Consider the following 57,146-nt stretch of genomic DNA (forward strand, 5'->3'; position numbering starts at 1 on the left):
CACGTAAGCCAGCCAGGGAACCAGCAGGACCAGTAAAATACTGAGCGGCAACATCCCAAGGAACCAGTCGGCCCAACTCAGCGTGGTGTGAGATGCGCTTTTCATCAGTCCAATTAACAGCAAGTTAGGAGCCATCGCCGTCAGGAAAATGGCGCTGGTCACGCAGTCGGCAACAATCCCCATCCACATGATGTACGAGCCAATACTGCGCGAACTGCTGTCGTTTGGTTGTGATTGATAGAGCGGCGGCAGGTTACGGATGATGGGATAGATAATCCCCGCACCACGCGCCGAGTTGGACGGTGTGACAGGTGCCAGGATCAGCTCGGAGAACATCACCGCATAGCCAAGAAACAGCGTGCGATGCCCCATCTTTTTCACCAGAATCAGCGCGATACGTCGCCCCAGCCCGGTTTTTTCATAGCCTGTGCCAAACATAAAGGCGGCGAAAATCAGCCAGATAACCGAATTAGAAAAACCGGAAACGGCCCACGAGAGGGATTTTGCAGTGAATTTAAAGCCTGGCTGAGCGAGCTGCTCCGGGCTGAACAGCAGCCAGGGAGAGAGTATGGCGATGATGGAGATACCCACCATCGCCACCACGGCACCCGGCACGGGTTCGAGGATCAGTCCAACGATTACGCCAGTAAAAATGGCAAAGTAGAGCCAGGTATGACTCTCCAGCCCTGCGGGAACCGGAATTAGAGCAATAATGGCGATGACCGCCAGCGGCGCAAGGTATCGCCACCATTCAGTGGAAGGTTTCATCGTGTTATGCCTGCGAAAAAGGAGAGGGGCGAGCCTCTCCGGGAGGGTTATTTGATGTAATGGACGTGCTCGCAGATCTCTTCCACGATGGGATCGCGGCGTTCGGCGAACAGCTTTTTGTTTTCGGCTATCAGGTTGTTGCCGTGGGTATCAATAGAGACAATCAGCGGGCCGAACTCTTTGACCCGGCAGACCCACAGTGACTCCGGCATCCCGAGTTCTGTCCAGTGCACTTCTTCAATCTCTTCTACCTGGGTTGCCGCCAGCACCGCGCAGCCTGCCGGGAAAATCACATGTAGCGCCTTGAATTTCTGGCAGCCTTCTTCGGTCAGCGGCCCCATTCCGCCTTTGCCGACCACCAGTTTCACGCCGGTCTGCTCGATAAATTCACGTTCAAAACTTTCCATACGCATACTGGTTGTCGGACCGACGGAGACCATCTCCCATTTGTCGCCGTTTTTGCGCACGATGGGGCCAGCGTGGAAAATCGCTTTGCCGTTGAGATCGTAAGGGATCGGACGTTTCAGTTCGATCAAGCGGCGGTGACAAACGTCGCGGCAGGTCACCAGCGTACCGGTCAGGTAGATCACATCGCCGACGCGAATATCTTGCAGATCTTCAGCTTTGATCGGGGTTGTCAGGATCTTTTTCATAACGCACTCCGGGTGTGAGACAGATTTTCAAAGGAGAGATCGGCATGAACCAGCAGTGTGCCGCGACGATGCGCCCAGCAGCCTGTAGAAACAGCAACGCCGATGGTTGACGGATGGCGAGCGGCAGATTCGATATGCACGCCCATCACTGAACTGTTGCCAGTCAGCCCTTGTGGACCAATCCCCAGACGGTTGAGTCCTTCTTCCAGGCGTAGCTCCAGCTCTGCCGCTTTTGGATTGGGGTGGCGGCTGCCAATCGGGCGCAAAATGGCTTTTCGCGAGAGCACGGCGGCGGTTTCCACCGAGGTGGCGATGCCCACGCCCACCAGTACCGGTGGACAGGCGTTTACGGCGAGGGTGGAGATATTTTCGAAGACGAATTTCACTACGCCTTCGTAGCCTTCTGACGGCATTAACACTTTCGAGCGGCCAGGTAGCGTGCAGCCGCCGCCTGCCATGTAAACTTCGATTTCCGCATCGTCACCGTCGGGGACGATATCCCAGGTGACCCACGGTACGCCGCTACCGGTATTTTTGCCGGTGTTTACTTCGTCAAAAATTTCTACCGCATTGTGACGCAGTGGCGCTTTGATGGTCGCCTCTTCCACGGCTTGTTTGAGTATGCTTTGCAGCTCGCCAAGCAGTGGGAAGCGGGAACCGACTTTAACGAAGAACATAATCTCCCCGGTGTCCTGACAGGCAGGACGGTTCAGGTCAATCGCTTTTTGCATGTTGTCGAACATCGTATGGTAGATAATTTTCCCCATTGACGACGTTTCGGCATCCTTTAGCTGTTTTAGTTTATCCACCACGTCATCAGGCATTCGGGTAGAAATCATGGCGGTAAAGTTAGCGACAATCTCCGTCAACTTATTCACTGCCTGTTGCTTATTACTTTCGCTCATCATGGCAACTCCAGTTTCTGTATTTGTCTGGAAAAATTCACCGCTACAAACTACCACTAAAAATGTGGTTTTATATTTTTTGCCACCGTGAATATGTAATTAACAGTTCGTGAATCAACGCGAAAATAAGAATGAATATTGCGCCAGAGCAGGGAATGGCAATGTTTTGCGAAATACACTGCGCTTATCACAACTGCGGATAATTAACGATGCTGAATAGCTGGCCTTTAGCCAAAGACTTGCAGGTACTGGTAGAAATCGTCCACAGCGGGAGTTTTAGTGCTGCAGCGGCGACGCTTGGGCAAACGCCTGCATTTGTCACCAAGCGGATCCAAATCCTTGAAAATACGCTGGCAACAACGCTGCTGAACCGCTCCGCTCGCGGCGTGGCGCTGACTGAAAGTGGCCAACGTTGTTACGAACATGCGCTGGAAATCCTCACCCAATATCAGCGACTGGTTGATGACGTCACGCAAATCAAAACGCGCCCGGAGGGGATGATTCGTATTGGTTGCAGTTTTGGTTTTGGGCGCAGCCATATTGCGCCAGCCATTACCGAACTTATGCGCAATTATCCTGAGTTACAGGTGCATTTTGAATTGTTCGATCGGCAAATTGATTTAGTGCAGGATAATATTGATCTGGATATTCGTATTAATGACGAAATTCCTGATTATTATATTGCGCATCTGTTAACGAAAAATAAAAGAATATTATGCGCAGCACCTGAGTATCTGCAAAAATATCCGCAGCCACAATCCCTACAGGAATTAAGTCGTCATGACTGTCTGGTGACCAAAGAGCGCGATATGACCCACGGAATATGGGAGTTGGGGAACGGTCAGGAGAAAAAATCGGTGAAGGTTAGCGGGCATCTTTCCTCCAATAGCGGCGAGATTGTGCTGCAATGGGCGCTGGAGGGCAAAGGGATTATGCTGCGTTCCGAGTGGGATGTGTTGCCGTTTCTGGAGAGTGGCAAACTGGTGCGAGTATTGCCGGAGTATGCACAAAGCGCCAATATCTGGGCTGTTTACCGGGAGCCGCTCTATCGCAGCATGAAATTACGTGTCTGCGTGGAATTTCTGGCGGCATGGTGCCAGCAACGGCTGGGCAAGCCCGATGAAGGCTATCAGGTCATGTAGATCCACCAGAAATCACTCGGGATCCTTTTCGCGCTTTCTTTTGAATTTCGTCCAGATTTTTGTCTCCTGACGACGCCACAGACGCTGGATGTTGTCATGATGACGCAGCAGGATCAGGCAAGAGAGCATCGAAACCGGGAAGGTGAATTGTGGCTTAAACCACCAGACATAAAACGGAGCAATCAGTGCACTGACAATCGCTCCCAGCGACGAGTATCCGCTCAATAGCACGGTCAGTAACCAGGTTCCCGCCATTACTCCGGTGAGATCCCAGCCAATTGGTGCGATGGCTCCAAAAGCGGTAGCAACGCCTTTTCCTCCTTTAAAACCGAAGAAAACGGGCCAGATGTGTCCAAGACAGGCGGCGATGGCAATTAAGCCTAGCCAGAAGGGGCTGACACCTAATTCATACGCGCCCCAGACAGGCAACATTCCTTTCAGAACGTCGAAAATCAGTACTGCTACGGCTGCTCCCTTGCCACCGATACGTAACACATTGGTTGCGCCTGGATTGCCGGAGCCGCTGGTTCGCGGATCGGGCAGCCCACACAAGCGGCAAACCAGAATGGCACTGGAAATGGAGCCGCAGAGGTACGCGATGAGGATCATTCCAGGCGCGATTGCACTCATAAGCTGTTCCGTTTTGAAAATTCGTGTTCAACGATGAATCTGTGGATAATACGCACATTTCGCCGGAAGTGGTATCCGGTTAGCCAAAAAGCAGGCAGGACGTGATGGATATTGTATTTATAGAGCAACTTTCGGTAATCACCACTATTGGTGTTTACGACTGGGAACAGACCATCGAACAGAAGTTAGTGTTCGATATCGAAATGGCGTGGGATAACCGTAAAGCGGCGAAAAGTGATGATGTGGCGGATTGCCTCAGCTACGCTGACATTGCAGAAACGGTGGTCAGCCACGTCGAGGGGGCACGTTTTGCGCTGGTGGAGCGCGTGGCGGAAGAGGTGGCGGAGCTGCTGTTAGCACGCTTCAACTCGCCGTGGGTGCGTATCAAACTCAGCAAGCCAGGCGCAGTGGCGCGGGCGGCGAATGTTGGCGTAATCATTGAGCGTGGCAATAATCTGAAAGAAAATAATTAATTTTACAGCTGTTAAACCAAACGGTTATAACCTGGTCATACTGCAGTAGTTCGGACAAGCGGTACATTTTAATAATTTAGGGGTTTATTGATGAGCGATATGCACTCGCTGCTGATAGCGGCAATATTGGGTGTGGTCGAAGGATTGACAGAATTTCTGCCGGTATCCAGCACGGGCCATATGATTATTGTCGGTCACTTGTTGGGGTTTGAGGGCGACACGGCGAAAACCTTTGAAGTTGTGATCCAGTTAGGATCAATTCTGGCGGTAGTAGTGATGTTCTGGCGGCGTCTGTTTGGCCTGATTGGCATCCACTTTGGCCGCCCGTTGCAGCACGAAGGAGAAAGCAAAGGTCGTTTAACGCTGATCCACATTTTGCTGGGGATGATTCCGGCGGTGGTACTGGGGCTGTTGTTCCACGACACGATTAAGTCATTGTTTAACCCGATAAATGTGATGTATGCGCTGGTCGTTGGCGGTTTGTTGCTGATTGCCGCCGAATGCCTGAAGCCGAAAGAACCGCGCGCACCGGGTCTGGATGATATGACCTATCGTCAGGCGTTTATGATTGGCTGCTTCCAGTGTCTGGCGCTGTGGCCGGGTTTCTCCCGCTCCGGGGCGACCATTTCAGGTGGGATGCTGATGGGGGTGAGCCGTTACGCTGCTTCCGAGTTCTCGTTCCTGCTGGCGGTGCCGATGATGATGGGCGCAACGGCGCTCGATCTCTACAAAAGCTGGGGCTTCCTGACAACCGGCGATACCCCGATGTTTGCCGTTGGGTTTATCACCGCTTTTGTGGTGGCGCTGATAGCGATTAAAACCTTCCTGCAATTGATTAAGCGCATTTCGTTTATCCCGTTCGCCATTTATCGCTTTATTGTGGCGGCTGCGGTGTATGTCGTGTTCTTTTAATTGAGGAATAGTGTCGGATGCCTGGCGTTGTCCACGATTGCGTAGGCCGAATAAGGCGTTCACGCCGCATCCGGCAATCAACGCCTGATGCGACGCTTGCGCGTCTTATCAGGCCTACAACTGTCGTTGACATGTAGCCGGATAAGGCGTTTACGCCGCATCCGGCAAAATGCCCAATACTCATTCAGGCTTTGGGCAACGTTGTTCCTTCCAGCTGGCTACCGCCGCAATCCGCCGTCGGGTCAGCTCCTCGCGAATCTCCACGCCTTTAAATCCCGCTTCAACGACCGCTTTTGTCGGCACTGACTGCGCCACTTCCCAGGCTTCGCGCAACCAGCGGCCTTGCGGGTAGTCCGCTGATTCAAAACCGGTTCTGCCGCGCACGTCAGCCTCGCTGGTCAGCGCCAGTTGCTCGACACGCTGCGGTTTACGCCAGGCATCGATGGAATCAAATAATTTGACGATGGTTTTTGGGTACAGCATTGGGAAGGTGTGGATGAGATCGTGAAACTCAGCCACCAGTCTGGCTAAATCGCGAATTTCATTTGGCACGCGCAGACGCTGGCATAGTTGTTCCACTAACTTAACACCCGCCGGGCCATGACCATGATGACGCGGCCAGAGTTCTGGCGGCGTCAGTCCTTTACCGAGATCGTGGCATAAAGTTGCGAAACGGACATCGACCTGCGGACTCAGCATCGCCGCCATTGAGAGCGTCATTAAGGTATGAATACCCGTGTCGATTTCCGGATGCCACCTGGCAGGGGCCGGAACGCCAAACAGGGCGTCAATTTCCGGGAATAAAACGCGAAGTGCACCGCAATCGCGCAGTACCTGGAAGAACACCTGGGGATTGCGGGTGGTGAGGGCGTTTTCTGTCTCTTTCCATACCCGTTCAGGCGTCAGGTGTTCCAGTTCACCCGCATGGGTCATCTCGCGCATCAACGCCAGAGTTTCATCGGCAATACGAAAACCGAGGTGGGCATAACGCGCAGCAAAACGCGCCACGCGCAATACGCGTAACGGATCTTCGCCAAAAGCGGGGGAAACATGGCGCAACAGACGATTTTGCAGATCGCCCAGACCGTTGTACGGGTCGATAATCTCGCCGTTATCGTCCTGGGCCAGCGCATTAATGGTCAGATCGCGACGCTTAAGATCATCTTCCAGCGTGACATCCGGTGCGGCATAGCAGGTAAAACCGGTGTAACCGGAGCCGGATTTCCGTTCGGTACGTGCCAGCGCATACTCTTCATGCGTTTGCGGATGCAGAAACACAGGAAAATCGCGGCCTACCTGCTGGTAGCCCGCGTCGAGCATCTCCTGTGGCGTACTGCCGACCACTACCCAATCTCTGTCTTTGACCGGTAGCCCTAACAATGCATCCCGAACAGCACCACCGACCAGATAAATCTTCACGCCATCATCCCTTCGTCAAATACACAATTCCTAATAATAAGACAGTGCAACGAAGAAGGCGATTTAGTTCATCCAGCGATCTTTGCGTTTGCGGCTTGGGATCAGGTGCGGCAGTACCAGACCGAGCAGCAAGCCAAGCCCCAGCACGCCACCGCCATACATAAACCATTGCATGATGATGGTGCGCTGTTTGTCATCCAGCTGTACGCTGGCGGCATCGACCTTTTTCTGCGCGACAATCAGCTCGTTTTTCAGTTTCTGATTTTCTTCTTTTAACCCGTTGATCACGCTGTCGCTCTGCGCCACTTTTTGCTGCATTTCTGCGGTGCGCTGATTCCAGGTGTTATCGATATTAGTGAGTTTATCGGTCAGGGTTTTGACCTGATTTTCCAGATCTGGCACACGGGAGCGCAGGCTTGGCTCAGTGCTAAGTTGTTTCAACGGGATCCAGGCGGTACGGCCAGAGCTGTCTTTCACCTGGGCATAATTGGTGTTGGCGTCAGTTTGTAATAAGGTCACTTCCTCGCCGGCGTTAACCGTGCCCACGAGGCGATAATGATCTCCCGGACCGCTGCGGACCCAGGTATTCAGTTCGTCGGAAACATAGCGCGTTTCTTCAGCGTGTGAGACGGCAGTCGCGCTAAGTGCGAGTAAAGTTAATCCGATCAGGCGTAATTTTGGCATCAGGCTGTCGTTATTGTCATGGAAAGTGGAACGATAGTAGTGGCATCAGTGTCGCTACGCAAAGCATTCGACATCAATCGGAATCCTCTGTGTCAGGTCTTGCCACTGCTTCAAACTTTTACGCCCGTCAAATTGCCCGTTGCATGGCAATTTGGCGCAAAATACTATCTACTGACAAAAAAGATCGCATTAAGTTCGCCGTTCATCGTCACTTATGTGACATAACCGATAAGTAAAGGCCATGGCTCAGGAAATCGAATTAAAGTTTATTGTTAATCACAGTGCCGTTGAGGCGTTGCGTGACCATCTCAATACGCTGGGCGGCGAGCACCATGACCCCGTGCAGTTGCTGAATATTTACTACGAAACGCCGGATAACTGGCTGCGTGGGCACGATATGGGCTTACGTATTCGTGGCGAAAACGGTCGCTATGAGATGACCATGAAAGTTGCAGGAAGAGTGACAGGCGGCTTACACCAGCGCCCGGAATATAACGTGGCGTTGAGCGAACCGACGCTCGACCTGGCGCAGTTTCCCTCGGAAGTCTGGCCGAACGGCGAATTGCCCGCCGATCTCGCTTCCCGCGTACAACCGCTGTTCAGCACCGATTTTTATCGCGAAAAATGGCTGGTGGCGGTCGATGGCAGCCGAATTGAAATCGCTCTCGATCAGGGTGAGGTGAAAGCGGGGGAATTTGCTGAACCTATCTGTGAGCTGGAACTGGAGCTGCTTAGCGGCGACACGCGCGCGGTGCTGAAACTGGCGAACCAACTGGTATCGCAAATCGGATTACGCCAGGGCAGCCTGAGCAAAGCGGCGCGTGGCTATCATCTGGCGCAGGGCAATCCGGCGCGTGAAATCAAACCGACCACCATTTTGCATGTTGCGGCAAAAGCCGATGTGGAACAGGGGCTGGAAGCGGCGCTCGAGCTGGCGTTAGCGCAATGGCAGTATCATGAAGAACTGTGGGTACGCGGCAACGATGCGGCGAAAGAACAGGTGCTGGCAGCCATTAGCCTGGTCCGTCATACGCTGATGCTGTTCGGTGGTATTGTGCCGCGTAAAGCGAGCACTCACTTACGTGATCTGCTGACTCAATGCGAGGCGACCATTGCTTCTGCGGTGTCTGCCGTGACGGCGGTCTACTCTACCGAAACGGCAATGGCGAAGCTGGCGTTGACCGAATGGTTGGTAAGCAAAGCATGGCAGCCATTTTTAGATGCCAAAGCGCAGGGCAAAATCAGCGACTCCTTCAAACGCTTTGCCGATATCCATCTTTCCCGCCATGCCGCTGAACTGAAAAGCGTTTTCTGCCAGCCGTTAGGCGATCGCTACCGTGACCAGTTGCCACGCCTGACGCGTGATATTGACTCAATACTGTTGCTGGCGGGTTACTATGATCCTGTCGTCGCGCAAGCCTGGCTGGAGAACTGGCAGGGGCTGCATCACGCTATTGCGACCGGGCAACGCATCGAAATTGAACATTTCCGTAATGAGGCAAACAATCAGGAACCGTTCTGGTTGCACAGCGGAAAACGTTAATCAGGCAAGGATAAAATCGCTTATGAAGCCGCTCTCTTCACCGTTACAGCAGTACTGGCAGACCGTTGTTGAGCGGCTGCCAGAGCCTTTAGCCGAGGAATCACTTAGCGCACAGGCGAAGTCAGTACTTACTTTCAGTGATTTTGTGCAGGACAGCGTGATTGCGCATCCAGAGTGGCTGACGGAACTGGAAAGCCAACCGCCGCAGGCCGACGAATGGCAGCATTACGTTGCATGGTTGCAGGAGGCGCTCAGTAATGTGAGTGACGAAGCCGGGTTAATGCGCGAGCTGCGGCTGTTCCGTCGGCGCATCATGGTACGTATCGCCTGGGCGCAAACGCTGGCACTGGTTACTAAAGAGAGCATATTGCAGCAGCTCAGCTATCTGGCGGAGACGCTGATTGTTGCGGCGCGTGACTGGCTATATGACGCCTGCTGCCGCGAGTGGGGAACGCCGTGCAATGCGCAGGGCGAAGCGCAACCGCTGCTGATTTTAGGCATGGGTAAGCTGGGCGGCGGGGAACTGAATTTCTCCTCTGATATCGATCTGATTTTTGCCTGGCCGGAACATGGTTGTACGCAGGGTGGACGCCGGGAACTGGATAACGCGCAGTTTTTTACCCGCATGGGGCAGCGGCTGATTAAAGTGCTGGATCAACCAACGCAGGATGGCTTCGTCTATCGCGTGGATATGCGGCTGCGTCCGTTTGGCGAAAGTGGCCCGCTGGTGCTGAGCTTTGCCGCGTTGGAAGATTATTACCAGGAGCAGGGGCGCGACTGGGAGCGTTACGCGATGGTCAAGGCGCGGATTATGGGCGATAGCGAAGGCGTCTATGCTAACGAGTTGCGTGCGATGCTGCGCCCGTTTGTTTTCCGTCGTTACATCGATTTCAGCGTGATTCAGTCGCTGCGCAACATGAAAGGGATGATTGCCCGTGAAGTGCGTCGACGTGGTTTGACCGACAATATCAAACTCGGCGCAGGCGGCATTCGCGAAATTGAATTTATCGTCCAGGTATTCCAGCTCATTCGCGGCGGGCGCGAACCGTCGCTGCAATCGCACTCTTTACTGCCAACGCTCAGCGCCATTGCTGCGCTGCATCTGCTTTCTGAAAACGATGCTGAACAATTGCGAGTGGCGTATCTGTTCCTGCGGCGTCTGGAAAACCTGCTGCAAAGCATTAACGACGAACAAACCCAGACGCTTCCTTCTGATGAGCTTAATCGTGCGCGGCTGGCGTGGGCGATGGACTTTGCTGACTGGCCGCAATTGACCGGGGCGCTGACCGCACATATGACCAATGTGCGCCGGGTGTTTAATGAATTGATTGGCGACGACGAAAGTGAAACTCAGGAAGAGTCGCTGTCGGAACAGTGGCGTGAGCTGTGGCAGGATGCGTTGCAGGAAGATGATACTACGCCAGTGCTGGCGCATCTTAGCGAGGATGATCGCAAACAGGTGCTAACGCTGATTGCCGATTTCCGCAAAGAGCTGGATAAGCGCACCATCGGGCCGCGAGGACGTCAGGTGCTCGACCATCTGATGCCGCATCTGCTAAGTGATGTCTGTGCGCGTGAAGACGCTGCCGTTACGCTGTCGCGCATTACCGCCTTGCTGGTGGGGATTGTTACCCGCACCACCTATTTAGAATTGCTCAGTGAATTCCCCGCGGCGCTTAAACATTTGATTTCTCTGTGTGCCGCGTCGCCGATGATTGCCAGCCAGCTGGCGCGTTATCCATTATTGCTGGATGAATTGCTCGATCCAAACACCCTTTACCAGCCGACGGCGACCGATGCCTACCGCGATGAGTTGCGCCAGTATTTGCTGCGCGTGCCGGAAGATGACGAAGAGCAACAGCTTGAGGCGCTGCGTCAGTTCAAACAGGCGCAGCTGTTACGCATCGCCGCAGCGGATATCGCCGGTACGCTACCGGTGATGAAAGTGAGCGATCACTTAACCTGGCTGGCGGAAGCCATGATAGATGCCGTCGTTCAGCAGGCGTGGGTTCAAATGGTTGCCCGCTACGGTAAGCCGAATCACCTGAACGAACGCGAAGGGCGTGGTTTTGCGGTGGTCGGCTACGGCAAGCTGGGCGGCTGGGAGTTAGGCTACAGTTCCGATCTTGACCTTATCTTCCTCCATGATTGCCCAATGGATGCGATGACTGACGGTGAGCGGGAAATCGACGGGCGGCAGTTTTATCTGCGTCTGGCGCAACGCATTATGCATCTGTTCAGTACGCGTACCTCTTCCGGCATTTTGTATGAAGTGGATGCTCGACTGCGTCCGTCCGGGGCGGCGGGAATGCTGGTGACATCCGCAGAAGCATTTGCCGATTATCAGAAAAACGAGGCCTGGACGTGGGAACATCAGGCGCTGGTGCGTGCGCGTGTAGTGTACGGCGATCCGCAGCTCACCGCGCACTTTGACGCGGTGCGTCGTGAGATTATGGCGCTGCCGCGCGAAGGCAAAACCCTGCAAACAGAAGTGCGGGAAATGCGCGAGAAAATGCGCGCTCATCTCGGCAATAAACATCGCGATCGCTTTGATATCAAAGCCGATGAAGGCGGAATTACCGATATCGAATTTATTACCCAATATCTGGTGTTGCGCTACGCTCATGAAAAACCGAAGTTAACGCGCTGGTCAGACAACGTGCGCATTCTGGAACTGCTGGCGCAAAACGACATTATGGAAGAGCAGGAAGCGATGGCGCTGACCCGTGCTTACACGACGCTTCGCGATGAACTTCATCATCTGGCATTACAGGAATTGCCGGGCCATGTGTCGGAGGATTGCTTCACCGCAGAGCGTGAACTGGTGCGGGCAAGCTGGCAGAAGTGGCTGGTGGAAGAATGAAGTATGGTATTATCGCGCGCAAATTTTGAATCTCTCAGGAGACAGGAATGAAAGTAACGCTGCCAGAGTTTGAACGTGCAGGAGTGATGGTGGTTGGTGATGTGATGCTGGATCGTTACTGGTACGGCCCCACCAGTCGTATCTCGCCGGAAGCGCCGGTGCCCGTGGTTAAAGTGAATACCATCGAAGAACGTCCGGGCGGCGCGGCTAACGTGGCGATGAATATCGCTTCTCTCGGTGCTAATGCACGTCTGGTCGGGTTGACGGGCATTGACGATGCAGCGCGCGCGCTGAGTAAATCTCTGGCCGACGTCAACGTCAAATGCGACTTCGTTTCTGTACCGACGCATCCGACCATCACCAAATTACGGGTACTTTCCCGCAACCAACAGCTGATCCGTCTGGATTTTGAAGAAGGTTTCGAAGGTGTTGATCCGCAGCCGCTGCACGAGCGGATTAATCAGGCGCTGAGTTCGATTGGCGCGCTGGTGCTTTCTGACTACGCCAAAGGTGCGCTGGCAAGCGTACAGCAGATGATCCAACTGGCGCGTAAAGCGGGCGTTCCGGTGCTGATTGATCCAAAAGGTACCGATTTTGAGCGCTACCGCGGCGCTACGCTGTTAACGCCGAATCTCTCGGAATTTGAAGCTGTTGTCGGTAAATGTAAGACCGAAGAAGAGATTGTTGAGCGCGGCATGAAACTGATTGCCGATTACGAACTCTCGGCTCTGTTAGTGACCCGTTCCGAACAGGGTATGTCGCTGCTGCAACCGGGTAAAGCGCCGTTGCATATGCCAACCCAGGCGCAGGAAGTGTATGACGTTACCGGTGCGGGCGACACGGTGATTGGCGTCCTGGCGGCAACGCTGGCAGCGGGTAATTCGCTGGAAGAAGCCTGCTTCTTTGCTAATGCGGCGGCAGGCGTAGTGGTCGGCAAACTGGGAACCTCCACGGTTTCGCCGATCGAGCTGGAAAACGCTGTACGTGGACGCGCAGATACCGGCTTTGGCGTGATGACCGAAGAGGAACTGAAGCTGGCTGTAGCGGCAGCGCGTAAACGTGGTGAAAAAGTGGTAATGACCAACGGTGTCTTCGATATCCTACATGCCGGGCACGTCTCTTATCTGGCAAATGCCCGCAAGCTGGGTGACCGCTTGATTGTTGCCGTCAACAGCGATGCCTCCACCAAACGGCTGAAAGGGGATTCCCGCCCGGTAAACCCACTCGAACAGCGTATGATTGTGCTGGGCGCACTGGAAGCGGTCGACTGGGTAGTGTCGTTTGAAGAAGACACGCCGCAGCGTCTGATCGCCGGGATCCTGCCAGACCTGCTGGTGAAAGGCGGTGACTACAAACCGGAAGAGATCGCCGGGAGTAAAGAAGTCTGGGCCAACGGCGGCGAAGTGTTGGTGCTCAACTTTGAAGACGGTTGCTCGACCACTAACATTATCAAGAAGATCCAACAGGATAAAAAAGGCTAACCGGAAAGCGGTTCACAGATCTCGCTTCGTACATGGCAGGCCTATTGACGCTGTTGTTTTTTCAACCTAGAGTAAAGGAACAAGGGTAAGGGAGGATTTCTCCCCCCTCTGATGAGTTGTTAGTAAGTCGGGAAACTTAACAGTAACAACACAACCAGTATGATGACGAGCTTCATCATAACCCTTTCCTTCTATAAGGCCCCTTCCTCGGGAGGGGCTTTCCCGTTTCAGCCCCTTGCTGACTCCCCGATTGTTGATGAGCGCCGGACCCCGCGCAACGCTTTCCCTGAAGCAGTTTTGCCTTCCCCGAGCGGTCACGCAAAACGCTGCAACGTCCTGAGCATTTGCACCTTTTAGCGGAACGCAGATATAAAAAATCCCCGGCTTTTTGGGCCAGGGATATGTGTTAATGAAACCTTCTTGACGCTGATTTTTTTTCAACCTAAAGTAAAGGAACAAGGGTGAGGGAGGATTTCTCCCCCTCTGATTGGCTGTTAATAAGCTGCGAAACTTACGAGTAACAACACAATCAGTATGATGACGAGCTTCATCATAACCCTTTCCTTATACAAGGCCCCTTCTTCGGGAGGGGCTTTCCCGTTTCAGCCCCTTGCTGACTTCCCGATTGTTGATGAGTGCCGGATCCCGCGCAATGCTTTCCCTGTGGCAGTTTTGCCTTCCCCGAGCGGTCGCGCAAAACGTTGCAACAACCTGATCATTTGCAGTTTTTAGCGGAACGCAGATATAAAAAATCCCCGGCGTTTTGTGCCAGGGATGTTCATAGCTGAAAATTTATTCTACGTTTTCGGCGACGGGAGTTGTTGAGGTTAAGGGTGAAGTCAATGCCGCCAGCGAGCCGCCTGAAACGCCAATTTCATTGAGCAAGGAGTCAATCAGCGGTGCCTGTGTGCGGTAAGAAAGGGCGGCAGACAATGCCTGCTCTGCAAGGTTTCCTCCACTAACGCTACCTGCGCTCGCATCACCCGCAGTACCACCACGATTCAGTCCATCGACCTGTATGATCTTAATACCATCGATCGACTTCATCGGCTCAACGGATTTCTCAATTACCGCAGGCAGCGCCTGCAATAATGCCAGTTTGAATTTAAGGCTGGTTTGTTCATCAGAAAGTACGTTGATAGCATCGTTCAGCGCACGTTGCGCTTCTGCTTCCGCCAGACCTTTTTTACGCGTAGCTTCAGCTAACTCAACGATCGCCGCCGCCTGCATCTCTGCGGCTTCTTTTTCTGCTTTTGCCCGCACGGTCAGTTCAACCGCTTTGGTTTCTGCATCCTGCGCGGCAGCGATTAGGGCAACTTGTTTAGCACGATCGGCTTCTGCGGTCTGGCGAGTGGTTTCAACGTTTTGTTGGGCGCTTACTGCTTCTGCGAGTGCAAGGTTAGCACGCGCTTCTGCCTGGGACTGTTGTTCCGATTTGGCGGCAATAGCGATCGATTTCGTCTGGTTAGCGATTTCGGTGACCTGCTGCTGTTCGATCTCTTTAATGCGAACTTCACGTTCAGCTTCAACTTTTCTTGAGCGGACGGCCTGTTCGCGGTCGATTTCTGTTTCCTGAATCTGTCGTTCAGCCAGAATTCGCGTCTGCTCTGCTTCACGACGACGTTCAGCTTCAAAAGCCGCAATTTTCGCATTCTGCTCAGCGGTACGGGTTTTAACCTGCTGCTCCTGCTCAAGCGTCATAAACGCTTCTTGTTGTTCAATCTCCAACTTGCGCGAAAGTGCATCACGGTTTTTCTCACGCACCGCAACTTCTACATCCTGTTCAACTTCGTTACGCTCGCGGCGACGGCGCTCCGTCTCCTGAGTCAGTTTGGTTAAACCTTCGGCGTCAAAGGCATTGTTCGGATTGAAATGTTCTTTCGAGGTCTGGTTAAAGTTGGTAAGTGAAACGTTTTCCAGTTCCAGGCCGTTTTTCGACAGATCTTCAGCTACGGTATTTTGTACTCCCTGCACGAAGTTCTCGCGGGTATCCTGTAACTCATGCATGGTCATTTGCGCAGCTGTTGCACGGAGGGCATCGACAAATTTATCTTCAACCAACATACGTAAGTCTTCAGGCGACAGGGTGCGTTGCCCCAGCGTCTGGGCAGCGGTGGCAATCCCTTCTACTGAAGGTTTTACCCGCACAAAGAAAGCGACTACTACATCGACGCGCATACGATCTTTCGTAATCAGGCTATCAATGGTTGAGCGGCTGACTTCCAGCTTCAGAGTATTCATATTGATGGGGATTATTTCATGAAAGATCGGCATCACGATTGCGCCACCGCTCATTACCACTTTTTGCCCACCTAAACCAGTACGAACAAAAGCTTGCTCTGCCGAAGCGCGACGATAGAGCCTGGCGAAAATAATTCCAATAATAAACAGAATGCATACGGCAATAATCGCGGTAAACATCCAGGAGGGCACAGAATTAACAATATCATCCATTATTAAATTTCCTTTTGATTAATAAATTACAATATTTGGGGCCAGGGATTGTTTTCCGCCAAATATCGCGTTGCAGAAAGTCGGCAAATAATTAACACTTTGTCTCCTTTAGTGAAAATTTTTCCTTCTTCAGGCTCCAGTAGTAAATAATGTATTTGGCCAAATTGATCGGTGAGTTTTCCTTCGCAGGGATTACCTGAAGTGGCTTGATGACCGGTAATTAATGCCATGCTACCAATATATTCTTCTTCTGTAATAGCTGAACTATGGTCGCGTGGAATCCAGGGCGCAACTATTTTACCGGTATAATGCACCGCAATAATCGTAAACAGTAAACTGACAGGAACCATGAACAGGTTCGACAGTGGTGATTGCCAGACCATGATGCAGGCATGCTGCAACAGGATGCCAATAAGACCAAAAAAACCAGCCAGCAAGCAGAGAACGACGAGAGCTGGCAATCTTCCGATATTGAGATAATGAAGTGCCTGGCTAATATGACCTGTGGTTATGGAATCATAATGGTCAAGATGTGCATCAAGAGCACCGGAGAGCATGTGACCGCAGATAAGCGCAAAAATTTCTAAAAGGCCGATCAACAGTACAAAGGAAATAGCGAAAAGATAAGGGGTATTATAGTCGGCGAATAAAATCATATGTCACTCCAATGTCCATTTAGTGACGCAATATTTACTTTGGGATAGTTTCCTTGCTTACATTTATCTTTGTTAATAATAACACATGTTAGAGAAGTTCTGGAAGAGAAAGTTTTTTAATATGGTTTTTTATTTTTCACTAAAAAGTGTGATCGGGGACAATATATTTACGCACGTTATGTTTAAAGGCACTACACTGATTGGGGAATACTGAAATCAGAAAAAGCATATGGCCTTAAAAGGTATGCGATAACTGGAGGATGTGCTTATGGATCATAGTCTTAATTCTTTAAATAATTTCGATTTCCTGGCGCGTAGTTTTGCCAGAATGCACGCAGAAGGTCGCCCGGTCGATATTCTGGCCGTTACTGGTAACATGGATGAAGAACATAGAACCTGGTTTTGCGCACGTTATGCCTGGTATTGCCAACAGATGATGCAAACCAGAGAACTTGAATTAGAACACTGATATTACGGGCCGTCTGGCCCGTTTTTGTGTTGCTTTATTCTGCTTTATCAATAGGCGGGATAGCCGGAGGAGATTGAAGATCTGCTACCGAATTATTGCGCGCCTCCAGTTCACTGATGCGCTGCTCCAGTAACGCCAGTTTTTCACGAGTCCGTAACAGGACTTGCGTCTGTACGTCGAATTCTTCGCGGCTCACCAGATCGAGACGCGTCAGCTGCGCTTGTAGGGTTTGGCGGATTTTTTTCTCCACATCTTCCCCGAACTCCCTGATTCCTTTAGGCATTGATTCGTGAACCTGGCGAGCGATTTGCTCAATTTTTTTCGGGTCAATCATTGTAGTTTCCCTGTACTGATAGGTGTTGAGTGCCATTGTAGTGCGATAAGGGTAAGTCATAAACCAGAATTATGTGAAGCTATGCGTTGCTGCCGCTAATCATTAGCGTTATAGTGAATCCGCTTATTCTCAGGGCGGGGCGAAATTCCCCACCGGCGGTAAATCAACTCAGTTGAAAGCCCGCGAGCGCTTTGGGTGCGAACTCAAAGGACAGCAGATCCGGTGTAATTCCGGGGCCGACGGTTAGAGTCCGGATGGGAGAGAGTAACGATTCTGTCGGGCATGGACCCGCTCACGTTATTTTGGCTATATGCCGCCACTCCTAAGACTGCCCTGATTCTGGTAACCATAATTTTAGTGAGGTTTTTTTTACCATGAATCAGACGCTACTTTCCTCTTTTGGTACGCCTTTCGAACGTGTTGAAAATGCACTGGCTGCGCTGCGTGAAGGACGCGGTGTAATGGTGCTTGATGATGAAGACCGTGAAAACGAAGGTGATATGATCTTCCCGGCAGAAACCATGACTGTTGAGCAGATGGCGCTGACCATTCGCCACGGTAGCGGTATTGTTTGCCTGTGCATTACTGAAGATCGCCGTAAACAACTCGATCTGCCAATGATGGTAGAAAATAACACCAGCGCCTATGGCACCGGTTTTACCGTGACCATTGAAGCGGCTGAAGGTGTGACTACCGGTGTTTCTGCCGCTGACCGTATTACGACCGTTCGCGCAGCGATTGCCGATGGCGCAAAACCTTCTGATCTGAATCGCCCGGGCCACGTTTTCCCACTTCGCGCGCAGGCAGGTGGAGTACTGACGCGTGGCGGTCATACTGAAGCGACTATTGATCTGATGACGCTGGCAGGCTTTAAACCGGCTGGTGTGCTGTGTGAGCTGACTAATGACGATGGCACGATGGCGCGTGCACCAGAGTGTATTGAGTTTGCCAATAAACACAATATGGCGCTCGTGACTATTGAAGACCTGGTGGCATACCGTCAGGCACATGAGCGTAAAGCCAGCTGAAAACCGCTGCTTAAATTACTGCCTTAATCAAGAAACCGAAGTTGTAGCAGGCTTCGGTTTTTATTTTTCCCTGCTATGCAAGATGTTAATTCCGCTTCTCTTTCTATGAGAAAATTTCATTAATATCAGGCATTCTTTTTCATTATGATCAAAATCATATAATTGTTCCGTTATTATGCGACCATATGAATATATCCGAAAAAGGATATGTGAAATTTATGCGCTAAATGTTTAGTATTGTTAAATATTAAGGGTAAAAGGATGTTTATCGCCTGGTACTGGATTGTATTGATTGCTCTTGTTGTGGTGGGTTATTTCCTGCATTTGAAACGTTATTGTCGGGCGTTTCGCCAGGACAGAGACGCACTGCTTGAAGCGCGGAACAAATACTTAAACAGTACGAGAGAAGAGACAGCCGAAAAGGTAGAATAAGGCTTTAGTGAAGCTAGCAGAAGTTGTCCCTGCGCTGGACAACTTCTGATGTTGCTTTTAACCAATTCCCGCCGTTTGTAGCAGCACTAAACTGAATCCCATCACTGACATTCCACATAGTACGCCATAGCTGGGGTTATTATTAGGGTCAATCTCTTTGGCGAGCGGCATTAATTCATCAACCGAGAGCGCCACCATAATTCCTGCAACCGCCGCCATGATTGCCGCCATGACCACCGGGGAAATCATGCTACCGAGGATTAACCACGCCAGCACGCCACCAAGAATTTCTGCTAGTCCAGAAATCCCCGCCCACAGAATCGCCGTGCGTTTAGACCCCGTTGCTGCGTAAACCGGGCCTGCCACTGCCAGACCTTCAGGAATATTGTGCAACGCTACGGCCAGAGCGATGCCAAATCCCAGCTCCAGGTTGCTGCTCGCCGTGACAAAGGTGGCAATCCCTTCCGGGAAGTTATGCAGACTGATACCGAGAGTGAGCAGAATGGCTGTGCGCTTGATCGATTTTGGCAACGGCTGCACCGATTTTTGCATTAAATCCTGCGGATGCGCATGTGGCAACATGCGGTCCAGGCCAAAATAGCCAAGCAGACCGAAGATAAACATTCCATAACCCAACACAGGCGACATTCCTTCAGCTGCTAGTGCGGCAGGAAGCATTTCCATTAATGAGATGAGCAACATGATCCCCGCCGCAAATCCTAGCGAAAACGCCAGTAAGCGGTTCGAGGGTTTTTGCCCGAGAACGCCGAGAAACGCGCCAATAAACGTGGCTGCCCCCGCCAGTATGGTCAGAATGAGAGGTACTGACATCGACAACTCCTTATAAATCTTCACCTTCAGGCAGATCGTCAAAATAACTGATGATCATCATCATTGTTATCCGGGTTCTTACTCCGCCGAACAAGCGTATTGTGAGGATATCAAAATGACACCTTTAGTTAAGGATATCATCATGTCTTCAACACGTATGCCAGCATTGTTTTTAGGTCACGGTAGTCCGATGAACGTGCTGGAAGATAATTTGTATACCCGCAGCTGGCAGAAGTTGGGGATGACATTGCCACGCCCGCAAGCGATTGTGGTGGTTTCGGCTCACTGGTTTACCCGTGGAACAGGAGTGACCGCGATGGAGACGCCGCCCACGATTCATGACTTTGGTGGCTTCCCGCAGGCGCTGTACGATACGCATTATCCTGCTCCGGGTTCGCCTGCGCTGGCACAGCGTCTGGTTGAGCTGTTAGCGCCGATCCCGGTGACGCTGGATAAAGAAGCCTGGGGCTTTGACCACGGTTCCTGGGGCGTGCTGATTAAGATGTATCCTGACGCGGATATCCCGATGGTGCAGTTGAGTATCGACAGTAGCAAACCTGCCGCCTGGCATTTCGAAATGGGGCGCAAACTCGCGGCGCTGCGTGATGAAGGGGTAATGTTGGTCGCCAGTGGCAACGTGGTGCATAACCTGCGTACAGTGAAGTGGCACGGTGATAGTTCACCGTATCCGTGGGCGATGTCGTTTAATGAGTATGTGAAAGCGAATCTCACGTGGCAAGGGGCGGTAGAGCAGCATCCTCTGGTGAATTATCTCGACCATGAAGGTGGCGCGTTATCGAACCCAACGCCAGAGCACTATCTGCCGTTGTTGTATGTGTTAGGTGCGTGGGATGGGCAGGAGCCAATTACCATTCCGGTCGATGGTATAGAAATGGGCAGTTTAAGTATGCTGTCGGTGCAGATAGGTTAACAATTACCGGATGGCGAATGCCATCCGGCATCATTGATTACTCAACAAAAATATGTGGATAAAACCGAGACATATCCTGGGTGATCAATGCACGGTCTTCACGAATGCCAATTCCGGCGGGTTGATCGTTCACCAGCCAGCTACCAATCAGCATATAGCTGTCGCCGAATTTCGGTAACGGGTGGAATTGCTGAACAATCATCCCTTCTTCGCCATACGGACCTTCCGCTGCTTCAATGGTTTTGCCGTTCTCAATGATCGACACGTTTGCGCCTTCACGGGAGAAGATCGGTTTAACCACATATTTTTCCATTTGCGGATGATCATCTTCCGCAAAATAAGCGGGCAGCAGGTTCGGGTGATTCGGGAACATCTCCCACAGTAGCGGTAGAAGTGCCTTGTTGGAGATAATGCTCTTCCACGCCGGTTCCAGCCAGCGTACGCCTGCATCCTCCAGCTTGGTGGAAAACATCTCACGCAACATAAATTCCCACGGATACAGCTTGAACAGGTTGGAAATTACCTGATCCTGTAAATCCGTGAACTGACCTTTTTCACCTAACCCGATATCGTCAATGTAGAGGAACTCGGTAGCGATTTCAGCTTCCGTCGCGCAGTCCTGCAAATACTGAATGGTTCCGCGATCTTCCACCGTGTCGCGACAGCAGGTGAGATGCAGCAACTGGAAGCCATACTGTTCACGCAGCTCAACGAAGCGATCGATCAGTTTTTCTTGCAGACTGTTAAACTGGTCGCTGACCTCCGGCAAGTTACCGGCGTTAAGCTGATCTTCCAGCCAGATCCACTGAAAGAACGCCGCCTCGTATAGTGACGTTGGCGTATCGGCGTTATTTTCCAGAAGTTTAGGTTCGCCAGTGCCATCCCACGCCAGATCAAGACGCGAATAAAGCGATGGCTGGTGCGTCAGCCATGACTGGCGCACAAAACTCCAGGTGTGTTTTGGTATGCGGAATTTGGTCATCAGCTCATCGCTGGCGATCACTTTTTCCACCACTTTCAGGCACATCTGGTGCAGTTCGGCGGTGACTTCTTCCAGCTTTTCAACCTGGGCGAGGGTCAACTTGTAGTAAGCATCTTCACACCAGTACGGCTCGCCGTACATGGTGTGAAAATTGAAACCGTATTCGTGGGCTTTCTCACGCCAGTCCGGGCGCTCGGTAATACTGACTCTTTCCATCGGTATCAGCCACCCATTGAACGAGAAGAGGTACCGGTTGCGCTACGCTGCATAGTGCTTTGTTTGGCAACAGATTCACCAAAACCGCCACGGGTAACGGTAGTGGTGGTCGCCGGTTTTGGTGCCATTGCCGTCTTCGGTACGGTCATGGTGCGGCCTGGCTGGGCTGCGCCATAGTTTTTACCCGTCGCGTCGGTATATTTACCGTAAGCCGGACTGGCTGGGTTTTTCGAGGAGAACAGCGGCTGCTGTGCAAATCCCGCACCGCCGCCCATCAGACGACCCATCATGTAACCGGCCATCAGCGGCATCCAGAAACTCCCGCTGGATTGCTGAGCCTGCGCCTGGTTTTCTGGTGCCATGCCAGCCTGGGCTGGTGCCTGCTGGCACTGACCTTCACCAAATTCAGCAACACAGTCTTCACGGGTGGCGTATTTCGGCGCAGTACGTTCGGCTTCTTTCAGCGCATTGTTGTACGCGGTGGTACATTCGGCGCTTTTGCCTGGGTTTGCAGCTGAACAGTCGTCAGCATTTTGATAGAGAGACACTGTTTCATCACTCTTTTCACAGCCAGCCAGCATAAAAACAGTGGCAACCGCGAGAGCGACTGGTGTCAGATGGCGTGCGCTCCAGTTTTTGCGGAACGATGCGTGGCGTATGGATTTTGTCCGTTTCATTTTTGTCTTCCGGGACCAGTGGTAAATACCCATCAGAATAGAGGATGGCTGGTCGAAATTGAAGCGAGAAGGGGGAAGAATGCGGCAGATAACCCGTATCTTTACGTTGCCTTACGTTCAGACGGGGCCGAAGCCCCGTCGTCGTCATCAGTTACGGAAAGGGTTATGACCGTTACTGGTGGTAGTGCGTGCGGATGTTTGCTGAACGACGGGTGCCGGGCTATCAGGCGCATAACCATCAGCAATAGCATTCTGTTCCGGCGTTTGCGGGGCAACGTTTTCCGGATTAGTGGAAACCGGTTTGCTCAGCGCATTGTTCAGTGCCAGCAGATCCTGCTCGTTCAACGTACCCAGGGCTGACTTAATATTCAGCTGATTAATCAGGTAGTTATAACGCGCATTCGCCAGCTCTTGCTTGGCGTTGTACAGCGTGGTGGTCGCATCCAACACATCAACAATGGTACGCGTACCGACCGAGTAGCCCGCTTCCATCGCGTCTAATGAGCTTTGAGCGGAAACTACGGCTTGTTTGTAGGCGTTAATGCTACTGATAGAAGCATTAATGTTGTTGAAGGAGGAACGTACGGTTTGCACGACGCTACGATGCGCGCTTTCCAGTTGCTCGCTGGCACCAACAAAGTTGTACTGGGCCTGTTTCACCTGCGAGTTAACCATTCCGCCCTGATAAATCGGCAGCGAGAAGCTCAGGCCAACTTTGTTCTGGCCCATATTGCTATCGTCATACTGGGTACCAGCGGCACCACGGGTTTTCGAACCGCTATAAGAGGTGTCAGAAATCCCGGTAGAAGCCGTTAAATCCAGAGTCGGTAAGTGACCATCCTGCGCCTGGCGAATTTGCTCGCGCGCCAGGTCCTGGCTCAAGCGTGCCTGTAACAGCGACAGGTTGCGTTTTTCGGCTTCTTTCAGCAGCGCGTTAACCGGCTGTGGTTTGTCGGTTTTAAAGTTTTCGACATTCAGCGCCGCCAGTTCCGGATAGTAGTTACCGGTGATCTGGCGCAGCTGCTCTACCGCGTTATCAAGGTTATTACGTGCGGTCACTTCGTTCGCCAGCACGGTATCGTACTGCGCGCGGGCGTTCTGCACGTCGGTGATCGCTACCAGGCCCACGTTAAAACGTTGGGTGGTTTGATCTAATTGACGGTAGATCGCTTCTTTTTGCGCCTGTGTATAGGAAAGAACGTCAATAGCATTCAACACGTTGAAATAAGCGGTCGCGGTGTTGAGGATCAAGGTTTGCTGATCGGTCTGATATGTGACGTCCTGAATCCCTGCTGCTTTTTCCTGCAGCGTTAACGCACGCCATTTCGACATATCAAAAATGGATTGAGTTAACTGCAGGGACGCACTGGTCGCGTTAGAGTTGATGCCGTTCGCGTCGCGGTAGCCGTTGCTATAGGTGTAATCTGCACCTAAACCTAGCTGTGGCAGTAATGGACTGCGCGCTTCATTAATTTTTTCAAAGGCAGCATCACGATCGGCGGCAGACTTACGCAATTCCGGGTTACTAAGGCGTGCTTGCTGATAAACTTGCATCAGGTTCTCGGCCTGGCTCAACGAACTGAACCCAGAAAGGCTCAGGCCGATAAGAATGGGGAGCAATTTCTTCATTTGCATTCCTTGTGGTGAAGCAGTATTTAGCGCGATCAAACTGTAAAATTATTGCGGATTCTAGCAGAAGCCGCTACCGCAAAAGGTTGGCGTTACGTGCCATAGGGCGTTAATGTGCCTCAATTTAACACATGACTGCTCAAACGGCAGTCAAACGTCGCTGAAATTCACATTTAATTCACTATTAGTGCCAGGACATTAACAATGCTTAAGCCAGACAACCTGCCCGTTACATTTGGCAAAAACGATGTAGAAATTATTGCACGAGAAACACTTTATCGCGGCTTTTTTTCATTAGATCTTTATAGATTTCGTCATCGTCTATTCAACGGGCAAATGAGTCATGAGGTGCGGCGGGAAATTTTTGAGCGCGGTCACGCCGCAGTCTTGCTACCCTTTGACCCAGTGCGTGATGAAGTTGTGCTGATTGAGCAGATTCGGATTGCCGCATACGACACCAGTGAAACCCCCTGGCTACTGGAGATGGTTGCCGGGATGATTGAAGAGGGTGAAAGTGTGGAAGATGTTGCCCGTCGCGAAGCGATTGAAGAGGCGGGGCTGATAGTCAAACGGACCAAACCGGTGTTAAGTTTCCTGGCAAGCCCGGGGGGCACCAGTGAGCGTTCGTCAATTATGGTGGGCGAAGTGGACGCCACGACCGCAAGCGGTATTCACGGTCTGGCTGATGAAAACGAAGATATTCGCGTTCATGTGGTAAGCCGGGAACAGGCATACCAGTGGGTAGAAGAGGGGAAAATCGACAACGCAGCGTCGGTCATCGCTTTGCAATGGCTGCAGCTGCATCATCAAGCGTTAAAAAATGAGTGGGCATAAATGAAGCGTTACACACCTGACTTTCCTGAAATGATGCGCCTGTGCGAGATGAACTTTTCACAATTGCGCCGTTTGTTACCGCGCAATGACGCACCCGGCGAAACTGTAAGCTATCAGGTGGCAAACGCACAATATCGGCTGACGATTGTGGAATCGACCCGATACACTACCCTGGTGACAATAGAACAGACTGCGCCCGCGATCAGTTACTGGAGCCTTCCGTCAATGACGGTGCGTCTGTATCATGACGCGATGGTGGCTGAAGTGTGTTCAAGCCAGCAGATTTTTCGCTTCAAAGCGCGGTATGATTATCCTAATAAAAAGTTGCATCAACGCGACGAAAAGCATCAAATTAACCAGTTTTTAGCGGACTGGTTGCGATACTGTTTAGCACATGGAGCGATGGCGATTCCGGTTTACTAGCGTCGTGAAACCTAAGGACACCATTTGGAAAGCCTGTTAACCCTTCCTCTGGCTGGTGAGGCCAGAGTCAGGATTTTACAAATTACCGATACTCACCTGTTTGCACAAAAGCACGAAGCCCTGTTAGGGGTAAACACCTGGGAAAGCTACCAGGCGGTGCTGGAGGCGATTCGTCCACACCAGCACGAATTCGACCTGATTGTCGCGACAGGTGATTTAGCGCAGGATCAATCCTCTGCGGCCTATCAGCATTTCGCTGAAGGCATCGCAAGTTTTCGTGCGCCCTGCGTCTGGCTGCCGGGCAACCACGATTTCCAGCCCGCGATGTACAGCGCGTTACAGGATGCGGGTATCTCCCCGGCGAAGCGGGTATTTATTGGTGAGCAATGGCAAATCCTGTTGCTGGATAGCCAGGTGTTTGGCGTGCCGCACGGTGAGCTAAGCGAGTTTCAGCTTGAGTGGCTGGAACGTAAACTGGCTGATGCGCCAGAGCGCCATACGTTGCTGCTGCTGCATCATCATCCGCTACCTGCGGGTTGTAGTTGGCTTGATCAACACAGCCTGCGTAACGCGGGCGAACTGGATACCGTGCTGGCGAAGTTTCCGCACGTCAAATACTTGCTGTGCGGTCATATTCATCAGGAGCTGGATCTCGACTGGAACGGTCGCCGCCTGCTGGCAACGCCGTCGACCTGTGTGCAGTTTAAGCCGCACTGTTCCAACTTTACGCTGGATACTATCGCGCCCGGCTGGCGTACTCTCGAGTTACATGCTGATGGCACGCTGACCACCGAGGTGCATCGCCTGGCGGACACACGTTTCCAACCTGATACCGCTTCAGAAGGCTACTGATGTCTACGCTTCTTTATTTACACGGTTTCAACAGCTCGCCGCGCTCTGCAAAAGCGAGCTTGTTAAAAAACTGGCTGGCGGAACATCACCCTGACGTTGAGATGATCATTCCGCAGTTGCCGCCGTATCCTTCCGACGCGGCAGAGCTGCTGGAATCCATTGTCCTGGAACATGGCGGCGATTCGCTGGGTATTGTCGGTTCGTCACTGGGGGGATATTACGCCACCTGGTTGTCACAATGTTTTATGCTGCCCGCAGTGGTGGTAAACCCGGCGGTGCGCCCATTTGAACTGCTGACGGACTATCTCGGTCAGAACGAGAACCCCTACACCGGGCAGCAATATGTGCTAGAGTCACGCCATATTTACGATCTCAAAGTCATGCAGATTGACCCGCTGGAAGCGCCGGATTTGATCTGGCTGCTGCAACAGACGGGAGATGAAGTGCTGGATTACCGCCAGGCGGTGGCGTACTACGCTTCCTGCCGCCAGACTGTCATAGAAGGCGGCAACCACGCATTCACGGGCTTCGAAGATTATTTCAACCCGATCGTCGATTTTCTTGGTCTGCACCATCTCTGACGATCAACTCGAATTGCTAACTTAAACCATGACGCAAACTTATAACGCTGATGCCATTGAGGTACTCACCGGGCTTGAGCCGGTTCGCCGCCGTCCGGGGATGTATACCGATACCACTCGCCCTAACCATTTGGGGCAAGAAGTTATTGATAACAGTGTCGATGAAGCACTGGCGGGTCACGCAAAACGCGTGGATGTAATCTTACATGCTGACCAGTCGTTAGAAGTTATTGACGATGGGCGCGGGATGCCGGTGGATATTCACCCGGAAGAGGGTGTACCGGCGGTTGAACTGATTCTTTGCCGTCTGCATGCAGGCGGTAAATTCTCTAACAAAAATTACCAGTTCTCTGGCGGCCTGCATGGCGTGGGGATTTCGGTGGTTAACGCCCTGTCGAAGCGCGTAGAAGTTAACGTGCGCCGCGATGGTCAGGTTTATAACATCGCCTTTGAAAATGGCGAAAAGGTGCAGGATTTACAGGTTGTCGGCACTTGCGGTAAACGCAATACTGGTACCAGCGTGCACTTCTGGCCGGATGAAACCTTCTTTGACAGCCCGCGTTTTTCTGTTTCACGCCTGACGCATGTGCTGAAGGCCAAAGCAGTACTGTGCCCTGGCGTTGAGATTACCTTTAAAGATGAGATCAACAACACCGAACAGCGCTGGTGCTATCAGGACGGTCTGAATGATTACCTGGCGGAAGCGGTAAACGGTTTACCGACGCTGCCAGAAAAACCGTTTATCGGTAATTTCGCTGGTGATACTGAAGCTGTGGACTGGGCGCTACTGTGGCTGCCGGAAGGCGGTGAACTGCTGACCGAAAGCTACGTCAACCTTATCCCAACGATGCAGGGCGGTACGCACGTTAACGGTCTGCGTCAGGGCCTGTTGGACGCGATGCGTGAGTTCTGTGAATACCGCAACATTCTGCCGCGCGGTGTAAAGTTGTCGGCGGAAGATATCTGGGATCGCTGCGCCTATGTGCTGTCAGTAAAAATGCAGGATCCGCAGTTTGCCGGGCAGACCAAAGAGCGTCTCTCTTCGCGTCAGTGCGCGGCATTCGTTTCTGGCGTGGTGAAAGATGCCTTTATCCTGTGGCTGAACCAGAACGTTCAGGCGGCGGAGTTGCTGGCAGAGATGGCGATTTCCAGCGCCCAGCGTCGTATGCGTGCGGCTAAAAAAGTGGTGCGTAAAAAGTTGACCAGCGGCCCGGCGCTGCCTGGCAAACTGGCTGATTGTACCGCGCAGGACCTTAACCGTACCGAACTGTTCCTCGTGGAAGGTGACTCCGCAGGCGGATCTGCCAAGCAGGCGCGCGATCGTGAATATCAGGCGATCATGCCGCTGAAAGGTAAGATCCTTAACACCTGGGAAGTTTCTTCCGACGAAGTGCTGGCCTCGCAGGAAGTGCATGATATTTCGGTAGCGATCGGTATCGATCCAGACAGCGACGATTTGAGCCAGCTTCGTTACGGCAAGATCTGTATCCTGGCGGATGCTGACTCCGATGGTCTGCACATTGCCACGCTGCTCTGCGCTTTGTTTGTAAAACACTTCCGCGCGTTGGTGAAACACGGTCACGTTTACGTCGCACTGCCACCGCTCTACCGTATTGATCTCGGGAAAGAGGTTTATTACGCGCTGACGGAAGAAGAGAAAGAGGGCGTACTTGAGCAATTAAAACGCAAGAAAGGCAAGCCGAACGTCCAGCGTTTTAAAGGTCTGGGGGAAATGAACCCGATGCAATTGCGCGAAACCACGCTTGATCCGAACACTCGCCGTCTGGTGCAGCTGACTATCGATGATGAAGACGATCAGCGTACTGACGCGATGATGGATATGCTGCTGGCGAAGAAACGCTCGGAAGATCGCCGCAACTGGTTGCAAGAGAAAGGCGACATGGCGGAGATTGAGGTCTGATAATCCTCCCGCCAGAAGAATAAAACATAGCCCGGTATACAAGTGTATGCCGGGCTTTTTTGATCAAAATTCCATTTTCACCGTGAATTGCACTTCACGCGGATCGCCAATCTGATTCCCCAGATTATTTGTGGCGATGGATGAGGTGTAATACGTTTTATCAAACAGGTTTTTGACGTTTAATTGCAGTGTGACCGGATACTGCAATTTCATTTTGTATGCGGCGAAGGCATCGACAACGAAATAGCCTGGCAGATAATAGTCAGCCCCATTGGTTGCCGAACGACGGCTTACGCCATGTCCACCACCGCCAAACGTCAGTGTGTTATTGCCTGGCATGTTATGAATGTCATAGGTCAGGAATAGCGAACCGGTATGACGAGGAACATTCGGCAATGGTTTCCCTGCATAATCAGGATCTTCCAGAACCTTAGCATCGGTATAGCCGTAGCTGGCAATGATATTAATGTTTTCAGTTAATGCTCCCGCAAGGTCGACTTCTACCCCTCTTGAACGAACGCGGCCTGCCGTTTTGGCGATGGTTTCATCACCAATACTTTCGGTATACAACACGTTACGTTTATGGATATCAAACAGCGCAATATCTGCGGTTATACCATCGAACAACTCGAATTTTGCCCCGACTTCGTAAGCATTAGATGATTCCGGTGGAAGATCTCCGATGTAGCTGGCAATTGACGATTGCGGCATAAATGTTTGCGAATAATTAGCAAATAAGGATACCGATGGCGTCAGTTTGTAGACTAACCCCAGTTTGGGGGTCCATTGTTCATCGCGGCTGTCAGTATTGACATTAAAAGGGCGGCCTTTACCCGCATACTGCGTGTAATACTGATAGCGGATCCCGGCGACGGCAATCCAGTTATCGGTCAGATAGAGCGCATCCTGTGCATAAGCTGAGTAGCTCTCCTGTTTGATCGTCTGATCACTGTCCGACGCCGAAACCGTTGTGCATTTGCTGGTATTGCCATAAACGGGGTTGTAGATATTGAAATCTTTAGCGTTTTTACAGCGAATCATATCTGTGCGCAGAAGATCATAATATTCATATGACACCCCACCCAGAATCTCATTATAGAACCCAGCAATATCAACATTCCCTTGCAGATCCGCACGAGTAGAATGCATACGCTGGGTAGATCCCTGAGTTGCATCAACACGCCGTGTCAGCGTTCCTGTCGTTGCATCATACGCGGTAACGCGAGCCTGATTGTCGCTGTATTTATCCTGGCTGTAGCTGTAATCAAAGCGCGCTGTCCACTGGCTATTGAGATGATATTCTGCGTTGAGTTGCGCCAGATCGGACTGACCATCTGTAATATTAAACGGTTCGTCAAAACGTATTTTTCGATCAACGTTTACGGGCTGTTTCGTCGTAAGGTCGAAAATCGTTCCACGATCGAACGGAGTTTTATAGTCCCGATGGGAATAGAGCATGGTTACTGTTGCATTATCACCAAACCAGGTGAGTGACGGGGCAACAAATGTACTGCGCTCTTTACCGAAGTTTCGCCAGTAATCTTCATCCTGCACTTCCCCCGTCAGGCGGTATGTCAGCTGAGTGCCTTCAATGGGACCTGTGATATCAAGTTGCCCAGTGCCTCCGCCAAAACTGGAGGACGTGGCTGAGACAGAACCATGGAATGTTTTTTCCGGGCGCTTGGTCACGACGTTAATCAATCCACCAGGATCGAGAATGCCATACAGCGTGGAGGCCGGACCTTTTAGCACTTCCACACGTTCTGTGGCGGCGTTGAAACTGCGAGGAAGTACGGTTCGCAGACCGTTGGTCATGATGGAGCCATCCCGGTTAGCACCAAACCCACGACGTACAAAGGCGTCCTGAGTTCCGCCTAATGTATTGGTCTGTACCACGTTACTGACGTTATAAAGCGCTTCATCCAGCGTCGTTGCATTCTGATTTTCCAGAACCTGATCGCTAACCGTATTGACCACCTGCGGGATATCCAGCATCGGCATATCGGTTAATGTCGCCGTGGAAGTGCTCAGAGGTTGATAACCATCGGTCGCCTCAGTTGCGGTATTTGCATCCGCTGTAACAGTGATTGTTTCGCCATCTTTGGTCGTTGCAGTGTCGGTTGCATGAATCATTGGTGCTGCAAAGAGCAGTGAAAAGAGCGCCCGACCTTTGATTCCTGAGAATGAAGGTGTGAACTTAGCCATTTAGTCTGTTATCCCAAAAACTCACGGATTGTCGTGAGTGAAAATTGTTTCTTGTTGCTCACTAAGCACTATCCGTTTGTTATTTCACCATCGGATATGTAATTGAGAATCATTCAACCATGCGGTAATGTAGTAGTAAATGAGAAATAACAAAAAATTGCTACATGTGTTTTTTTGAGAGGTTAATGCAATTCAATTGATGGTAATTTATTAATATTTAATGATTTTATTTTTATCTTTAAAAATATTTCACCTGTTATTTACCTTGTTTTTGTATGGCTTTTAACTTCTTGACTACTACATTTTGTGGCGTCAAACTCTCAAAAGAGAATGAGTTTTATTTTTGTTTGTCTTTGATTAAGTTGGCGTACACGTGGCACATAACGCAAAAGGGCAGGGGCTGATCCTCGACAATGTTTCTGCCGGGTATCACAAGAAAATCATTGTTGATGGTGTTTCTTTCTCCGTTCCCACAGAAAAAATGACCGTTCTGGTTGGGGCAAACGGCTGTGGAAAGTCGACGTTGCTCAGCACCATTGCACGTATCTTGCAACCCATGGGCGGCTCAATATTGCTGGATGGTAAAGCGATTCACGAGCAACCAACGAAAGCGTTATCCCGTAGACTTGGGATCTTGCCGCAGTCGCCATTATTGCCGGAGGGCTTAACCGTTTATGAACTGGTGTCGCGTGGGCGTTTTCCCTGGCAAAATTTCATACGTCAATGGAGCGACGCCGACGAGCAGGCGGTAGAAGAGGCCCTGAAATTAACCGGTACGCAGGAGTTTGCTCATTTACCTGTTGAAAAACTCTCTGGTGGGCAGCGCCAGCGTTGCTGGATTGCGATGGTGTTGGCGCAAAAGACGCCTTATATCCTACTGGATGAACCCACAACCTGGCTTGATTTACGTTATCAGGTTGAAATTCTTGAGTTATTACATGATTTAACGCGTCATCACGGGCGTACAGTCGTCGTGGTGTTGCATGATCTGAATTTTGCCGTCAATTATGGTGATACGTTGATATTTTTACGCCAGGGGAAAGTGGTGCGTGTGTTGAATGAGGGGGAGCATTGCACGCCTGAGCTGGTAAAAGCTGTCTTTGACGTTGATGTTCACGCATCAATAAATACTCTGACGGGAAAGCCGTTCTTCATGCCGTTTCGTGGTGTAGAAAAAGTATGATGCGCACAGGGCTGGTTACTGTAATTTTCCTCGCCTTACTGCTTGTGGGATGCGTGGTATATCCAGGGATTGGTGCCCGATTTATTGCACCACAAACGGTGTTGCAGGCATTTCTTCATTTTGAACCGCAAAACTTCGATCACAACGTAATTGTAAGACTCCGTTTGCCGCGTTTAGCGGCAGCATTGCTTACCGGTGCTTCTCTTGGAGTTGCTGGTGCTTTGTTGCAGGCTGTCATTCGTAACCCATTGGGGGAGCCACATATTTTAGGCTTAAATGCCGGAGCCGCTCTTGCTGTCGTTGCTGCCAGTGCGCTTGGGCTGGCCTTTCCGGTTGGACGCCCACTGCTGGCATCTACGGGCGGCGCGTTATTGTTCCTGTTGATATTGCTGCTTTCCTCCGCAGGGCGTTCAGGGTTAACGCCAATGAAAGTTACTTTATGCGGCGTGGCGCTATCGGCGTTCGTGTCCTCAATAACGGCTGCAATCCTGATTCTTGACGAACAAACACTGCTGGCGATGCGGACATGGCTAGCAGGTGATTTAGCGGGGCAGGATTGGGCTACGCTGGGTACGTCCGCCTGGTTTTCTCTGGGGGGGGTTGTGTTAGCCATTTACCTTGCGCCCTCTCTTAACATGTTGGCACTGGGTGATCGCATGGCGCAGGGGCTGGGCGTCTCGGTACTCCGCACGCGAACATTCACTCTGCTTGCGATCGCGTTGCTCTGTGGCGCAGCCGTATCGATTGCTGGCCCCATTGGTTTTGTCGGTCTGCTAGTACCGCAGATTGTCAGGCGTCTGGTATCAGCGGATCTGCGCGTTCTGCTCCCTCTTTCAGCTTGTGTCGGCGCGCTTTTGTTATTACTGGCAGATATTATTGCTCGGACGCTTTTCACGCCCCATGAGTTAGCGACCGGTGTCATGACGGCGTTAGTTGGTGCGCCTGTTTTTGTCATTATGGCGACGAGGATGTTCAAATGATTCGGATAATGAACGTCGGGCTACGTCCACTACGTGTTGGTAAGTTTTCGACACTGGTACGCCCTAAAAATCTGGTGTTGCTTGGTGGGCTGTTTCTGTTTGCGGTTGGAATACTGATATTCGGTCTGATGCATGGTTCTTTTTCTGTCCCGGCATCGGAAGTAGGACGAGCGTTGTTTGCTCCAGAAAACGTAAGCACAGACGCACGTTATATTGTGCAGGATATTCGCTTGCCGAGAGTCATCATGGCATTGCTATGCGGAGCCATGTTAGGTATGGCGGGGGCCTCGATGCAATCCATTGCGCGTAACGGCCTTGCCGATCCTGGTTTAATCGGCGTCAAAGAAGGATGTAGCGTGGCGGTGCTGTGGCTGATTTTCCAGTTTCCAATGCTGGGAATGTTCTGGCGTCCAGTGGCTGGTCTTGCTGGTGGCTTGTTGGTGGCTTTAATCGTGATTTTTTGTGCACGCGAAATTTCCCGCCCGCGATTTGTTCTGATTGGTATTGGTGTTTCCTGGTTTTTCGCCGCCGGTATCGGTGTATTTATGACCACTGCAGATGTTCGAGATGTACAAACTGCATTGATGTGGTTATCGGGAAGCCTGCATGCAGCAAACTGGATGTTAGTCGGTATTTCAGCCTGTTGGATGTTGCCAGCCGCTCTTTTATTGCTGTTCACCGCCAGGACGGCGGATATCGCTCTGCTTGGTCATCAGGTTGCAACCGGGTTAGGGGTGAATAGTTCTCGTCTGGCGTTGTTACGTGTCGCCGCACCAATAATCCTGACAGCCGTCTGCGTTTCGTGTGTTGGTAACATCGGTTTTGTCGGATTGATAGCACCCCATATATCACGTTTTATTCTACGTGGCGGGCAGACGACATTACTGCTGGGGAGCGCCGTATCGGGGGCGTTGTTAGTCATCCTGGCGGATAGCATTGGTCGTTTGGCTTTTTTGCCTTTGCAACTGCCTGCCGGAATCATTATTTCATTGATTGGTGGACCATTCTTTTTGCTACTGCTCTGGCAGCGCAGGAACAGTTTTTAATGGGAGTTATATGCGTTTATTTTTTTCTCTGCTGATACTGTTGTCATTCTTTGCCCGCGCGACAGAACCTGTTCAGGTCTTTACTGATGATTTAGGGCGCAAAGTCACTGTTCCTGCTCATCCAAAGAGAATTGTCTCTTTACACGATCTTGATATCACTATTCCTCTGATTGAGCTCGGTGTACCTCCTGTCGCCAGCCACGGGCGAACTCGGCCTGACGGTAGCCATTTCATTCGATCAGGCGCGTTATTGACAGGTGTCGACTTTGATAATTCATTGATCGCTTTTATTGGCACCGCTGATATTGATATTGAAGCGATTGTGGCGGCAAAGCCTGACCTGATCATCACAGAACCGACCCGTAATACGCCCATTGAACAACTGGAAAAAATTGCGCCCACGGTGAGCATTGATCATCTCAAAGGAGGCGCGCCAGAAATCTACCGCAAGCTGGCAGAACTGACAGGAACGCAGTCGCAGCTGGCGATACTTGAACGCCGCTATCAGGCACAAATCAATGCGCTGAAGGCGACGCTGGACAGCCAAAAAATAACGGTATCGGTGATTCAGGCAAATCAGGGAAAAATTAATGTGATGCATAGCTATCATTCGCTGGGGCGGGTATTACGCGATGCTGGTTTTCGCTTTCCGCCGCTGATTGAGAGCATTCCTGAAGGTGGGCGAATGGATGTGAGCGCAGAGCGTTTACCTGAACTGGATGCCGATTTTGTTTTTGCAACCTGGCGCGGTGACAACGGTGGTAAACCTCAGGATGAGCTGGCAGCAATGGAAAAAGTCATGCCGGGATGGTGTCAGTTTCTGACGGCCTGTCGTTCCGGGCGTTATGTGCTGATTTCTCGTGAAGAGGCAATTTCTAACTCCTTTGCATCTCTGGGGCTGATGGCTGCGCAGATACAATCACAAATTGCGGGGCGACCTTTACCGGAGGCCAAATGATTCAGAAAGACAAAACGCGGGTTGATATTTATGGTGAGCGTTTTCGCACTCGCGCGAGTCAGTTAACGCCTGGGTTAAGAGCTGTCGCCAGCTATATTAATGAGCATCGTGAAGTGGTACTCGAGCAAACGGCGATGGAAATTGCGGCCACGTTGAACACTTCCGATGCCACAGTTATCAGGGCTATACAGGCTCTGGGGTTTGCCGGGCTGCGTGATCTGAAACGCACTCTGGAACAGTGGCTTGGTCCAGCCCTTAGTTCCAGCGAAAAGATGTCTACGACGGTGAGTAACTTGACGAGCGATGTTAACACCGCAATCGACTTTGTTCTTGAAGGGCATTTGTATACCTGTAATGTCCTGTCAGAGCCTGAAAACCGCCACGCGCTTGCGCAAGCTGTAGCGTTGTTGGTACAGGCACGGCAAGTCGCAATTTTTGGCATTGGCGCTTCGGGTATTCTGGCGGACTATACCGCACGACTATTCAACCGCATAGGTTTGCCTGCCACGGCACTAAACCGTACGGGTATTGGCCTTGCCGAGCAACTGATCGCGCTTCAACGTGGCGATGTTCTGATCATGATGGCGCAAAAATCTGCGCACCGGGAAGGGCTGACAACGCTGCGTGAAGCGAGACGGCTGGGGATCCCTGTTATTTTGCTGACAAACGCGCTGGATTCACGTTTTAGCAAAGACGCCAGTATCGTGATTCATGTTCCGCGCGGGGATGAAAAGGGGAAAACGCCACTACATGGTACGGTATTGTTGTGCCTGGAAATGATTGTCTGGTCGGTGGCTTCCGCGGTGCCGCAGCGTGCGGTTAAAACCATTAAGCGAATTAACGATTTCCATCGGGGGCTGAAAACGGGAAGAAAGAATGGCTAATCTGACCTGAGGCCGGTAGCAACACCGGCCTCTTTTCAGGAATGTTAAATCCCCGGTTGCAGAATACGGATATTCATCTCCAGCACGTCGCCTTTTACGGCTTCGCTGTACGCCTTCATGTGCGGGGTTTGCAGATGCGCTTCAAGATGCGCGATGCTTTCCCACTGCTCAATCATCACGATAGAATCCGGTGCCATAGACTGGAAACTCACGCCAGCAGCGCAATCCACCATTGGCGCATAGCCGTGGCAACCTTCTTCTTTCAGTACGGTTGGAACGATTTTAGCAAACTGATCCAATACCGCCTGACGGTGATGTTGACCAGGACGAGTACGGATTTCTGCGATTACGGTAAGCATGGTTAACTCCTTCTAAAGCCTGAGCTCTAGTTAACCAAAAATTTCCACAAGATGCTTGCGATATTCTTCAGTATAGCGGGGAACATCGGGCATTTTTATCACGTCATTAGCGATAAATGTCGGCAGCGGTTCCATGCCAAGGAATTGGTTTGCTTTATGGAACGGCAGATACACACCGTCAACGCCAACGCCGTGGAAGAACTGATCTTTTTCGGTGAAGGCTTCCATTGGTGCGTTCCAGGTCAGAGAAAGCATATATTTTTTGCCCTGTACCAGGCCGCCGGAACCGTATTTTTTTGACGGATCTTTGCGGGTACGGCCATCGCTGGCATACAGCGTCCCATGACCTTCGGTGAATACATCATCAATATATTTTTTCACTGTCCACGGCGCGCCCATCCACCAGCCTGGCATCTGCCAGATCACCACATCAGCCCAGAGAAAGTTTTGTACTTCCGCTTTGACATCGTAGTCGCTGTCAGCGCGAACGATGCGGACATCATGCCCGAGGTCGCGCAGTGTGCCATCCGCGACTTCGGTCAGGGTGTCGTTCAGTTGACCATTGGAGTGGGCGAATTTTTTCGCGCCGTTGATAATCAGGATGTTGCTCATTTTTTAACCTCAAGGTGAGACGTTTGCCGACTATAGTACGTCACAGAGCGGTACGGTGAAATTAGCAAAATGTGCAAAGTCTTTTGCGAATTTAGCAAAAGTCTTACCCTTACCAGCTTACTTTCGCCTCAAATCCACCTTGTTCCGCATTCCCAAACTCAACATTCATGCCATGCAGCTTGGCGATTCGCTGGACAATCGATAGCCCAAGTCCACTGCCGGTAGCGGTTTGTCCGGGTGGGCGATAGAAGCGTTCGCCAATTCGCGCCAGTGCCTCTGGTGTCACACCGGGGCCGTTATCCCTCACGATGAAATTATCGGCATTCAGCGTGACGTCCAGCACGCTGCCCTGTGGACTGTAACGCACGGCGTTATCCAGCAAATTTCGCACCAACAAACTTAGCAATAGCGGTTGCCCGGTGCGTTTGATGCTGTGGGCATTGAGTGTCAGTCGCACGTCAATTTTCGCCTGCTGCGCCGTGTGGTAAATATCCATCACCGACGATTGCAGGAGATCTTCAAGCGGGATCTCCGCGACGTCCTGAAGGTTATCCAGTGAGTCCAGCCGCGATAGCGTGAGCAGTTGATCAACCAGACGAGTAGCGCGATCGATCCCAGAATGTAATTGGAGCAGTGCTTTTTTCCGCGCCTGCGGATCATCGTCAGAGAGCTGCGCAACTTCGGTTTGCACTTTCAGCGCCGTTAACGGGCTACGAAGTTCGTGAGCTGCGTCAGAGGTAAAGCGTCGTTCACGAACCATCATCGCATGTGTGCGGGCGAACAGTTGATTCAACGACTCAACCAGTGGACGCACTTCGCTGGGTACGCCAGTCGCGTCTAGTGGTTTTTCCGAGTCAGGGTCACGCATACGTAGTGCCAGCGCCAGTTTGTTCAGCGGCGCGAGTTCACGACCCAGTAGTACCATCATGATGATTAACATAATCGGCAGTGCGACCAGCCACGGGATCAATTGCCCGGCAACAATCGCCAGCGCCATGTCTTCACGGTATTCCCATTCCTGACCAACAACGATGCGATATTTGCCATCAGGTGAGGTCATCCAGACAAAACGCCAGGGATCGTCTTCACCGACCAGTTGCCCGTCAGCAAAACCTTCCCGTTGATAGCTATAGGGAATATCTTCTCCGTTATCGCCATCATTAAGGACCATTCTGCCGTCGTGGGTAAAGATGGCAAAGGTCAGCGCATCGTCATCAACATGACCGTGTTTTAATTTATTTGGCGTCTGTGCCATGCGATCCGCCGCGTTGATTTCGTTGAGATCGAGCGTACTTAACCGCTTGGCAAACAGCATCAGTTGGGTGTCGAACAACTCATCGACGTTATCCGTTGTTTGTTTCCAGGCGACAAAGCTGGAAAGCAGCCAGGTCACCGAGGCCAGAATTAAAAAGATTAGCGTCAGCCTGACACGTAGACTAAGACGTTGGGTAAATTTCATTTCTCACCTAATGTGTAGCCAATACCATGCACGGTACGAATAAAATCACTGCCGAGTTTGCGTCGCAGATGATGCACATGCACTTCAACGGCATTACTGGTGACCTCTTCGTCCCAGGTATACAGTTTCTCTTCAATCAGTTTGCGCGGCAGTACCCGACCAGCGTTACGCATCAGTAATTCCAGCAGAGCAAATTCTTTTGGTTTCAGTATTAAGGGTTCGCCAGCCAGCGTGGCGATACGTTTGCCGGGGTCGAGCATGACGTTACCGTGGCGCAGCTCGTTGCTGGCCTGGCCGTTGGTTCGGCGCATCAGAGCTTCCAGCCTGGCGGCGACTTCTATCAACGCAAAAGGTTTACACAGATAATCGTCAGCTCCCAGACGCAGCCCTTCTACACGTTCCTCCAGCGCATCGCGCGCGGTCAGGATCAGTACCGGCTCACGCTGACCTTTTTCTCGCCATTCGCGCAAAATATCGCGACCATCCATGCCTGGTAAGGTTAAATCCAGGATCACCGCATCATAAGGTGCGCTATAAAGCGCCTCTTTTCCCTGACAACCTTGTGTAAACCAGTCGACGCTAAAACCCATTTTACTAAGGCCCGTTTTGATGCCGTCGCCAATCAGCATGTCATCTTCTATCAGTAAAATTCGCATTTTTTCATCCCTGCGATAACCGTATTTGCTGCCAGTAAACCGTGTTGTAACGCGCTCTGTACAGCACTAAATTTTATTTTTTTCCCTTAAGAAGTTGTTAAGGACTATCTTGTTAAATGCTCGGAAACAGACATTAAAGGGAGTAATAAACATGAAAAAATTCGCAGCAGTAATCGCAGTAATGGCCCTGTGCAGCGCACCGGTGATGGCAGCAGAGCAGGGCGGTTTTTCTGGCCCATCGGCAACGCAAAGTCAGGCCGGAGGATTCCAGGGGCCGAACGGCAGCGTAACTACTGTAGAAAGCGCAAAATCCCTGCGTGACGACACCTGGGTAACCCTGCGCGGCAATATCGTTGAACGCATCTCTGACGATCTCTACGTGTTCAAAGATGCCAGCGGTACTATCAATGTTGATATCGACCACAAACGCTGGAACGGCGTGACGGTGACGCCGAAAGATACGGTTGAGATTCAGGGTGAAGTCGATAAAGACTGGAATTCTGTTGAAATTGACGTCAAACAGATCCGCAAAGTAAATCCGTAATTGTTACCGCTCCCGGGATGCGTTCCCGGGAATAATTTCGCAGGGAGGCAAAATGACAAACCTGACACTGGATGTAAACATTATCGATTTCCCATCAATCCCTGTGGCGATGTTGCCGCACCGCTGTAGCCCTGAGTTGCTCAACTACAGCGTGGCGAAATTTATCATGTGGCGTAAAGAGACGGGGCTTTCTCCAGTTAACTAAAGCCAGACTTTTGGCGTCGCCTGGGACGACCCTGCCACCACCGCACCAGAAGCGTTTCGCTTTGATATCTGCGGCAGCGTTAGCGAACCGATTCCCGATAATCGTTATGGTGTGAGTAATGGTGAACTTACCGGTGGACGTTATGCCGTGGCCCGCCACGTTGGCGAGCTGGACGATATTTCACACACGATATGGGGCATTATTCGCCACTGGCTGCCTGCAAGCGGCGAGAAAATGCGTAAAGCACCGATTCTGTTTCACTACACCAATCTTGCCGAAGGGGTGACGGAGCAGCGACTGGAAACGGATGTTTATGTGCCGTTAGCGTGATGGGGAATCTTTACCGGAGTGTGAGCCAAATCACTCGCGATAAGTTTGAGCGAACAATGCCACAGGCGTATTGTTGTTCGGCTTATAATTTCTCCGGTAAGGAATACCATGTATACGCGAAATTTATTATGGCTGGTCAGCCTGGTAAGTGCGGCTCCTCTCTACGCTGCTGACGTTCCCACCAACACACCGCTCGCTCCGCAACAAGTCTTTCGTTACAACAATCATAGCGACCCAGGTACGCTCGACCCGCAAAAGGTGGAGGAGAATACTGCCGCGCAGATTGTGCTGGATCTGTTTGAAGGTCTGGTATGGATGGACGGTGAAGGCCAGGTGCAGCCCGCTCAGGCTGAACGCTGGGAGATACTGGACGGCGGCAGGCGCTATATTTTCCATCTGCGTAGCGGTTTGCAGTGGTCAGACGGTCAGCCTCTGACGGCAGAGGATTTTGTCCTCGGCTGGCAGCGCGCGGTTGACCCGAAAACGGCAAGCCCTTTTGCTGGCTATCTGGCACAGGCGCACATTAACAATGCCGCGGCTATTGTTGCGGGTAAAGCAGATGTTACATCGCTGGGTGTCAAAGCGACGGATGATCGTACTCTTGAAGTTACGCTTGAGCAGCCGGTTCCTTGGTTCACGACGATGCTCGCCTGGCCGACGCTGTTCCCGGTTCCTCATCATGTCATCGCTAAACATGGCGATAGCTGAAGTAAGCCAGAGAACATGGTTTACAACGGTGCCTTTGTGCTTGATCAGTGGGTAGTTAACGAAAAGATTACTGCACGCAAAAATCCAAAGTACCGCGATGCGCAACATACAGTATTGCAACAGGTTGAGTATCTGGCGCTGGATAATTCGGTCACCGGCTATAACCGCTATCGCGCGGGAGAGGTCGATCTCACCTGGGTTCCGGCGCAGCAAATTCCCGCCATTGAAAAATCACTGCCTGGCGAGCTACGAATTATTCCGCATCTGAACAGCGAATATTACAACTTCAACCTTGAGAAACCGCCATTTAACGATGTGCGAGTGCGTCGGACGCTATATCTTACGGTTGATCGACAGCTTATTGCGCAAAAGGTACTGGGGTTGAGGACGCCCGCAACCACGCTGACGCCGCCAGAGGTAAAAGGCTTTAGCGTGACGACGTTCGATGAACTGCAAAAGCCAATGAGTGAGCGCGTCGCGATGGCAAAAGCCTTGCTGAAACAGGCGGGATACGACGCCTCTCATCCGCTACGCTTTGAGCTGTTCTACAACAAGTACGATCTGCATGAAAAGACCGCGATAGCGTTGTCTTCCGAATGGAAAAAATGGCTGGGTGCACAGGTGACGCTGCGCACAATGGAGTGGAAAACCTATCTTGATGCCCGACGAGCCGGTGATTTCATGCTGTCTCGGCAGTCGTGGGATGCGACGTACAATGATGCTTCCAGCTTCCTGAACACGCTCAAAAGCGATAGTGAAGAAAACGTCGGTCACTGGAAAAATGCGCAGTATGACGCCTTACTAAACCAGGCCACGCAGATCACTGATGCGACAAAGCGTAATGCGTTGTATCAGCAGGCAGAAGTGATCATCAACCAACGGGCACCGCTGATTCCTATCTACTATCAGCCGTTAATCAAACTGCTTAAACCCTACGTTGGCGGTTTTCCGCTGCATAATCCCCAGGATTATGTCTACAGCAAAGAGTTGTATATCAAGGCACATTGATGCCTTTATCGCCGTCGGAGCACGTCCGGCGGCGCTATTCACGCTGATCTCCTGTGACTCGACGCGGCAGATAATGTAGTATCTCCGGCAATATTGCCCCTTTGAAGGCTGGCGAATAAGTTGAGGAATCAGAATTAATGAGCGATATGGCAGAGCGCCTTGCGCTACATGAATTTACGGAAAACGCCTACTTAAACTACTCCATGTACGTGATCATGGACCGTGCGTTGCCGTTTATTGGTGATGGTCTGAAACCTGTTCAGCGCCGCATTGTGTATGCGATGTCTGAACTGGGCCTGAATGCCAGCGCCAAATTTAAAAAATCGGCCCGTACCGTCGGTGACGTACTGGGTAAATACCATCCGCACGGCGATAGCGCCTGTTATGAAGCGATGGTCCTGATGGCGCAGCCGTTCTCTTACCGTTATCCGCTGGTTGATGGTCAGGGGAACTGGGGCGCGCCGGACGATCCGAAATCGTTCGCGGCAATGCGTTACACCGAATCCCGGTTGTCGAAATATTCCGAGCTGCTATTGAGCGAGCTGGGGCAGGGGACGGCTGACTGGGTGCCAAACTTCGACGGCACTTTGCAGGAGCCGAAAATGCTACCTGCCCGTCTGCCAAACATTTTGCTTAACGGCACCACCGGAATTGCCGTCGGCATGGCGACCGATATTCCACCGCATAACCTGCGTGAAGTGGCTCAGGCGGCAATCGCATTAATTGACCAGCCGAAAACCACGCTCGATCAGCTGCTGGATATCGTGCAGGGGCCGGATTATCCGACTGAAGCGGAAATTATCACTTCGCGCGCCGAGATCCGTAAAATCTACGAGAACGGACGTGGTTCAGTGCGTATGCGCGCGGTGTGGAAGAAAGAAGATGGCGCGGTGGTTATCAGCGCATTGCCGCATCAGGTTTCAGGTGCGCGCGTACTGGAGCAAATTGCTGCGCAAATGCGCAACAAAAAGCTGCCGATGGTTGACGATCTGCGCGATGAATCTGACCACGAGAACCCGACCCGTCTGGTGATTGTGCCGCGTTCCAACCGCGTGGATATGGATCAGGTGATGAACCACCTCTTCGCTACCACCGATCTGGAAAAGAGCTATCGCATTAACCTCAATATGATCGGTCTGGATGGTCGTCCGGCGGTGAAAAACCTGCTGGAAATCCTCTCCGAATGGCTGGTGTTCCGCCGCGATACCGTGCGCCGCCGACTGAACTATCGTCTGGAGAAAGTCCTCAAGCGCCTGCATATCCTCGAAGGTTTGCTGGTGGCGTTTCTCAATATCGACGAAGTGATTGAGATCATTCGTAATGAAGATGAACCGAAACCGGCGCTGATGTCGCGGTTTGGCCTTACGGAAACCCAGGCGGAAGCGATCCTCGAACTGAAACTGCGTCATCTTGCCAAACTGGAAGAGATGAAGATTCGTGGTGAGCAGAGTGAGCTGGAAAAAGAGCGCGACCAGTTGCAGGGCATTTTGGCTTCCGAGCGTAAAATGAATAACCTGCTGAAGAAAGAACTGCAGGCAGACGCGCAAGCCTACGGTGACGATCGTCGTTCGCCGTTGCAGGAACGCGAAGAAGCGAAAGCGATGAGCGAGCACGACATGCTGCCGTCTGAACCTGTCACCATTGTGCTGTCGCAGATGGGCTGGGTACGCAGCGCTAAAGGCCATGATATCGACGCGCCGGGCCTGAATTATAAAGCGGGTGATAGCTTCAAAGCGGCGGTGAAAGGTAAGAGCAACCAACCGGTAGTGTTTGTTGATTCCACCGGTCGTAGCTATGCCATCGACCCGATTACGCTGCCGTCGGCGCGTGGTCAGGGCGAGCCGCTCACCGGCAAATTAACGTTGCCGCCTGGGGCGACCGTTGACCATATGCTGATGGAAAGCGACGATCAGAAACTGCTGATGGCTTCCGATGCGGGTTACGGTTTCGTCTGCACCTTTAACGATCTGGTGGCGCGTAACCGTGCAGGTAAGGCTTTGATCACCTTACCGGAAAATGCCCATGTTATGCCGCCGGTGGTGATTGAAGATGCTTCCGATATGCTGCTGGCAATCACTCAGGCAGGCCGTATGTTGATGTTCCCGGTAAGTGATCTGCCGCAGCTGTCGAAGGGCAAAGGCAACAAGATTATCAACATTCCATCGGCAGAAGCCGCGCGTGGCGAGGATGGTCTGGCGCAACTGTACGTTCTGCCGCCGCAAAGCACGCTGACCATTCATGTTGGGAAACGCAAAATTAAACTGCGTCCGGAAGAGCTACAGAAAGTCACTGGCGAACGTGGACGCCGCGGTACGTTGATGCGCGGTTTGCAGCGTATCGATCGTGTTGAGATCGACTCTCCTCGCCGTGCCAGCAGCGGTGATAGCGAAGAGTAATATGCCGGGGAGGGCGCTGTTTCCTCCCGCTTGCAAGGAACGCCGGATGAAACGTTAAGTCGTCATCCGGCAGCGTATTCAACCCCCGGAAACGATAAAAATTCCCTTGAAACCGTTGTTTATTCATGCGTTGCGATTAACAATACGCTTTTCCAGAGAGCGGCTTTTAACAATGCCCTAACCTGATTTCAGGTGACGTACAATGCCAGTCTCTCAGACCTTCAGAGGGTGTTATGCTATATATCTTTCGTCTTATTATTACCGTGATTTACAGCATCTTAGTCTGTGTATTCGGCTCCATTTACTGCCTTTTCAGCCCGCGTAACCCGAAACATGTGGCCACCTTTGGGCATATGTTTGGTCGTCTTGCGCCGCTGTTCGGCCTGAAAGTTGAGTGCCGCAAACCTGCAGATGCTGAAAGCTACGGCAATGCTATCTATATCGCTAACCACCAGAACAACTATGACATGGTGACAGCATCGAACATTGTGCAACCGCCGACGGTGACGGTAGGTAAAAAGAGCTTGCTGTGGATCCCCTTCTTCGGGCAGTTGTACTGGTTAACCGGCAACTTATTGATCGACAGAAACAATCGCACTAAAGCTCACGGCACTATTGCGGAAGTAGTGAATCATTTCAAAAAACGCCGTATTTCCATTTGGATGTTCCCGGAAGGTACCCGCAGCCGTGGTCGCGGCCTGCTACCGTTCAAGACCGGGGCATTTCACGCGGCAATTGCGGCGGGCGTCCCGATTATTCCCGTGTGCGTCTCTACAACTTCGAATAAGATTAATCTTAATCGACTGCACAACGGTCTGGTGATTGTCGAAATGCTGCCGCCAATTGATGTCAGTCAGTATGGCAAAGATCAGGTTCGTGAGCTGGCTGCCCATTGTCGTTCGATAATGGAACAAAAAATCGCCGAGCTCGATAAAGAAGTCGCAGAGCGCGAAGCCGCCGGAAAAGTTTAAGTCGGCAATCTGTATTTTTGCGGGGAACACCTTCCTGCACGGTATTACTTTAGCCAGTTTTACATGGAGCAAATATGTCACTCAGTCGGCGTCAGTTCATTCAGGCATCGGGGATTGCACTTTGTGCAGGCGCTGTTCCCCTGAAGGCCAGCGCAGCCGGGCAACAGCAACCGCTACCCGTTCCGCCGCTACTTGAATCTCGCCGTGGGCAACCGCTGTTTATGACTGTACAACGTGCGCACTGGTCATTTACGCCAGGGACACGCGCGTCGGCCTGGGGAATCAATGGTCGTTACCTGGGGCCGACTATCCGCGTCTGGAAGGGCGATGATGTTAAGCTTATTTACAGCAACCGCCTGACAGAAAATGTCTCAATGACGGTGGCCGGGCTACAGGTACCAGGCCCGCTGATGGGCGGTCCGGCACGGATGATGTCGCCAAACGCTGACTGGGCACCCGTACTGCCTATTCGCCAGAACGCAGCTACTCTGTGGTATCACGCCAATACTCCCAACCGCACGGCTCAGCAGGTCTATAACGGCCTTGCCGGAATGTGGCTGGTGGAAGATGAAGTCAGCAAGTCGCTGCCTATCCCCAACCATTATGGTGTGGATGATTTTCCGGTCATTATCCAGGATAAACGGCTGGATAACTTTGGTACGCCAGAATACAACGAACCGGGAAGCGGCGGCTTTGTTGGTGATACGCTGCTGGTTAACGGTGTACAAAGCCCGTACGTTGAAGTCTCGCGTGGCTGGGTGCGCTTGCGACTGCTGAACGCGTCGAACTCTCGTCGCTATCAACTACAGATGAGCGATGGTCGCCCGTTACATGTGATTTCTGGCGATCAGGGATTCCTGCCTGCTCCTGTATCGGTGAAGCAACTTTCGCTGGCACCGGGCGAGCGCCGCGAGATTCTGGTGGATATGAGCAACGGTGATGAAGTGTCGATCACCTGTGGCGAAGCGGCGAGCATTGTTGATCGTATTCGTGGCTTCTTTGAGCCATCCAGCATTCTGGTTTCTACCCTGGTGCTAACGCTGCGCCCAACCGGCCTTCTGCCGCTGGTCACAGACAGTCTTCCGATGCGCTTGCTGCCAACTGAAATCATGGCCGGTTCGCCGATTCGCAGTCGCGATATCAGTCTGGGTGATGACCCGGGTATTAATGGACAACTGTGGGACGTCAACCGTATTGATGTCACCGCGCAGCAAGGAACGTGGGAACGCTGGACGGTACGCGCGGACGAGCCGCAAGCGTTCCATATTGAAGGCGTGATGTTCCAGATCCGTAACGTGAATGGTGCGATGCCGTTCCCGGAAGACAGAGGCTGGAAAGATACCGTTTGGGTTGACGGACAAGTGGAGCTGCTTGTTTATTTCGGTCAGCCTTCCTGGGCGCACTTCCCGTTCTACTTCAACAGTCAGACGCTGGAAATGGCGGACCGTGGCTCGATTGGGCAACTGTTAGTCAATCCGGTACCGTAATCTTCATACTCGCCCGAGGAGGGCGAGTATGGAATACTTTTCGATTTCTCTTACGTTCCGGCTTATAATCCCCGGCCTTTGATTATTTTTTTATCATTTCTGGAAGCAAAATGAGCTCTATCTCCCTGATCCTACCGGATCGCGACCTGTTCTCCTGGCCGCAGTACTGGGCCGCCTGTTTTGGACCGGCACCGTTTTTGCCGATGTCTCGTGAAGAGATGGATCAACTTGGCTGGGATAGCTGCGACATCATTTTGGTTACTGGCGACGCGTATGTCGATCACCCAAGCTTCGGGATGGCGATTTGCGGTCGTATGCTGGAAGCACAGGGCTTTCGCGTTGGGATCATCGCTCAGCCAGACTGGAGCAGCAAAGACGATTTCATGCGTCTGGGTAAACCGAATCTGTTTTTCGGTGTTACTGCTGGCAACATGGATTCGATGATCAACCGTTATACCGCCGATCGCCGTTTACGTCATGACGATGCCTACACGCCGGATAACGTCGCGGGTAAGCGCCCGGATCGCGCCACACTGGTTTATACCCAGCGTTGTAAAGAGGCGTGGAAAGATGTACCGGTGATCCTCGGTGGTATTGAGGCTAGTCTGCGCCGTACCGCGCATTATGATTACTGGTCCGATACCGTGCGCCGTTCCGTGCTGGTGGATTCGAAAGCCGACATGCTGATGTTTGGTAACGGTGAGCGTCCGCTGGTGGAGGTGGCGCACCGTCTGGCGATGGGCGAGCCGATTAGTGAAATCCGCGATGTGCGTAATACCGCGATTATCGTGAAAGAGGCGCTGCCTGGCTGGAGCGGCGTGGATTCCACCCGTCTTGATACCCCTGGAAAAATCGACCCAATCCCGCATCCGTATGGTGAAGATTTGCCGTGCGCGGATAACAAACCGGTGGCACCGAAAAAGCAGGAAGCCAAAGCCGTAACCGTGCAGCCACCGCGCCCGAAACCGTGGGAAAAAACCTACGTGTTGCTGCCTTCTTTCGAGAAAGTGAAGGGCGATAAAGTGCTGTACGCCCATGCTTCGCGTATTCTGCACCACGAAACCAACCCAGGCTGTGCCCGCGCATTGATGCAAAAACACGGCGACCGCTATGTGTGGATCAACCCGCCTGCTATTCCGCTTTCTACCGAAGAGATGGACAGCGTTTTTGCGCTGCCGTACAAGCGCGTGCCGCATCCGGCCTATGGCAATGCCCGTATTCCGGCTTACGAAATGATCCGTTTCTCGGTCAACATTATGCGCGGCTGCTTTGGCGGCTGCTCTTTCTGTTCTATCACCGAGCACGAAGGGCGCATTATTCAGAGCCGTTCCGAAGATTCGATCATTAATGAGATCGAAGCGATCCGCGACACCGTTCCAGGTTTTACGGGCGTAATTTCCGATCTCGGTGGGCCAACTGCCAACATGTATATGTTGCGCTGCAAATCGCCACGCGCTGAACAAACCTGCCGTCGTTTGTCCTGCGTTTATCCGGATATTTGTCCGCATATGGACACTAACCACGAACCGACGATCAACCTCTATCGCCGCGCTCGCGATCTGAAAGGCATTAAAAAGATTCTGATTGCCTCAGGCGTACGTTATGACATCGCCGTGGAAGATCCGCGCTATATCAAAGAACTGGCGACCCATCACGTCGGCGGTTATCTGAAGATTGCTCCGGAACATACCGAAGAAGGGCCGTTGTCGAAGATGATGAAGCCGGGCATGGGCAGTTATGACCGCTTTAAAGAGCTGTTCGATACCTACTCGAAACAGGCAGGTAAAGAGCAGTATCTGATCCCCTATTTCATCTCCGCGCACCCCGGTACGCGTGATGAAGATATGGTGAATCTGGCGCTGTGGCTGAAAAAGCACCGCTTCCGCCTCGACCAGGTGCAGAACTTCTATCCGTCGCCGCTGGCGAACTCAACCACCATGTATTACACCGGGAAAAACCCGCTGGCGAAGATTGGTTATAAGAGCGAAGACGTCTTTGTACCGAAGGGTGACAAACAGCGTCGTTTGCATAAAGCGTTGTTGCGTTACCACGATCCGGCAAACTGGCCGTTAATCCGTCAGGCGCTGGAAGCGATGGGCAAAAAGCATCTGATTGGCAGCCGTCGCGATTGCTTAGTGCCTGCGCCAACCATTGAAGAGATGCGTGAGGCTCGTCGCCAGAACCGCAATACCCGTCCGGCGTTGACGAAACATACGCCGATGGCGACCCAGCGTCAGACGCCTGCTACGGCAAAAAAAGCGTCGTCTACGCAATCTCGTCCGGTGAATGCTGGTGCGAAGAAACGCCCTAAAGCGGCGGTTGGACGTTAAAAAAATCCCCGGCAACTGACATGCTGCCGGGGATTTTTTTATCATTCTGCGTACATACGCATGCAGCGTAGGCATTCAAAATAGTCCTGTGCATCAAGACGCGTATTGGCTCTGTTAGCTTCGGATTTGGCAGCATAGATTTGTGGGCGTAGTGCTTTCATATCCTGCTCAAGCCGGGCGATTTTGGCATTTAATGTTTGTACATTGCTCGCCAGTTGATTGACCTTTTGCTCATTGACGCAGCCACTGAGCAAGCAGGTTGCCAGAACAACAGCTCCCACGGTGAAAATCGTTTTCATATAGTGTTCCCTTTTATTTATTGTTCCGGCTAATTGTTATTTAATTCAGCTCATTGCTTTAATCTGGCGGCGGTTTTTGCCTCAATCTACTTAAGTAGGCTGCCGCTGTTCGGGCGGATAAAATCAGCGATTTCCCACTTACCTGCGCGCCGTTGTAAAACCAGTTCTTGCTCTTCGTTGTTGCCATTGGTCAGCGTAAAACGAATATGAATGCGGGCGGAATCGGCGGTTTTCTCCAGGACTCGAATTTCATCAACGCGTGAAAATAGCGACTCTTCGCCAAAACAGATCGGATTGTCGTAAATAAATTGCCGTTCTATTTGCATATCTTCATCGGGATTGTTGGCCGCTTTGAAGGTGGTTTTATAGAAGGCATTGACCGCCTGGCGGTAAGAGTCGGAAACCACCCACGTCCACGGCCAGCTATAATCGGCAATATGTTCAAAGAGTTCGGCAACAAAGGCTTCCGGCTGTTCTTTTTGCAACGAAGCTAAAGCGGCCAGCGTTTTTTCATTCTCGCTATTAACTGCTTGTAAGACGCTGCCATGATTGCTGACAATATCGTCAATGACCCAACGACCATTTTCCGCCACCATTTTCAGTGTCTGCGTGGTCTTTTCTTTATCATCTTTAAAGATACGAAAGCGCACAACGGCATCGGCATGATCGGCGTCAGTTTCGGTTATCGCTACGTTTTCTAGCACCAGATCGCCAAAATCCTGACAATCACAAACCGGATCATAATCCAGCCAGCCAATATTGCCCGGCAGCGTAAGATTGTCGTTCAGGGTAAGCGCCTGTTGAATACGCGCAGAAGTTATCGCCCGCTCTCCGGTTTCACCAAAATAAGGGGCAGTGGCATCTGATTTATAGTTCTGATAAATATGCCGGACTGTTTGTTCTACGGTCTGTGAGGGGGGCTGTGCGTGCACGGTAAAACTTGCCAGGGCTGCTAAAAACAGAAGTATTATTTTCATCTGTTTTTCACCTCTCCGTTGCGTTTATCCCGGATATAGATGAGTTGTTCTTTTAAGAGCTTCCGGCTCTGCATGATGATGTCCTTATATTTGGCATTCCTGAACAAGGAAGAGTAACAACGGGCGGGACGCGAGGGGAATAAATGATTTCTGAAAAGTCCGGTAGCGGAACATTACCGCCACCGGGAGAATTTGCACGTTAGCCGCCGAACTGGTCAGGATCGGGACCGAGACGCTTGCCCTGATCGAGTTTTGCAATTTCGCCGAGTTCGTCTTTGTCGAGACGGAAATCCCAGACATCAAAGTTTTCGGCAATACGTGAAGGTGTGACCGATTTCGGGATCACCACCAGGCCGCTATCCAGATGCCAGCGGATAACAATCTGCGCCGGGGTTTTGCCGTATTTATCTGCCAGATCGCGAATGACTTTCTGATCGAAAACGCCTTTCCCTCCTTGCGCTAATGGGCTCCAGGATTCGGTCTGGATTTTGTGTGTCGCGTTCCAGGCGTGTAGCTGGCGTTGTTGCATCAGCGGATGAAGTTCGATCTGGTTTATCACAGGCGTCACGCCAGTTTCATCAATCAGGCGTTGCAGGTGATGGATCTGGAAGTTGCACACGCCGATGCTTTTGATTAATCCCTCTTTTTGCAATTCGATCATGCCTTTCCATGCTTCGACATAATGGTCGATAGCGGGAACGGGCCAGTGCATTAAGTAGAGGTCGATATAATCAAGCTGGAGTTTTTTCAGGCTGTCGAGCAGGGCTTCGCGGGGGCGCTTGTGGTCGTCGTTCCACAGCTTAGTGGTGATGAACAGTTCTTCTCTGTTGACTGAGGCATTTTTCAGGGCTTTGCCGACACCTTCTTCGTTCTTATAGGCCGCGGCGGTATCAATCGAGCGATAACCCACTTCTAACGCTTTTTGAATGGCGGTGATTACTTCCTCATTACTTGCTTGCCAGACGCCCAGTCCCAACTGGGGCATGACATTGCCATCCTGTAGCTTAATAACGGTTGGATTAGCCATACGTTCCTCCTTTATATGAACTCACCGGAGCAGGCTCCGGTGAGGTGTTGTGAACTTAAGTCTGGACGAAATGCCCGAAAACGAAAGTTTGAGGCGTAAAAAGCTTAGCGGGCGGCTTCGTATATACGGCGGCTGACATCCAGCGTAATGTCATGATTTTCGCCCAGTTGGGTCATGCCGTGCTCTTCCAGTTTTTTCAGCAAAGCCGGGATGGAGCTGCCGTCCAGACCGTAGTCGGAGAGGTGGGTAGGCACGCCTAATTGCTCAAAGAAATTGCGGGTTGCGGCAATCGCGGCGTCAATACGCTCATCGTCGGAACCTTCAGTGATGTTCCAGACGCGTTCAGCATATTGCAGCAGCTTAGCGCGCTTGGTATCGCGTTTTTCATTCCACAGTGCAGGCAGGACGATAGCCAGTGTTTGCGCGTGATCCAGACCGTGCATCGCAGTCAGTTCGTGGCCCAGCATATGCGTTGCCCAGTCCTGCGGTACGCCAGCGCCAATCAAACCGTTCAGCGCCTGAGTCGCCGCCCACATGACGTTGGCGCGCACATCGTAGTTTTCTGGCTCTTTCAGGGCTTTCGGACCATCTTCGATCAGCGTCAGCAAAATGCCTTCTGCGAAACGGTCCTGAATTTTGGCATCAACCGGTTTGGTAACATACTGTTCCACGGTGTGTACAAAGGCGTCCACTACGCCGTTAGCCACCTGACGCGGCGGCAGGGTGTAGGTATAAACCGGATCGAGCACGGCAAATACGGGCTGAACATGAGCAGAATGGAACGCCTGCTTATCGCCTGTGGTTTTACGGGAGATCACCGCACCGGCGTTGGATTCTGAACCGGTTGCTGGCAGCGTCAGCACACAGCCCATCGGGATGGCGCTTTTAATCTCTTTACCACCCGTTTGCAGAATGTGCCACGGATCGATATTTTCCGGATAGTTAGCCGCTGCGGCGATAAATTTGGTGCCGTCCAGTACAGAACCGCCGCCAACCGCCAGCAGGAAAGTCACTTTCTGTTCGCGAACCAGTTTCACGGCGTTCATCAGCGTTTCATAAGCCGGGTTTGGCTCAATACCGCCAAATTCCAGCACGTCCATGCCTTTCAGGGCATCCAGAACTTGATCGAGAACGCCGGTTTTTTTCACGCTGCCGCCACCGTAGGTAATCAATACGCGAGCATCGTGAGGAATTTGTTCGCGTAAACCAGCGATTGCGCCTTTACCAAACAGAATGCGGGTTGGGGTGTGCAGATTAAAGTTGTTCATTACTTGCTCCCTTTGCTGGGCCAATATGAGGGCAGAGAACGATCTGCCTGATGTTTTTCATTGTGATCGCCAGCGCCCTGGCTCTCAATGCTCATTTCTGCCAATGTCTTGCCTATTTCTCCAGAGTGCTGGAGAAATGCTACAAAATTGCGCACAATCAAATTGCCGCATTATTCCTAAGAAATTACGCGATATGAAACGTGAAGAGATTTGCCGCTTGCTGGCGGATAAAGTTAATAAACTGAAAAATAAAGAAAATAGTTTGTCAGAACTGTTGCCCGATGTGCGTTTGTTGTATGGCGAGACGCCTTTCGCACGTACACCGGTGATGTACGAGCCTGGCATCATAATTCTCTTTTCCGGACATAAAATCGGTTATATCAATGAACGCGTGTTTCGTTATGATGCCAATGAATACCTGCTGCTGACGGTGCCGTTGCCGTTTGAGTGCGAAACCTATGCCACGTCAGAGGTGCCGCTGGCAGGGTTGCGTCTCAATGTCGATATTTTGCAGTTACAGGAACTGTTGATGGACATTGGCGAAGATGAGCATTTCCAGCCGTCGATGGCAGCCAGCGGGATTAACTCCGCCACGTTATCAGAAGAGATTTTATGCGCGGCGGAGCGGTTACTCGACGTGATGGAGCGACCACTGGATGCGCGTATTCTCGGCAAACAGATCATCCGCGAAATTCTGTACTACGTGCTGACCGGACCTTGCGGCGGCGCGTTACTGGCGCTGGTCAGTCGCCAGACTCACTTCAGTCTGATTAGCCGCGTACTGAAACGGATTGAGAATAAATACACCGAAAACCTGAGCGTCGAGCAACTGGCGGCAGAAGCCAATATGAGCGTATCGGCGTTCCACCATAATTTTAAGTCTGTCACCAGCACCTCGCCGTTGCAGTATTTGAAGAATTACCGTCTGCATAAGGCGCGGATGATGATCATCCATGACGGCATGAAGGCCAGCGCAGCAGCGATGCGCGTCGGCTATGAAAGCGCATCGCAATTTAGCCGTGAGTTTAAACGTTACTTCGGTGTGACGCCGGGGGAAGATGCGGCAAGAATGCGGGCGATGCAGGGGAATTAAATACGTTCCCGGTACAGCAACCGGGAACAGGGAAAATCGTCAGGCGTTACAGTATTTTTTTTTAATCACCACAAACAGCGTGCCTAACAAGCCAGCGGTTAACAAGGCAATTGGCAGGATCATCAGGAACGTCATTACCTGATCTTCATGGCGTTTAACGAACGGAATCATACTTAAGGCATAGCCGAAACTGGTTACCACGCTGACCCACAGCAATCCGCTTAACCAGTTGAAAAACTGGAAACGGCGGTTTGGCAGACCGGAAATTCCCGCCATGGTTGGCAGCAGCGTACGGACAAATGCAAGAAAACGTCCAGCCAGCAGCGCCAGCAGACCGTGGCGGTCAAACATGCAGGTGGCGCGCTGATGATATTTAGCAGGAAGCTGTGCCAGCCAGCCTTTCACCGTTTTGGTATTCCCTAACCAGCGCCCCTGAATATAACTTAGCCAGCAGCCCAGACTTGCTGCGGCGGTCAGAATCGCAATCGTAGGCAGAAAATCCATAACCCCCTGGGCAATCAATGCGCCAGCCAATATCAACAAGCTGTCGCCTGGCAAAAATGAGGCGGGCAGCAGGCCGTTTTCTAAAAACAGCGTGGCAAACATGACAAAGTAAACAACGCTAACAATATGAGGATCCGCCAGCGCGGCAAAGTCGTGTTGCCAGAGCGCAGCGATGATATCTTGAATAACAGCCATGGACTTTCCTGTGGAACAGCGTTTAAGCCTTTATCTGCCTATTATTGTACTCCTGAATCGTCCGGGACGCCTTGATCCCGGACGCAACAATTTAAGACTTTTCACAATAAAATGTCTGCAAAATTGTCCAAAAGTGGCAATGTTATACAATCCGCGCAAAACCGGCGTCCAGATCGGCAATCAGATCGTCGACATCTTCCAGACCAATATGCAGGCGAATCAAGGTCCCGCTAAAATCGATCTCGCCTTGTGGGCGAATGGCGGCGATATGTTCTGGTTGATTTGCCAGGATCAACGATTCATACCCGCCCCACGAGTAGGCCATGCTGAATAAACTGAAGTTATCCAGATAGTTCGCCAGCTCTTCATCATTGAGTTTTTTCTTAAGCACAAAGGAAAATAGCCCGCTGCTGCCTGTAAAGTCTCGTTTCCAGAATTCGTGTCCTTTACTGCCTGGCAGGGCAGGGTGGTTAACTCGCGCAACTTGCGGATGTTCTGCCAGCCATTCGGCCACTTTCAGACTGCTTTCATGATGTTGACGCAAACGCACACCTAATGTGCGCAGGCCACGGCTGGTTATATAGGCGGTATCAGCATCGACCATTTGGCCCATCAGATAGGCATTTTCCCGTAGCTGCTCCCAGCAACGGGCATTGCACACGGCAGTGCCAATCATCGCATCTGAATGCCCAACCAGATATTTGGTGGCGGCCTGAATAGAAACATCGATGCCAAAATCCAGCGCCTTAAACAGCACACCGGCTGCCCAGGTGTTGTCGATCATAATGATGGCATCCGGCACCACACTGCGTACGGCGGCAACAATCGCCGGAACGTCGTGGACTTCCATGGTGATGGAGCCTAGCGATTCCAGAAACACGATTTTAGTGTTTGGCTGCAGATGCTTAACGATATCGGCACCAATCAGCGGATCAAACCACGATGTCGTTACGCCCAGTTTGCTGAGGATTTTGCTACAGAAATCCTGACTCGGTTCATAGGCGGTGTTGGTCATCAACACATGATCGCCCTGTTCGACAAAAGCAAGAATCGAATTAGCAACCGCTGCCGCCCCGCAGGGAAATAGCGCGCAGCCTGCGCCACCTTCCAGTTCACACATCGCTTGTTGTAAGGAAAAATGGGTTAACGTTCCGCGCCGTCCATAGAACAACTCGCCATTGGCGCGATTGCGCGTCGCGTGCTTTTTGGCTTCCATACTCTCAAATACCAGCGAAGAAGCGCGCTGAATCACGCTATTTACCGCGCCGAGAGTGTATTTTTTGCTGCGTCCTGCATTCACCAGTTGAGTATCAAGCTTTTTGTCCGCCATGTCGGGATTCCTGTTTTTATACGTCTGGATGTCTAAACTAGCATGAATATTCGCGGGCGCATCCTGAAGAATTGGCATAAAGCAGAAAATTTTCGCAAATGGCGTGCTGGTGACTTTTTTACTGCGTAAACGCAAGGAAAAGAAAGCAAAGGTACGGCAGTATGCAAATAGTAATGAGAACGACTATCAATTCGACGTCGTTTTGATATTATTATGCGCAGATTTTGTGACTTGCGTCCTGGAGATACACAGTGGGTAATAATTTAATGCAGACGGACCTTTCCGTCTGGGGTATGTATCAGCACGCCGATATTGTCGTTAAGTGTGTGATGATTGGGCTTATTTTGGCCTCCGTAGTCACCTGGGCAATCTTCTTCAGTAAGAGCGTAGAGTTCTTCAATCAGAAGCGTCGCCTTAAGCGCGAGCAGCAACTGCTGGCTGAAGCGCGTTCCTTAAACCAGGCCAACGATATCGCCGCTGATTTTGGTAGCAAAAGCTTAAGCCTGCATTTGCTCAATGAAGCGCAGAATGAGCTGGAACTGTCAGAAGGCAGCGACGATAACGAAGGTATTAAAGAACGTACCAGCTTCCGTCTGGAGCGTCGGGTCGCCGCAGTAGGTCGTCAAATGGGCCGCGGTAACGGCTATCTGGCAACCATCGGCGCGATTTCGCCGTTCGTTGGGCTGTTTGGTACGGTCTGGGGCATCATGAACAGCTTTATTGGTATCGCGCAAACGCAGACTACTAACCTGGCAGTCGTTGCGCCGGGTATCGCAGAAGCTCTGTTAGCAACGGCAATCGGTCTGGTGGCAGCGATTCCGGCGGTCGTTATCTATAACGTATTCGCGCGTCAGATTGGCGGCTTTAAAGCGATGCTGGGTGATGTTGCAGCGCAGGTATTATTGCTGCAAAGCCGTGACCTGGATCTGGAAGCCAGCGCCGCTGCGCATCCGGTTCGTGTCGCACAAAAATTACGCGCAGGATAATGTCCGATGGCAATGCATCTTAACGAAAACCTCGATGATAACGGCGAAATGCATGATATCAACGTGACGCCGTTTATCGACGTGATGTTGGTTCTGCTGATTATCTTTATGGTGGCGGCACCGTTAGCGACGGTAGATGTGAAGGTTAACTTGCCTGCTTCTACCAGCACGCCGCAGCCGCGCCCGGAAAAACCGGTTTATCTGTCGGTGAAGGCAGACAACTCGATGTTTATCGGTAACGATCCGGTCACCGATGAAACAATGATTACGGCGTTGAATGCGTTAACCGAAGGTAAGAAAGACACCACCATCTTCTTCCGAGCGGACAAAACCGTCGATTACGAGACGTTGATGAAGGTAATGGATACGCTGCATCAGGCGGGTTACCTGAAGATAGGTCTGGTTGGCGAAGAAACTGCCAAA

At 51.6% G+C, this 57,146-nt stretch carries 54 protein-coding genes, 2 pseudogenes and 1 riboswitch (2 of these 57 cut by a window edge); of the genes and pseudogenes, 30 read left to right on the forward strand and 26 right to left on the reverse strand.

What is annotated here, in order from left to right; all coding sequences use genetic code 11:
* The 3 genes in view from ttdT to ttdA are tightly spaced (at most 47 nt apart) and all read right to left on the reverse strand, a layout consistent with a single transcriptional unit that may run on beyond the window.
* Window positions 1-768 carry the 5' portion of an L-tartrate/succinate antiporter gene (ttdT, locus tag OQV04_RS00960; RefSeq protein ID WP_032288291.1) on the reverse strand. It extends 696 nt beyond the left edge of the window, so only the first 768 of its 1,464 coding nucleotides appear in the window; it begins with the start codon at window positions 766-768; the stop codon falls past the left edge of the window.
* Between the two features lie 47 nt (window positions 769-815).
* Window positions 816-1,421, reverse strand: coding sequence for a L(+)-tartrate dehydratase subunit beta (ttdB, locus tag OQV04_RS00965; RefSeq protein ID WP_000722957.1), 606 nt, complete (start codon window positions 1,419-1,421; stop codon window positions 816-818).
* A complete protein-coding gene (gene ttdA / locus OQV04_RS00970; protein WP_001626007.1) occupies window positions 1,418-2,329 on the reverse strand; it encodes a L(+)-tartrate dehydratase subunit alpha in 912 nt (303 codons plus the stop codon). Before ttdA ends, ttdB begins: the two co-directional genes overlap by 4 nt.
* 206 nt (window positions 2,330-2,535) lie before the next feature.
* Between ttdA and ttdR the strand changes: the two genes are divergently transcribed.
* A complete protein-coding gene (gene ttdR, locus OQV04_RS00975; protein ID WP_000935209.1) occupies window positions 2,536-3,468 on the forward strand; it encodes an L-tartrate utilization transcriptional activator TtdR in 933 nt (310 codons plus the stop codon).
* 12 nt (window positions 3,469-3,480) lie between these two features.
* Here the strand turns inward: ttdR and plsY are convergent, their stop codons facing one another.
* Complete coding sequence (gene plsY, locus OQV04_RS00980; protein ID WP_001272796.1) at window positions 3,481-4,098, reverse strand: glycerol-3-phosphate 1-O-acyltransferase PlsY; 618 nt, start codon at window positions 4,096-4,098, stop codon at window positions 3,481-3,483.
* A 104-nt stretch (window positions 4,099-4,202) separates the two neighbouring features.
* Between plsY and folB the strand changes: the two genes are divergently transcribed.
* Window positions 4,203-4,571: a bifunctional dihydroneopterin aldolase/7,8-dihydroneopterin epimerase gene (gene folB, locus OQV04_RS00985; protein ID WP_001295541.1), complete on the forward strand. Its 369-nt coding sequence runs from the start codon at window positions 4,203-4,205 to the stop codon at window positions 4,569-4,571.
* A 90-nt stretch (window positions 4,572-4,661) separates the two neighbouring features.
* Window positions 4,662-5,483 carry an undecaprenyl-diphosphate phosphatase gene (gene bacA, locus OQV04_RS00990; RefSeq protein WP_032281618.1) on the forward strand — a complete coding sequence of 274 codons (822 nt, stop codon included), beginning with the start codon at window positions 4,662-4,664 and terminating at the stop codon, window positions 5,481-5,483.
* 180 nt (window positions 5,484-5,663) lie between these two features.
* Here bacA and cca read toward each other — a convergent pair whose 3' ends face one another.
* Window positions 5,664-6,902, reverse strand: coding sequence for a fused tRNA nucleotidyltransferase/2',3'-cyclic phosphodiesterase/2' nucleotidase/phosphatase Cca (gene cca / locus OQV04_RS00995; RefSeq protein WP_032281617.1), 1,239 nt, complete (start codon window positions 6,900-6,902; stop codon window positions 5,664-5,666).
* Between the two features lie 63 nt (window positions 6,903-6,965).
* Window positions 6,966-7,586 carry a TIGR04211 family SH3 domain-containing protein gene (locus OQV04_RS01000; protein ID WP_001125331.1) on the reverse strand — a complete coding sequence of 207 codons (621 nt, stop codon included), beginning with the start codon at window positions 7,584-7,586 and terminating at the stop codon, window positions 6,966-6,968.
* Window positions 7,587-7,827: 241 nt separating this feature from the next.
* On the opposite strand from OQV04_RS01000, the gene ygiF reads away from it, so the two are divergent.
* The 3 genes from ygiF to hldE are packed head-to-tail and all read left to right on the forward strand — an operon-like array spanning window position 7,828 to window position 13,473.
* Window positions 7,828-9,129, forward strand: a complete 1,302-nt coding sequence (gene ygiF, locus OQV04_RS01005; protein ID WP_000046255.1) for an inorganic triphosphatase — start codon at window positions 7,828-7,830, stop codon at window positions 9,127-9,129.
* A 22-nt stretch (window positions 9,130-9,151) separates the two neighbouring features.
* Window positions 9,152-11,992 carry a bifunctional [glutamate--ammonia ligase]-adenylyl-L-tyrosine phosphorylase/[glutamate--ammonia-ligase] adenylyltransferase gene (gene glnE / locus OQV04_RS01010; protein WP_032281616.1) on the forward strand — a complete coding sequence of 947 codons (2,841 nt, stop codon included), beginning with the start codon at window positions 9,152-9,154 and terminating at the stop codon, window positions 11,990-11,992.
* Between the two features lie 47 nt (window positions 11,993-12,039).
* Window positions 12,040-13,473, forward strand: coding sequence for a bifunctional D-glycero-beta-D-manno-heptose-7-phosphate kinase/D-glycero-beta-D-manno-heptose 1-phosphate adenylyltransferase HldE (hldE, locus tag OQV04_RS01015; RefSeq protein ID WP_000869178.1), 1,434 nt, complete (start codon window positions 12,040-12,042; stop codon window positions 13,471-13,473).
* Between the two features lie 119 nt (window positions 13,474-13,592).
* Here hldE and ibsE read toward each other — a convergent pair whose 3' ends face one another.
* From ibsE to OQV04_RS01035, 4 genes are all read right to left on the reverse strand, one after another.
* A complete protein-coding gene (gene ibsE / locus OQV04_RS01020; protein WP_010723221.1) occupies window positions 13,593-13,652 on the reverse strand; it encodes a type I toxin-antitoxin system toxin IbsE in 60 nt (19 codons plus the stop codon).
* 315 nt (window positions 13,653-13,967) lie between these two features.
* Window positions 13,968-14,027, reverse strand: a complete 60-nt coding sequence (locus tag OQV04_RS01025) for a type I toxin-antitoxin system Ibs family toxin (RefSeq protein ID WP_001387081.1) — start codon at window positions 14,025-14,027, stop codon at window positions 13,968-13,970.
* 238 nt (window positions 14,028-14,265) lie between these two features.
* The gene (locus OQV04_RS01030; RefSeq protein ID WP_032281615.1) at window positions 14,266-15,927 is read right to left on the reverse strand and encodes a flotillin family protein; all 1,662 of its coding nucleotides are present in this window, start codon (window positions 15,925-15,927) and stop codon (window positions 14,266-14,268) included.
* A 26-nt stretch (window positions 15,928-15,953) separates the two neighbouring features.
* The gene (locus OQV04_RS01035) at window positions 15,954-16,583 is read right to left on the reverse strand and encodes an OB-fold-containig protein (protein WP_089534765.1); all 630 of its coding nucleotides are present in this window, start codon (window positions 16,581-16,583) and stop codon (window positions 15,954-15,956) included.
* A 268-nt stretch (window positions 16,584-16,851) separates the two neighbouring features.
* On the opposite strand from OQV04_RS01035, the gene glgS reads away from it, so the two are divergent.
* Window positions 16,852-17,052: a cell surface composition regulator GlgS gene (glgS, locus tag OQV04_RS01040; RefSeq protein WP_001296424.1), complete on the forward strand. Its 201-nt coding sequence runs from the start codon at window positions 16,852-16,854 to the stop codon at window positions 17,050-17,052.
* Window positions 17,053-17,086: 34 nt separating this feature from the next.
* On the opposite strand, the gene ubiK is transcribed toward glgS, so the two are convergent.
* On the reverse strand, window positions 17,087-17,386 hold the full coding sequence (gene ubiK / locus OQV04_RS01045) for a ubiquinone biosynthesis accessory factor UbiK (RefSeq protein ID WP_001298379.1): 300 nt from the start codon (window positions 17,384-17,386) through the stop codon (window positions 17,087-17,089).
* A gap of 121 nt (window positions 17,387-17,507) precedes the next feature.
* A riboswitch (FMN riboswitch) is annotated at window positions 17,508-17,656 on the forward strand.
* Between the two features lie 104 nt (window positions 17,657-17,760).
* On the opposite strand from ubiK, the gene ribB reads away from it, so the two are divergent.
* Both ribB and yqiD read left to right on the forward strand, forming a co-directional pair.
* Entirely contained in the window at window positions 17,761-18,414 is a 654-nt protein-coding gene (ribB, locus tag OQV04_RS01050) for a 3,4-dihydroxy-2-butanone-4-phosphate synthase (protein ID WP_001076997.1), read from the forward strand.
* A 261-nt stretch (window positions 18,415-18,675) separates the two neighbouring features.
* Entirely contained in the window at window positions 18,676-18,846 is a 171-nt protein-coding gene (yqiD, locus tag OQV04_RS01055) for a protein YqiD (protein WP_000469266.1), read from the forward strand.
* Window positions 18,847-18,903: 57 nt separating this feature from the next.
* Here the strand turns inward: yqiD and zupT are convergent, their stop codons facing one another.
* Window positions 18,904-19,677 carry a zinc transporter ZupT gene (gene zupT / locus OQV04_RS01060; RefSeq protein WP_001295627.1) on the reverse strand — a complete coding sequence of 258 codons (774 nt, stop codon included), beginning with the start codon at window positions 19,675-19,677 and terminating at the stop codon, window positions 18,904-18,906.
* Window positions 19,678-19,819: 142 nt separating this feature from the next.
* Here zupT and ygiD point away from each other — a divergent pair, with 142 nt between their 5' ends.
* Window positions 19,820-20,608: a 4,5-DOPA dioxygenase extradiol gene (gene ygiD / locus OQV04_RS01065; protein WP_032281613.1), complete on the forward strand. Its 789-nt coding sequence runs from the start codon at window positions 19,820-19,822 to the stop codon at window positions 20,606-20,608.
* 37 nt (window positions 20,609-20,645) lie between these two features.
* Here the strand turns inward: ygiD and OQV04_RS01070 are convergent, their stop codons facing one another.
* The 3 genes from OQV04_RS01070 to tolC form a co-directional block, all read right to left on the reverse strand.
* Complete coding sequence (locus OQV04_RS01070) at window positions 20,646-21,806, reverse strand: glutathionylspermidine synthase family protein (protein WP_032281612.1); 1,161 nt, start codon at window positions 21,804-21,806, stop codon at window positions 20,646-20,648.
* Between the two features lie 5 nt (window positions 21,807-21,811).
* On the reverse strand, window positions 21,812-22,483 hold the full coding sequence (locus OQV04_RS01075; protein WP_000831543.1) for a DUF1190 family protein: 672 nt from the start codon (window positions 22,481-22,483) through the stop codon (window positions 21,812-21,814).
* 147 nt (window positions 22,484-22,630) lie between these two features.
* Window positions 22,631-24,112 carry an outer membrane channel protein TolC gene (gene tolC, locus OQV04_RS01080; RefSeq protein ID WP_000735278.1) on the reverse strand — a complete coding sequence of 494 codons (1,482 nt, stop codon included), beginning with the start codon at window positions 24,110-24,112 and terminating at the stop codon, window positions 22,631-22,633.
* A gap of 204 nt (window positions 24,113-24,316) precedes the next feature.
* Between tolC and nudF the strand changes: the two genes are divergently transcribed.
* From nudF to parE, 5 genes are read left to right on the forward strand one after another with little or no spacing between them, the layout of a single operon-like run.
* A complete protein-coding gene (nudF, locus tag OQV04_RS01085) occupies window positions 24,317-24,946 on the forward strand; it encodes an ADP-ribose diphosphatase (protein WP_000917117.1) in 630 nt (209 codons plus the stop codon).
* Window positions 24,947-25,369: a DUF1249 family protein gene (locus OQV04_RS01090; RefSeq protein WP_000833393.1), complete on the forward strand. Its 423-nt coding sequence runs from the start codon at window positions 24,947-24,949 to the stop codon at window positions 25,367-25,369.
* A gap of 24 nt (window positions 25,370-25,393) precedes the next feature.
* On the forward strand, window positions 25,394-26,221 hold the full coding sequence (gene cpdA, locus OQV04_RS01095) for a 3',5'-cyclic-AMP phosphodiesterase (RefSeq protein ID WP_000444747.1): 828 nt from the start codon (window positions 25,394-25,396) through the stop codon (window positions 26,219-26,221).
* The gene (gene yqiA, locus OQV04_RS01100) at window positions 26,221-26,802 is read left to right on the forward strand and encodes an esterase YqiA (RefSeq protein WP_000105733.1); all 582 of its coding nucleotides are present in this window, start codon (window positions 26,221-26,223) and stop codon (window positions 26,800-26,802) included. Before cpdA ends, yqiA begins: the two co-directional genes overlap by 1 nt.
* A gap of 28 nt (window positions 26,803-26,830) precedes the next feature.
* A complete protein-coding gene (gene parE / locus OQV04_RS01105) occupies window positions 26,831-28,723 on the forward strand; it encodes a DNA topoisomerase IV subunit B (protein ID WP_000195296.1) in 1,893 nt (630 codons plus the stop codon).
* A 63-nt stretch (window positions 28,724-28,786) separates the two neighbouring features.
* On the opposite strand, the gene OQV04_RS01110 is transcribed toward parE, so the two are convergent.
* Window positions 28,787-30,928 carry a TonB-dependent siderophore receptor gene (locus OQV04_RS01110; RefSeq protein ID WP_247806648.1) on the reverse strand — a complete coding sequence of 714 codons (2,142 nt, stop codon included), beginning with the start codon at window positions 30,926-30,928 and terminating at the stop codon, window positions 28,787-28,789.
* Between the two features lie 373 nt (window positions 30,929-31,301).
* On the opposite strand from OQV04_RS01110, the gene OQV04_RS01115 reads away from it, so the two are divergent.
* The 5 genes from OQV04_RS01115 to OQV04_RS01135 are packed head-to-tail and all read left to right on the forward strand — an operon-like array spanning window position 31,302 to window position 35,979.
* Entirely contained in the window at window positions 31,302-32,111 is an 810-nt protein-coding gene (locus tag OQV04_RS01115) for an ABC transporter ATP-binding protein (RefSeq protein WP_032222393.1), read from the forward strand.
* Window positions 32,108-33,091, forward strand: coding sequence for a FecCD family ABC transporter permease (locus OQV04_RS01120; RefSeq protein ID WP_000986441.1), 984 nt, complete (start codon window positions 32,108-32,110; stop codon window positions 33,089-33,091). Before OQV04_RS01115 ends, OQV04_RS01120 begins: the two co-directional genes overlap by 4 nt.
* Before the next feature lie 8 nt (window positions 33,092-33,099).
* Window positions 33,100-34,137: a FecCD family ABC transporter permease gene (locus OQV04_RS01125; RefSeq protein WP_032281639.1), complete on the forward strand. Its 1,038-nt coding sequence runs from the start codon at window positions 33,100-33,102 to the stop codon at window positions 34,135-34,137.
* Between the two features lie 10 nt (window positions 34,138-34,147).
* Window positions 34,148-35,095, forward strand: coding sequence for an iron-siderophore ABC transporter substrate-binding protein (locus OQV04_RS01130; protein WP_032281609.1), 948 nt, complete (start codon window positions 34,148-34,150; stop codon window positions 35,093-35,095).
* A complete protein-coding gene (locus tag OQV04_RS01135; RefSeq protein WP_000614954.1) occupies window positions 35,092-35,979 on the forward strand; it encodes a MurR/RpiR family transcriptional regulator in 888 nt (295 codons plus the stop codon). The genes OQV04_RS01130 and OQV04_RS01135 overlap by 4 nt, the downstream gene beginning before the upstream one ends.
* Before the next feature lie 44 nt (window positions 35,980-36,023).
* Here OQV04_RS01135 and OQV04_RS01140 read toward each other — a convergent pair whose 3' ends face one another.
* The 4 genes from OQV04_RS01140 to qseB all read right to left on the reverse strand — a co-directional run bounded on the left by OQV04_RS01140 (window position 36,024) and on the right by qseB (window position 39,065).
* Window positions 36,024-36,338, reverse strand: coding sequence for a putative quinol monooxygenase (locus OQV04_RS01140; protein ID WP_000958598.1), 315 nt, complete (start codon window positions 36,336-36,338; stop codon window positions 36,024-36,026).
* Between the two features lie 30 nt (window positions 36,339-36,368).
* On the reverse strand, window positions 36,369-36,950 hold the full coding sequence (mdaB, locus tag OQV04_RS01145) for an NADPH:quinone oxidoreductase MdaB (protein ID WP_000065430.1): 582 nt from the start codon (window positions 36,948-36,950) through the stop codon (window positions 36,369-36,371).
* 109 nt (window positions 36,951-37,059) lie between these two features.
* Window positions 37,060-38,409, reverse strand: a complete 1,350-nt coding sequence (qseC, locus tag OQV04_RS01150) for a quorum sensing histidine kinase QseC (protein WP_032281608.1) — start codon at window positions 38,407-38,409, stop codon at window positions 37,060-37,062.
* On the reverse strand, window positions 38,406-39,065 hold the full coding sequence (gene qseB / locus OQV04_RS01155) for a quorum sensing response regulator transcription factor QseB (RefSeq protein ID WP_021574775.1): 660 nt from the start codon (window positions 39,063-39,065) through the stop codon (window positions 38,406-38,408). Before qseB ends, qseC begins: the two co-directional genes overlap by 4 nt.
* A gap of 151 nt (window positions 39,066-39,216) precedes the next feature.
* Between qseB and ygiW the strand changes: the two genes are divergently transcribed.
* From ygiW to OQV04_RS01190, 7 genes and pseudogenes are all read left to right on the forward strand, one after another.
* Window positions 39,217-39,609 (forward strand): OB fold stress tolerance protein YgiW, encoded by a 393-nt coding sequence (gene ygiW, locus OQV04_RS01160; RefSeq protein ID WP_000712658.1) that lies wholly within the window; start codon window positions 39,217-39,219, stop codon window positions 39,607-39,609.
* A gap of 52 nt (window positions 39,610-39,661) precedes the next feature.
* Window positions 39,662-40,144 (forward strand): annotated as a pseudogene (locus OQV04_RS01165) (AraC family transcriptional regulator).
* Between the two features lie 108 nt (window positions 40,145-40,252).
* Window positions 40,253-41,860, forward strand: a pseudogene (locus OQV04_RS01170) (ABC transporter substrate-binding protein).
* Window positions 41,861-41,997: 137 nt separating this feature from the next.
* Window positions 41,998-44,256, forward strand: coding sequence for a DNA topoisomerase IV subunit A (gene parC / locus OQV04_RS01175; protein WP_001281881.1), 2,259 nt, complete (start codon window positions 41,998-42,000; stop codon window positions 44,254-44,256).
* Window positions 44,257-44,489: 233 nt separating this feature from the next.
* Complete coding sequence (plsC, locus tag OQV04_RS01180; protein ID WP_000965712.1) at window positions 44,490-45,227, forward strand: 1-acylglycerol-3-phosphate O-acyltransferase; 738 nt, start codon at window positions 44,490-44,492, stop codon at window positions 45,225-45,227.
* 74 nt (window positions 45,228-45,301) lie between these two features.
* Window positions 45,302-46,714 carry a cell division protein FtsP gene (gene ftsP / locus OQV04_RS01185; RefSeq protein ID WP_032281606.1) on the forward strand — a complete coding sequence of 471 codons (1,413 nt, stop codon included), beginning with the start codon at window positions 45,302-45,304 and terminating at the stop codon, window positions 46,712-46,714.
* Between the two features lie 110 nt (window positions 46,715-46,824).
* Window positions 46,825-49,044 carry a YgiQ family radical SAM protein gene (locus OQV04_RS01190; protein ID WP_032281605.1) on the forward strand — a complete coding sequence of 740 codons (2,220 nt, stop codon included), beginning with the start codon at window positions 46,825-46,827 and terminating at the stop codon, window positions 49,042-49,044.
* Window positions 49,045-49,085: 41 nt separating this feature from the next.
* On the opposite strand, the gene yqhH is transcribed toward OQV04_RS01190, so the two are convergent.
* The 4 genes from yqhH to yqhD form a co-directional block, all read right to left on the reverse strand.
* Window positions 49,086-49,343: a lipoprotein YqhH gene (gene yqhH / locus OQV04_RS01195; RefSeq protein ID WP_032281604.1), complete on the reverse strand. Its 258-nt coding sequence runs from the start codon at window positions 49,341-49,343 to the stop codon at window positions 49,086-49,088.
* An 86-nt stretch (window positions 49,344-49,429) separates the two neighbouring features.
* Entirely contained in the window at window positions 49,430-50,320 is an 891-nt protein-coding gene (locus OQV04_RS01200; RefSeq protein WP_332641588.1) for a YbjP/YqhG family protein, read from the reverse strand.
* A 199-nt stretch (window positions 50,321-50,519) separates the two neighbouring features.
* Window positions 50,520-51,347 (reverse strand): 2,5-didehydrogluconate reductase DkgA, encoded by an 828-nt coding sequence (gene dkgA, locus OQV04_RS01205; protein ID WP_000013149.1) that lies wholly within the window; start codon window positions 51,345-51,347, stop codon window positions 50,520-50,522.
* A 104-nt stretch (window positions 51,348-51,451) separates the two neighbouring features.
* Window positions 51,452-52,615, reverse strand: coding sequence for an alcohol dehydrogenase (yqhD, locus tag OQV04_RS01210; protein ID WP_001058802.1), 1,164 nt, complete (start codon window positions 52,613-52,615; stop codon window positions 51,452-51,454).
* A gap of 193 nt (window positions 52,616-52,808) precedes the next feature.
* Between yqhD and yqhC the strand changes: the two genes are divergently transcribed.
* Window positions 52,809-53,708 (forward strand): DNA-binding transcriptional regulator YqhC, encoded by a 900-nt coding sequence (gene yqhC / locus OQV04_RS01215; protein WP_001298382.1) that lies wholly within the window; start codon window positions 52,809-52,811, stop codon window positions 53,706-53,708.
* Between the two features lie 39 nt (window positions 53,709-53,747).
* Here the strand turns inward: yqhC and yghB are convergent, their stop codons facing one another.
* Window positions 53,748-54,407 (reverse strand): DedA family general envelope maintenance protein YghB, encoded by a 660-nt coding sequence (gene yghB / locus OQV04_RS01220; protein WP_000268419.1) that lies wholly within the window; start codon window positions 54,405-54,407, stop codon window positions 53,748-53,750.
* 142 nt (window positions 54,408-54,549) lie between these two features.
* Window positions 54,550-55,737: a cystathionine beta-lyase gene (gene metC / locus OQV04_RS01225; RefSeq protein WP_032281602.1), complete on the reverse strand. Its 1,188-nt coding sequence runs from the start codon at window positions 55,735-55,737 to the stop codon at window positions 54,550-54,552.
* 251 nt (window positions 55,738-55,988) lie between these two features.
* On the opposite strand from metC, the gene exbB reads away from it, so the two are divergent.
* Complete coding sequence (gene exbB / locus OQV04_RS01230) at window positions 55,989-56,723, forward strand: tol-pal system-associated acyl-CoA thioesterase (RefSeq protein WP_000527844.1); 735 nt, start codon at window positions 55,989-55,991, stop codon at window positions 56,721-56,723.
* A gap of 6 nt (window positions 56,724-56,729) precedes the next feature.
* A protein-coding gene (gene exbD / locus OQV04_RS01235) for a TonB system transport protein ExbD (protein ID WP_001240712.1) crosses the window boundary here: on the forward strand, window positions 56,730-57,146 show its 5' portion. 9 nt of this gene lie beyond the right edge of the window; 417 of the gene's 426 nt are visible here — the first part of the coding sequence; the start codon lies at window positions 56,730-56,732; its stop codon lies beyond the right edge, outside the window.

Origin of the sequence: Escherichia sp. Lx600-2 (genome assembly GCF_036662595.1) — a bacterium.
GTDB lineage: Bacteria > Pseudomonadota > Gammaproteobacteria > Enterobacterales > Enterobacteriaceae > Escherichia > Escherichia coli.

Excerpts from the sequence above, each read along its gene's own strand:
- plsC (WP_000965712.1), top strand. The coding sequence starts at position 44,490 with ATGCTATATATCTTTCGTCTTATTATTACCGTGATTTACAGCATCTTA.
- OQV04_RS01120 (WP_000986441.1), top strand. The coding sequence starts at position 32,108 with ATGATGCGCACAGGGCTGGTTACTGTAATTTTCCTCGCCTTACTGCTT.
- bacA (WP_032281618.1), top strand. The coding sequence starts at position 4,662 with ATGAGCGATATGCACTCGCTGCTGATAGCGGCAATATTGGGTGTGGTC.
- OQV04_RS01130 (WP_032281609.1), top strand. The coding sequence starts at position 34,148 with ATGCGTTTATTTTTTTCTCTGCTGATACTGTTGTCATTCTTTGCCCGC.
- yghB (WP_000268419.1), bottom strand. The coding sequence starts at position 54,407 with ATGGCTGTTATTCAAGATATCATCGCTGCGCTCTGGCAACACGACTTT.
- dkgA (WP_000013149.1), bottom strand. The coding sequence starts at position 51,347 with ATGGCTAATCCAACCGTTATTAAGCTACAGGATGGCAATGTCATGCCC.
- parE (WP_000195296.1), top strand. The coding sequence starts at position 26,831 with ATGACGCAAACTTATAACGCTGATGCCATTGAGGTACTCACCGGGCTT.
- tolC (WP_000735278.1), bottom strand. The coding sequence starts at position 24,112 with ATGAAGAAATTGCTCCCCATTCTTATCGGCCTGAGCCTTTCTGGGTTC.
- zupT (WP_001295627.1), bottom strand. The coding sequence starts at position 19,677 with ATGTCAGTACCTCTCATTCTGACCATACTGGCGGGGGCAGCCACGTTT.
- OQV04_RS01000 (WP_001125331.1), bottom strand. The coding sequence starts at position 7,586 with ATGCCAAAATTACGCCTGATCGGATTAACTTTACTCGCACTTAGCGCG.
- ubiK (WP_001298379.1), bottom strand. The coding sequence starts at position 17,386 with ATGATTGACCCGAAAAAAATTGAGCAAATCGCTCGCCAGGTTCACGAA.
- ribB (WP_001076997.1), top strand. The coding sequence starts at position 17,761 with ATGAATCAGACGCTACTTTCCTCTTTTGGTACGCCTTTCGAACGTGTT.
- yqiA (WP_000105733.1), top strand. The coding sequence starts at position 26,221 with ATGTCTACGCTTCTTTATTTACACGGTTTCAACAGCTCGCCGCGCTCT.
- hldE (WP_000869178.1), top strand. The coding sequence starts at position 12,040 with ATGAAAGTAACGCTGCCAGAGTTTGAACGTGCAGGAGTGATGGTGGTT.
- glgS (WP_001296424.1), top strand. The coding sequence starts at position 16,852 with ATGGATCATAGTCTTAATTCTTTAAATAATTTCGATTTCCTGGCGCGT.
- OQV04_RS01030 (WP_032281615.1), bottom strand. The coding sequence starts at position 15,927 with ATGGATGATATTGTTAATTCTGTGCCCTCCTGGATGTTTACCGCGATT.
- glnE (WP_032281616.1), top strand. The coding sequence starts at position 9,152 with ATGAAGCCGCTCTCTTCACCGTTACAGCAGTACTGGCAGACCGTTGTT.
- ygiF (WP_000046255.1), top strand. The coding sequence starts at position 7,828 with ATGGCTCAGGAAATCGAATTAAAGTTTATTGTTAATCACAGTGCCGTT.
- qseC (WP_032281608.1), bottom strand. The coding sequence starts at position 38,409 with ATGAAATTTACCCAACGTCTTAGTCTACGTGTCAGGCTGACGCTAATC.
- yqhD (WP_001058802.1), bottom strand. The coding sequence starts at position 52,615 with ATGAACAACTTTAATCTGCACACCCCAACCCGCATTCTGTTTGGTAAA.
- parC (WP_001281881.1), top strand. The coding sequence starts at position 41,998 with ATGAGCGATATGGCAGAGCGCCTTGCGCTACATGAATTTACGGAAAAC.
- yqhH (WP_032281604.1), bottom strand. The coding sequence starts at position 49,343 with ATGAAAACGATTTTCACCGTGGGAGCTGTTGTTCTGGCAACCTGCTTG.
- OQV04_RS01035 (WP_089534765.1), bottom strand. The coding sequence starts at position 16,583 with ATGATTTTATTCGCCGACTATAATACCCCTTATCTTTTCGCTATTTCC.
- plsY (WP_001272796.1), bottom strand. The coding sequence starts at position 4,098 with ATGAGTGCAATCGCGCCTGGAATGATCCTCATCGCGTACCTCTGCGGC.
- ygiD (WP_032281613.1), top strand. The coding sequence starts at position 19,820 with ATGTCTTCAACACGTATGCCAGCATTGTTTTTAGGTCACGGTAGTCCG.
- ygiW (WP_000712658.1), top strand. The coding sequence starts at position 39,217 with ATGAAAAAATTCGCAGCAGTAATCGCAGTAATGGCCCTGTGCAGCGCA.
- OQV04_RS01190 (WP_032281605.1), top strand. The coding sequence starts at position 46,825 with ATGAGCTCTATCTCCCTGATCCTACCGGATCGCGACCTGTTCTCCTGG.
- ttdA (WP_001626007.1), bottom strand. The coding sequence starts at position 2,329 with ATGATGAGCGAAAGTAATAAGCAACAGGCAGTGAATAAGTTGACGGAG.
- folB (WP_001295541.1), top strand. The coding sequence starts at position 4,203 with ATGGATATTGTATTTATAGAGCAACTTTCGGTAATCACCACTATTGGT.
- OQV04_RS01140 (WP_000958598.1), bottom strand. The coding sequence starts at position 36,338 with ATGCTTACCGTAATCGCAGAAATCCGTACTCGTCCTGGTCAACATCAC.
- OQV04_RS01200 (WP_332641588.1), bottom strand. The coding sequence starts at position 50,320 with ATGAAAATAATACTTCTGTTTTTAGCAGCCCTGGCAAGTTTTACCGTG.
- metC (WP_032281602.1), bottom strand. The coding sequence starts at position 55,737 with ATGGCGGACAAAAAGCTTGATACTCAACTGGTGAATGCAGGACGCAGC.
- qseB (WP_021574775.1), bottom strand. The coding sequence starts at position 39,065 with ATGCGAATTTTACTGATAGAAGATGACATGCTGATTGGCGACGGCATC.
- OQV04_RS01070 (WP_032281612.1), bottom strand. The coding sequence starts at position 21,806 with ATGGAAAGAGTCAGTATTACCGAGCGCCCGGACTGGCGTGAGAAAGCC.
- ftsP (WP_032281606.1), top strand. The coding sequence starts at position 45,302 with ATGTCACTCAGTCGGCGTCAGTTCATTCAGGCATCGGGGATTGCACTT.
- OQV04_RS01135 (WP_000614954.1), top strand. The coding sequence starts at position 35,092 with ATGATTCAGAAAGACAAAACGCGGGTTGATATTTATGGTGAGCGTTTT.
- OQV04_RS01110 (WP_247806648.1), bottom strand. The coding sequence starts at position 30,928 with ATGGCTAAGTTCACACCTTCATTCTCAGGAATCAAAGGTCGGGCGCTC.
- ttdB (WP_000722957.1), bottom strand. The coding sequence starts at position 1,421 with ATGAAAAAGATCCTGACAACCCCGATCAAAGCTGAAGATCTGCAAGAT.
- nudF (WP_000917117.1), top strand. The coding sequence starts at position 24,317 with ATGCTTAAGCCAGACAACCTGCCCGTTACATTTGGCAAAAACGATGTA.
- OQV04_RS01075 (WP_000831543.1), bottom strand. The coding sequence starts at position 22,483 with ATGAAACGGACAAAATCCATACGCCACGCATCGTTCCGCAAAAACTGG.
- yqhC (WP_001298382.1), top strand. The coding sequence starts at position 52,809 with ATGAAACGTGAAGAGATTTGCCGCTTGCTGGCGGATAAAGTTAATAAA.
- OQV04_RS01125 (WP_032281639.1), top strand. The coding sequence starts at position 33,100 with ATGAACGTCGGGCTACGTCCACTACGTGTTGGTAAGTTTTCGACACTG.
- ttdR (WP_000935209.1), top strand. The coding sequence starts at position 2,536 with ATGCTGAATAGCTGGCCTTTAGCCAAAGACTTGCAGGTACTGGTAGAA.
- yqiD (WP_000469266.1), top strand. The coding sequence starts at position 18,676 with ATGTTTATCGCCTGGTACTGGATTGTATTGATTGCTCTTGTTGTGGTG.
- OQV04_RS01090 (WP_000833393.1), top strand. The coding sequence starts at position 24,947 with ATGAAGCGTTACACACCTGACTTTCCTGAAATGATGCGCCTGTGCGAG.
- mdaB (WP_000065430.1), bottom strand. The coding sequence starts at position 36,950 with ATGAGCAACATCCTGATTATCAACGGCGCGAAAAAATTCGCCCACTCC.